Origin of the sequence: Micromonospora sp. NPDC049114, from assembly GCF_040648635.1 — a bacterium.
Classification (GTDB): Bacteria; Actinomycetota; Actinomycetes; order Mycobacteriales; family Micromonosporaceae; genus Micromonospora.
This window is the reverse complement of record NZ_JBEZEA010000003.1, coordinates 171,844-229,514: the sequence shown is the minus strand read 5'-3', so window position 1 is coordinate 229,514 and position 57,671 is coordinate 171,844. Positions and strand designations below refer to the sequence as shown.

Sequence of the window (57,671 nt, the reverse complement as noted above, 5' to 3'; positions counted from 1 at the left end):
TCGGCCTGGACCGGTCTGCCGCAGGGGATCGCGGTGGCCGTCGGCAACGTCGACGCGCACGTCACCGCGGCGTCCGCGCAGGCCGTGGAGCCCGGTCGGCTGGTCGCCATCATGGGCACCTCGACCTGCCACGTCGTCAACGGCGCGGAGGTCGCCGAGGTGGCCGGCATGTGCGGTGTCGTGGACGGCGGCATCAGCCCCGGCGCCTGGGGCTACGAGGCCGGGCAGAGCGGCGTCGGCGACATCTTCGGCTGGTTCGTCGAGCACGGCGCCCCCGCCGGCCTCGACTCGCACGAACGCCTCACCGAGCTTGCCGCCAGCCAGCCGGTCGGCGCACACGGCCTGGTCGCGCTGGACTGGTGGAACGGCAACCGCTCGCTGCTGGTCAACCACGACCTCAGCGGGATGATCGTCGGGATGACCCTGGCCACCCGGCCGCAGGACATCTACCGCGCGCTGCTGGAGTCCACGGCGTACGGCACCCGAATGATCATCGACGCGTTCGTCGAGGCCGGTGTTCCGGTGAACGACCTGGTGATCGCCGGCGGTCTCACCAACAACAAGCTCCTGATGCAGATCTACGCCGACGTGACCAAGCGACCGCTGAACATCATCGCGTCCGCGCAGGGGCCGGCGCTCGGGTCGGCCATCCACGCCGCCGTCGCGGCCGGGGCGTACCCGTCGATCCACGAGGCGTCGCAGGCGATGGGGCGCGTGCACGAGGCCGTCTACACGCCCGATCCCGACCGGGCGCGCGCCTACGACGCCCTGTACGCCGAGTACCGGGCCCTGCACGACCACTTCGGCCGGGGCGGCAACGACGTCATGCTCCGCCTGCGGGCGATCCGCAACGCGGCGGTCGAGGCCGTCGCGGCCACGCACGAGGCCCCGCTGGAGGTCGTCGCATGAACGCAGAGGTGAGTCGGCAGATCGGCGAGTTGCGCGAGGTCGTCGCCCGTCTGCACAGCGAGCTGACGCGCTACAACCTGGTCGCCTGGACGTCCGGCAACGTCTCGGCACGGGTCCCCGGTCAGGACCTCATGGTGATCAAGCCGAGCGGGGTGGGCTACGACGACCTCACGGCCGACACCATGGTGGTCTGCGACCTCGACGGTGTTCTCGTCGAGGGGGACCTCGCCCCGTCCAGCGACACGGCCGCCCACGCCTACGTCTACCGCGCCATGCCCGAGGTCGGCGGGGTCGTGCACACGCACAGCTCGTACGCCAGCGCCTGGGCCGCCTGCGGCGAGGCGATCCCCTGCCACCTCACGGCGCAGGCCGACGAGTTCGGCGGGGAGATCCCGCTGGGCCCGTTCGCGCTGATTGGTGGCGACGACATCGGCAAGGGCATCGTCGCCACCCTCGCCGGGCACCGCTCTCCCGCGGTGCTGATGCGCAACCACGGCGTCTTCTCCATCGGGCGGGACGCCCGGGCAGCGGTCAAGGCCGCGGTCATGTGCGAGGACGTGGCCCGCACCGCGTACCTGGCGCGGACGCTCGGGCAGCCGGTGCCGATCGCGCAGGCCGACATCGACGCTCTCTACCACCGCTACCAGAACGTCTACGGCCAACAACCAGTCGCACCGGCAGGTCCCTGACCGTCTCCATCGGCCACCCGGGCCCGCCGGTCTGCTCCACCGACGCACCAGCACGCACCACCCGCGTACGCCACCTTCTGCTCCTCGGCGGCTCACGCGGTCCCACCACACCCAGCCAAGGAGAACTGATGAGAAAGATGCGAACGCAGCGCGCTATCGCGGTCCTCGCCAGCGTACTGCTCGTCGGCGGCGTGGCGGCCTGCGGCAACAGCGACACCGGCGGCGGCGGGTCCAAGGACGACGGCAAGATCACGATGGGCTTCTCCCAGGTCGGTGCGGAGAGCGGGTGGCGTACCGCGAACACCACCTCGATCAAGGAGTCCGCCGCCGCGGCCGGCATCGAGCTGAAGTTCGACGACGCGCAGCAGAAGCAGGAAAACCAGATCAAGGCGATCCGCAACTACATCCAGCAGAAGGTCGACGTCATCGCCTTCTCGCCGGTTGTGGAGTCCGGGTGGGACACCGTGCTCAAGGAGGCCAAGGACGCCGGCATTCCGGTCATCCTGACCGACCGCTCGGTCGACTCGGCCGACAAGAGCCTGTACAAGACGTTCCTCGGCTCGGACTTCGTCAAGGAGGGCCGGCTCGCCGGTGAGTGGCTGGTCGAGCAGAAGAAGGGCGCGACCGGCCCGGTGAACATCGTCGAGCTGCAGGGCAACACCGGTGCCGCTCCGGCCAACGACCGCAAGAAGGGCTTCGGCGAGGCGATCGCCGCCAACCCGAACCTGAAGATCATCGCTTCCCAGCCGGGTGACTTCACCCGGGCGGGCGGCAAGCAGGTCATGGAGCAGTTCCTCAAGGCCAACCCGAAGATCGACGTGCTGTTCGCGCACAACGACGACATGGGTCTGGGCGCGCTCGAGGCCATCACCGCGGCCGGCAAGGTGCCCGGCAAGGACATCACCATCATCACTGTCGACGCAGTCAAGGACGGCATGCAGGCCCTCGCCGACGGGAAGTTCAACTTCATCGCGGAGTGCAGCCCGCTGCTCGGCCCACAGCTGATGGACCTGGCCAAGAAGGTCAAGGCGGGCGAGACGGTGCCGCCTCGGATCGAGACCGAGGAGACCACCTTCACGCAGGAGCAGGCCAAGGAGGCTCTGCCCACCCGCAAGTACTGATCGACGCGAGGGGGGTCGCCGCGCTCGCGTGGCGGCCCCGCCGCGTCGCCTTACCAACCCGAACGGACCGGGCATGACCCGCGATGACCCGCGCCACGCCCGCCCGAGCCTCCCGCAGGGGCGGCCGGGCGGGCGCGGTGGGAGCGCAGCGGCCCTTCCGCGTCGACAACCCCCAGAAGAGGTCTGATGGGATGACGGATAGCCGTCCGGTCCTGACGATGACCGGGATCAGCAAGTCCTTTCCCGGGGTGCGCGCACTCCACGACGTCAACTTCCGGCTCTTCCCCGGCGAGGTGCACGCCCTGATGGGCGAGAACGGCGCCGGCAAGTCGACCCTCATCAAGGTGCTGACGGGCGTCTACGACACCGACGAGGGCGCGATCACCCTCCACGGTGAGCCGGTGTCCTTCACCGGCCCGATGCAGGCGACGGCGGCCGGCGTGAGCACCGTCTACCAGGAGGTCAATCTCTGCACCAACCTCTCGGTGGCGGAGAACATCTTCATCGGCCGCGAGCCGCGGCTTCTCGGCGCCGTCCGCTGGGGTGAGGTCCGCCGACGCGCCCGCGCGCTCCTGGCCCGCCTCGACCTCGACCTCGACGTCAGCGCGCCGCTGGGCTCGTACTCCCTCGCGATCCAGCAGATGGTCGCGATCGCCCGTGCGATCGACATCCAGGCCCGGGTGCTGATCCTGGACGAGCCGACGTCCAGCCTCGACGCGGGTGAGGTCGCGCAACTGTTCCGCATCATGCGGCAACTGCGCGACGAGGGCATCGCGATCCTGTTCGTGACCCACTTCCTCGACCAGGTCTACGAGATCGCCGACCGCATCACCGTGCTGCGCAACGGCGGCCTCGTCGGCGAGTACCCGACCGCCGAGCTGCCCCAGCTCAGTCTCGTCGAGAAGATGATCGGCAAGGAACTCGACGTCCTCGAAGGCATCGAGGAGCACTCCCGGCGGGACCTGGCCGCCCTGGAGGAGGGCACCCCGCTGGTGGCGGTGTCGAACCTCGGCCGGGCGGGCGCGGTCGCGCCGTTCAGCCTGACCATCCACGCCGGCGAGGTGGTGGGCCTGGCCGGTCTGCTGGGCTCCGGGCGTACCGAGGTGGCGCGGCTGTTCTTCGGCGCCGACCGGGCCGACGGCGGGCAGGTCGCGATCGACGGCACGTCGAGCAGCCTGCGTACCCCCGCGCAGGCCATCGACCAGGGCGTCGGCTTCTGTTCGGAGAACCGCCGAGCCGAGGGCATCGTTCCCGAGCTGTCGGTCCGCGAGAACATCATCCTCGCCATGCAGGCCGCCCGTGGCTGGCTGCGGCCCATCCCGCGCCGCCGGCAGGACGAGCTGGTCGACAAGTACGTCAAGGCCCTCAACATCCGTCCGGCGGACCCGGAGGTGCCGGTCCGCAACCTCTCCGGCGGCAACCAGCAGAAGGTGCTCCTGGCCCGGTGGCTGATCACCGAGCCACGGCTGCTGATCCTGGACGAGCCGACCCGGGGCATCGACATCGGCGCGAAGACCGAGATCCAGCGGCTCGTGACGCAGTTGTCCGACGGCGGAATGGCGGTGCTGTTCATCTCCGCCGAGCTGGAGGAGGTGCTGCGCCTCAGCCACAAGGTGGCGGTCATGCGCGACCGGCAGATGGTCGCGCAGCTCGCCAACGACGAGGGCCTCGACGCCGAGCGCATCATGCAGACGATCGCGAGTGGATCTCACCGGGAGGAGGTGGACCGATGAACGACACCATGGGCCGCTATCGGACGATGATCGGTCACCGGCTGTTCTGGCCCATCGCCGTGCTGGTCGTCATGCTCGCCGCGAACACGATCTACCGGCCCGGGTTCCTGTCCATCGAGCTCAAGGACGGGCACCTGTACGGCTCGCCGATCGACATCCTGCGGTTGAGCGCCCCGCTGATCCTCGTCGCGCTGGGCATGACCCTGGTCATCTCGACCGGCGGCATCGACCTGTCGGTCGGCTCGGTGTGCGCGATCAGCGGCGCGATGGCCTGCATGTACATCAGCAAGCAGCCCGACCAGAACAGCCTCACAGTGGTGCTGACCGCCCTCGCGATGGCGTTGGGGGTCGCGCTCGTGCTCGGCGTCTGGAACGGGGTGCTGGTGGCCGTGATCGGAATCCAACCGATCATCGCCACCCTGATCCTGATGGTGGCCGGCCGGGGCCTCGCCCAGCTGATCACCCAGGGGCAGATCATTACCATCAACTCGGGGCCGTTCCGGGGGATCGGGCTGGGTCACCTGCTGACCCTGCCGCTGGCCATCTTCATCGCCCTCGCCGCGGCGCTGCTCGTCGCCGCGTTCACCCGCCGTACCGCACTCGGCATGATCATCGAGTCGGTGGGCGGCAACGCGGAGGCGAGCCGACTCGCCGGCATCCGCTCCGGCCGGGTCATCTTCCTCGCGTACGTCGTCAGCGCCGTCTGCGCGGCGATCGCCGGCTTCATGATGACGGCCAACGTCTCCAGCGCCGACGGCAACGCCGTCGGCCTCTGGGTGGAGTTGGACGCCATCCTCGCGGTCGTCATCGGTGGCACGTCCCTCGCCGGCGGCCGGTTCTTCCTGAGCGGCACGATCCTCGGGGCGCTGATCATCCAGACCCTGACCACCACGGTGTACGCCATGAACATCTCGCCGCAGACGTCGCTGCTGTTCAAAGCGGTGGTCGTCATCGCCGTCTGCCTGATTCAGGCGCCGGCGTTCCGTGCCAAGTTCAGCCGGCGCAGACGAAGCGCCCCGCCGCCGCGCCCCGTCGCCGACAAGCCGAAGGAGCAGGTGCCGGCATGACCACCGGATCGCTCACCGTCCCCCGCCGTACCCGGTTCCGGCTGCCTCGGCGGCAGGTGCCGGTGCTGGCCACGCTCGCCCTGCTCCTGGTGATGTACGGCATCGGCGTGTCCCAGTACACGGCGTTCTCGAACGTGCAGGTCATCTTCAACGTCTTCATCGACAACGGCTTCCTGCTCGTCGTCGCGGTGGGGATGACCTTCGTGATCCTCACCGGTGGCATCGACCTGTCGGTGGGCTCCGTCGTCGCCATGACGGCGATGGTGTCGGCGGACCTGTTGCAAAAGGGCCTGCCCGCGGCGCTCGTGCTCGTCATCGCCCTGCTCATCGGCCCGACGCTCGGCCTGTTGATGGGGTGCGCCATCCACTTCTTCGACATCCAGCCGTTCATCGTCACGCTCGCCGGGATGTTCTTCGCCCGCGGCATGTGCACGTTCATCTCCGGCTCGTCCATCCCGATCACCGACGGGTTCTGGACCAGGATGTCGCAGGAGCGGATCGGGGATCCTCGGGGCAACTTCGTCTCGATCAGCGTGTTGATCGCCTTCGCCGTGGTGCTCGTCGCCGCGTACGTGCTGGCCTACACCCGGTTGGGGCGCAACGTGTACGCGATCGGCGGTAACCCGCAGTCGGCGCTGCTGATGGGCCTGCCGTTGGGGCGGACCCGGATCGCCGTCTACACGATCAGCGGCCTGTGCTCCGCGATCGGCGGCATCCTGCTGTCCTTCTACACCCTCTCGGGCGCCCCGCTGATCGCCGTCGGCATGGAGTTGGACGTCATCGCCGCCGTCGTGATCGGAGGCACCGTGCTCACCGGTGGCTCGGGTTACGTCTTCGGCACGGTGCTGGGCGTGCTGGTGCTGGGTGTGATCCAGACCCTCATCACGTTCGACGGGAGTCTCAACTCCTGGTGGACCAAGATCGTGATCGGCGGTCTGCTCTTCGCGTTCATCCTCCTGCAGCGCCTCATCGGAATCCGTTACAAGTGACAGTTCCTCTCGTGGAAGGCAACCCCATGGCACCACAAACCCAACCCGAGATCTGGTTCCTCACCGGCAGCCAAGGCATGTACGGCGAGGAGACGCTCCGGCAGGTCGCCGAGCAGTCTCGCCAGATCGCGGCCGCGCTCGACGACTCGCCGCAGATTCCCGCCCGGGTGGTCTGGAAGCCCGTCCTGACCAACAGCGGTGAGATCCTGCGGGTCTGCCGGGACGCCGCCGCCCAGGGGGCCATCGGGGTCATCGCGTGGATGCACACGTTCTCACCGGCGAAGATGTGGATCTCCGGTCTGGACGCCCTGCAGACGCCGCTGCTGCACCTGCACACCCAGGCGAACGTCCTGCTGCCGTGGGACGACATCGACATGGACTTCATGAACCTGAACCAGGCCGCCCACGGCGACCGTGAGTTCGGGTACATCCAGACCCGGCTCGGGGTGGCCCGCAAGACCGTCGCCGGGCACGTGAGCGACCCGCGGGTGACCAGCCGGGTCGGGGCCTGGGCCCGCGCGGCGCTCGGCTGGTCGGCGATGCGGTCGCTGCGGCTGGCCCGCTTCGGCGACAACATGCGCGACGTCGCGGTGACCGAGGGCGACAAGGTCGAGGCGGAGCTGCGCTTCGGGGTGTCGGTCAACACCTACGGCGTCAACGACCTGGTCCAGGTGGTCGGTGAGGTCGCCGACGCCGACGTCGACGAGCTGGTCAAGGAGTACGGCGACAGCTACCGCGTCGGCGCCGAGCTGCTTCCCGGGGGTGAGCGGCACGACTCGCTGCGCTACGCGGCCCGTCTGGAACTCGGCATGCGCGCGTTCCTGGACGCCGGCGGGTTCCGGGCGTTCACCACGAACTTCGAGGACCTCGGTGGTCTGCGTCAGCTGCCCGGCATCGCCGTGCAGCGGCTGATGGCCGACGGCTACGGCTTCGGCGGCGAGGGCGACTGGAAGACGTCCGTCCTGCTGCACACCCTCAAGGCGATGTCGGTGGGGGTCGAGGGCGGCACGTCCTTCATGGAGGACTACACCTACGACCTGACTCCGGGTCGGGAGCTGGTGCTGGGCGCCCACATGCTCGAGGTCTGCCCCACCATCGCCTCCGACGTGCCCGACGTGGAGATCCACCCGCTGAGCATCGGCGGGCGGGAGGACCCGGTGCGGCTCGTGTTCGACGCCGCGCCCGGCCCGGCGGTGGTGCTGGGGCTGGCCGACATGGGGGAGCGGTTCCGGCTCGTGGCCAACGAGATCGACGTCGTGACGCCGCCGCAGCCGCTGCGCCGGCTGCCGGTCGCCCGCGCCGTCTGGCGGCCGCGACCGGACCTGCCGGTCTCGGCCGAGGCGTGGATCACCGCCGGCGCCCCCCACCACACCGTGCTGTCGCAGGCGGTGGGCACCGAGGAGCTGCATGACCTGGCCGAGATGAGCCGGACCGAGCTCGTCGTCATCGACGCCGACACCGAGCCGCGCCGCTTCGCCGACGAGATCCGCTGGAACCAGGCCTACTACCGGCTGGCCCGCGGCTTCTGATCCGCGCCCTCGGAGCGCCCTGACAACGGGTGGTCCATTCCTGCCTGCGGGCGGGGGTGGGCCACCCGTTCGCGTGTGCGCCGGCGGGCACGAGGCGGCTGTGTTACGGCTTGACTAACAGCATGTTATCGCTCACAGTCTATAGCCAAGATGGTCGATGTCGTTGGCTGGTCCGGCCGCGCGCGCGTCCTACCCCGCGGTTTCGGCACCTCGTCGCCGCGACGGTCGGACGATCGGTGTTAGCGATCACATGGCCGGGCGTGGTCAGCTCGGTGCCCCGCCCGGTGCCGCGGACGCCGACCCAGACCGCACGGTTCGCGTCAGCAGAGGAGGATCATGCTTTCCATCGGTCGGGTTCCCCGGGGTGCGCCAGGTCGGCGCGGGTGGCTGTCGAGACTCGCCGTCGCCGCGATGACACTTGTGGTCGGTGGCGCGGCCGCGGCGGTGGCCGCCGCGCCCGCGTCAGCGGCGACTGTGGACACCAGCGCGTGGTACGTGTTGGTGAACCGCAACAGCGGCAAGGCTGTGGACGTGTACAACCTGGCCACGAACGACGGTGCGCGGATCACGCAGTGGACGCGTAACAACGGGAACCAGCAGCAGTGGCAGTTCGTGGACTCCGGAGGTGGTTACTACCGGGTCAAGTCGCGGTTGTCGGGCAAGGTGCTGGACGTCTCCGGCCGCTCGACTGCCAACGGCGGGGCGATCGTGCAGTGGTCCGACAACAACGGCACCAACCAGCAGTTCCGGTTGGCCGACTCCGACGGCGGCTATGTGCGGTTGATCAACCGCAACAGCAACAAGGCGATGGAGGTGCAGGGGGCGTCGACCGCCGATGGTGGCAACATCGTGCAGTACGACGACTGGAACGGCACCAACCAGCAGTGGCAGCTCGTGCGCGTCGACGGCGGGGGCAACCCGACCACGCCGCCGCCCACCACGCCACCCCCGTCGAACGGCACCTACTCGAACCCGGTGGTCTGGCAGGACTTCGCCGACGTCGACATCATCCGGGTCGACAACGTCTATTACATGTCGGCGTCCACCATGCACTACTCGCCGGGCGCTCCGGTGCTGCGCTCGTACGACCTGGTGAACTGGGAGTACGCCGGGCACTCCGTACCCCGGTTGGACTTCGGCTCGAAGTACGACATGAGCGGTGGTAACGCGTACGTCGACGGGATCTGGGCCTCGACGTTGAACTACCGGCCGAGCAACAAGACGTTCTACTGGGCCGGGTGCATCGACTTCGCGCAGACCCACATCTACACCGCGTCCGCCGTCGACTCGACGTGGAGCAAGCTCACCACCATCCCCAACTGCTACTACGACGCCGGCATGCTGATCGACGACAACGACACCATGTACGTCGCGTACGGCAACACCAACATCAGCGTCGCGCAGCTGTCCGCCGACGGGAAGACGCAGGTCCGCAGCCAGCAGGTCTACAGCACGCCGTCGAGCATCGGGACGCTGGAGGGTGCGCGCTTCTACAAGCGCAACGGCGCCTACTACATCTGGCTCACCCGGCCGGCCAACGGCCAGTACGTGCTGAAGTCGACAAACGGCCCGTTCGGCCCCTACGAGCAGCGTCAGGTGCTGCTCAACCTGCCCGGACCGATCTCCGGTGGCGGCGTACCGCACCAGGGCGGGCTGGTGCAGACCCAGAACGGCGACTGGTACTACATGGCGTTCGTCGACGCGTACCCCGGTGGCCGGATGCCCGCCATGGCGCCGATCACCTGGACCGGCGACGGCTGGCCGGTCCTGCAGACCGTCAACGGCGCGTGGGGCAGCTCGTACCCGAAGCCGAACCTGCCCGCCGCGCCCCGGGCGGTGAAGCCACTCACCGGCACCGACACGTTCGCCGGCACCACCCTCGGCCCGCAGTGGGAGTGGAACCACAACCCCGACAACAGCAAGTGGTCGGTCAACAACGGGCTGAACCTGCAGACCGCCACCGTGACCGGCGACCTGTACAAGGCGCGCAACACGCTGACCCACCGGATCCAGGGACCCACCTCGACCGCCACCATCGAGCTGGACTACTCCACCATGCGCGACGGTGATCGCACCGGCCTGGCGGTGCTGCGCAACTCGTCGGCCTGGATCGGGGTCCGACGGGACAACGGATCCACCCGCCTGGTCATGCAGAACGGGCTGACGATGGACGACAGCTGGAACACCACAAGCACCGGCAGCGAGGTGGCGAGCACCGCAGTCTCCGGTGGCCGGATCTGGTTGCGGGCCAACGCCGACATCAGACCCGGGTCCGGCCGGCAGGCCCGCTTCTCGTACAGCACCGACGGGGTCAACTTCACGTCCTTCGGCAACGCCCTGACCCTGGCGAACAACTGGCAGTTCTTCATGGGCTACCGGTTCGCCATCTTCAACCACGCCACCCAGGCGCTCGGTGGCGCGGTCACCGTGCGCCGATTCGACCTGACGACACCGTGACGCCGGTCACACAACCAGTAATCCACGGGTGACGCGAACGGACCACTGATCCCACCGCGGAAGGCGTCCACGTCCCCGGCTCCGGCCCGCCGCCGCCCTGTTCCGCGCTCTGTCCAGGAGCGCGGAGCGGGGCGGCGGTCCGCTGTGGCCGGCCCGGGTCGGGGTGCCCGGCAGGCGCGGCGCGTGGCGCTGGCCGCCCGACCTGGCACACGCCGTGTCGTTCGCCGCTCAGCCGTTCCGTGTTCGAGGCGGTGCCTGGCGTAGACTGTCGGCGATCCAGCGCTGGTCACCTGCGATTCAGCACCGGCGTGGTGGCTGAGCGAGGGGGATCGGGCCGGGCCGCTCCAGTCAACGTCGACGGGCCGCGGGTCGGGTTGCAGGCGGGGGGAGTGAAATGGCCGTGCACGGTCCCGCGATGACAGATGTCGCTCGTCTGGCCGGTGTCTCCCACCAGACGGTGTCTCGGGTGCTCAACGGGCACCCCAACGTGCGTGAGCAGACCCGCTTGCGGGTGCGGGCGGCGATCGCCGAACTCGGCTACCGCCCCAACGGCGCCGCGCGCGCACTGGTGACCGGCCGGTCCCAGGTCATCGGCGTGGTGGCACAGAACACGACCCTCTACGGCCCGGCGTCGCTGCTGGCCGCCCTGGAGCAGACGGCCGCGGAGGAGGGCTTCGCGGTCAGCGTGGGCAGCGTCCGCAACCTCGACCACCGCTCCATCTCCGCCGCTGTCGAACGGCACCTGGCGCACCGGGTGGCCGGCATCGTCGTCATCGCGCCCGTCGAGTCGGCCGGCGAGGCCCTGGAACGGCTGCCCAAGGACGTTCCACTGGTCACCGTCGACGGCGATCCGCACCGGCCGGTGCCGTTGGTGACCGTCGACCAGGTGGCTGGCGCGCGGGCGGCGACCCAGCATCTCCTCGACGCCGGACACCGCACCGTGTGGCACGTCTCGGGGCCGTCCGACTGGTTCGACAGCGCCGGCCGGATCGAGGGCTGGCGGGCGGCGCTCCTGGCCGCGGGGATCGACCCACCGCCCCTGATGCACGGGGACTGGTCAGCGTCGTCCGGCTACCGGTGCGGGCAGATGCTCGCCCGGATGCCGGAGGTGACCGCGATCTTCACGGCCAACGACCACCTCGCTCTGGGCGTGCTGCGGGCCCTGCACGAGTTCGGGCGGCGGGTGCCGACCGAGATCAGCGTCGTGGGTTTCGACGACGTGCCGGAGGCCGCGTACTTCATTCCGCCGCTGACGACCGTACGACCGGACTTCGACGCGGTGGCCCGGGCGAGCCTGCAGATGTTGCTGACCCAGATCGAGTCGGGCATCGGTGGGGGTGCCCTGCGGCAGACCATCGCCCCGGCCCTCGTCGCCCGCGACAGCGTCGCCCCGCCGCGCCACTGAGGGGACGCCCAGTGTCGTACGCCTCGGAGGCCTCCGCGCGGCTTACCGCTTCGCCGTCGCGGCCGGCGTGCGTCGATCACCAACCGGCGGCCTCGTCGGTCCTGCCGTCGTGTGCTCGGCGGACGGTCCACCAGCCGGCCTCGCCGTCGGTCCTGCCGGCGCGTGCTCGGCGGGCGGTCCACGCGCAGGCCGTTCCGGAGCACGTACTGGCGGCCGTCGATCGATCGCCGCCCGGGTTACGGGAGGTGACGTCGGCGGCGAAGCCTCCGTTACGAGACCGTGACACCGGTATTTCGGATCAAGTGTTGACGTGCCCTATGTGAGCGCTAACACTACCCGAAAGGTGACAGGTGGCCCCGGCGGTCAGCGGGGGGAATCGGGAGAGGAGAAGCCCGTGAGCAGGAAATTCCTGGTTGCTCTCGGTAGTGCGGCGCTGGCGCTGAGCCTGGCGGCGTGCAGTGGTGGAGGTGCCGGCAGCGGCGGCGACACCAGCGACAAGAAGCCGGGGGACCTGACGATCGGTGTCTCGATGCCGACGCAGACCTCCGAGCGGTGGATCGCCGACGGCAACGCGGTGAAGTCCAAGCTGGAGGCGAAGGGCTACAAGGTCGACCTGCAGTACGCGGGCGACGACATCCCCACCCAGTCGCAGCAGGTCGACCAGATGATCACCCAGGGCGCCGACGTCCTGGTCATCGCGGCGATCGACGGCACCGCCCTCAGCAGCCAGCTGCAGGCCGCCGCGGCCGCGAAGATCCCGGTCATCTCCTACGACCGGCTGATCCGTGGCAGCAAGGACGTCGACTTCTACGTCAGCTTCGACAACTACAAGGTTGGCGTCGCCCAGGGCACCGCGCTGCTGGTCGGTCTCGGCCTGCTGAACAAGGACGGCTCGAAGGGCACCGCCAAGGGCCCGTTCAACATCGAGCTCTTCGCCGGCTCGCTCGACGACAACAACACGCAGTACTTCTTCGGCGGTGCGATGGACACGCTGAAGCCGTACGTCGACGCCGGCACGCTGAAGGTGAAGTCCAAGCAGACCACCCCCGAGCAGGTGGCGACCCTGCGGTGGCAGCAGGAGACCGCCCAGAAGCGGATGGAGAACCTGCTGACCTCCAGCTACAACGACGGCTCGAAGGTCGACGGCGTGCTGTCGCCGTACGACGGCATCTCCCGGGGCATCATCACCGCCCTGCAGAACGCCGGCTACGGTAGCGGCGCCAAGAAGCTGCCTGTCGTGACCGGCCAGGACGCGGAGATCGCCTCGATCAAGCTGATCAACGACGGCGTGCAGAACTCGACGGTCTTCAAGGACACCCGCCTGCTCGCCGACCAGGCCGTGAACGCCGCCGAGGCGTTCCTGCAGAAGAAGCAGCCGCAGGCGAACGACACGCAGACGTACAACAACGGCGTCAAGGTCGTTCCGGCCTACCTGCTGCCGATCGCGACCGTCTACAAGGACGACATCAAGGCGACGCTGATCGACTCCGGCTACTGGACGGCGGAAGAGGTCGCCGCCGGTCAGGCCAAGAAGTAAGTCACCCCGTCGGGCTCGGCGGACAACCGCCGAGCCCGACGCCGTGATGGACCGCGTCCAGACCCGACAGAGGACAGTGACCATGGACGACACCATCCTCGAGATGCGTGGAATCACGAAGACGTTCCCCGGGGTGACCGCGCTGGAGGACGTCAGCCTCGCGGTGCGCCGGGGGGAGATCCACGCCATCTGCGGTGAGAACGGCGCCGGCAAGTCCACCCTGATGAAGGTGCTGTCCGGCGTCCACCCCTCCGGCTCGTACGACGGGGAGATCCTGTTCGACGGCAAGCCGATGCAGTTCCGGGGCATCCGGGACAGCGAGGCCAACGGCATCGTCATCATCCACCAGGAACTCGCCCTGGTGCCCTACCTGTCGATCGCCGAGAATCTCTTCCTCGGTAACGAGCGGCGTGGTCGTGGCGGGCTCATCGACTGGAACAAGGCCAACGCCGAGGCGGCCGAGCTGCTGGCGTCGGTCGGGCTGCACGAGAACCCGGTCACCCCGGTCATCCAGCTCGGCGTCGGCAAGCAGCAGCTGGTGGAGATCGCCAAGGCGCTGTCGAAGAAGGTGCGCCTGCTCATCCTGGACGAGCCGACGGCCGCCCTCAACGACGTCGACTCGGCGCACCTGCTCGGCCTGTTGCGGCAGCTCAAGGAGCAGGGCATCACCTGCATCATGATCTCGCACAAGCTCAACGAGATCACCGCGATCGCCGACTCGACCACGGTCATCCGCGACGGCCGCACGGTGGAGACCCTGGACATGCGCGCTGACGACGTGAGTCAGCAGCGCATCATCCGGGGCATGGTCGGGCGCGACATCGAGAGCTTCTACCCCGATCGCGTCTCATCGCCCGGGGAGGAGGTGCTGCGGATCGAGGACTGGTCGGTGCGGCACCCGACCCAGGAGCGGATGGTCGTCGAGGGCGTCAGCCTGTCGGTGCGCGCCGGTGAGGTCGTCGGCATCGCGGGGCTGATGGGCGCCGGCCGGACGGAGCTGGCGATGAGCGTCTTCGGCCGCTCCTACGGCCGCGACATCCACGGCAAGCTCTTCGTCCGCGGGCGGGAGGTCAACGCCCGTACCGTCGCGGAGGCCATCGACAACGGCATCGCGTACGTCACCGAGGACCGCAAGCGCTACGGCCTCAACCTCATCGACGACGTCCGGCGCAACGTCTCGGCCGCGGCCCTGGACAAGCTGGCCAACCTGGGCTGGGTGAACGGCAACGAGGAGATCAAGGTTGCCGAGGCCAGCCGCAAGGAGATGAACATCCGAACGCCAAGCGTCATGGCGGTGGTCGGCAAGCTCTCCGGAGGCAACCAGCAGAAGGTCGTGCTGTCGAAGTGGCTGTTCACCGACCCGGATGTGCTGATCCTGGACGAGCCCACCCGCGGCATCGACGTCGGCGCCAAGTACGAGATCTACACGATCATCAACCGGTTGGTGGCCGCGGGTAAGGCGGTGATCGTGATCTCGTCCGAGCTGCCGGAGCTGCTCGGCATGTGCGACCGCATCTACACCCTCGCCGCTGGCCGGATCACCGGCGAGAAGCCGGTCGGCGAGGCGACCCAGGAAAGCCTCATGGAGCTGATGACCAAGGACAAGGAGCTCGTCGGATGACCAGCATCAAAACCCCTTCGACGGAGCGCCCGACGCCCCCGGACAGCACACCCGCCGCCGCCCTGCACAGTGGGACGAGCGACCTGCGGGCGCTGGTGTTGAACAACCTTCGGCAGAGCGGGATCTACGTCGCCCTGGTCGTCATCGTCGCGCTCTTCGCGCTCCTGACCGACGGGGTGCTGCTGAGTCCCGGCAACATCACCAACATCGTCCTGCAGTACTCGTACATCCTTGTGCTCGCGATCGGGATGGTCATCCTCATCATCGGCGGGCACATCGACCTGTCGGTGGGCTCGGTGGTCGCGCTGACCGGCGCGGTCTCCGCCGTCCTGGTGATCCAGCAGGGTCACCCCTGGTGGGTGGGCATCGCGGCGGCACTGGCCGTCGGTATCGCGGTCGGCGCCTGGCACGGGTTCTGGGTGGCGTACGCCGGCATTCCGGCCTTCATCGTGACCCTGGCCGGCATGCTGCTCTTCCGGGGTCTCACGCTGCAGGTGCTCGACAACATCTCGCTGTCGCCCTTCCCGGCCGAATACCAGAAGGTCGCGGCGGGCTTCCTCAACGGGCTGCTCGGCGGTCAGGGCTTCGACGCGTTCACGCTGCTCATCGGCGCCCTCGCCGTTGCCGGGTACGCGGTGAGCGGCTTCCGCACCCGCCTGGCGCGCATCCGCTACCAGCAGCCGGTCGAGTCGTTCCCGCTGTTCGTCGCCCGGGTCGTCCTGGTGGGCGCGGTCCTCATGTACTTCGCCTGGCAGTTGGCGCACGCCCGAGGACTGCCGATCGTACTGATCATCCTGGCCGTGCTGGTGCTGGTCTACGGCCTGCTCACCCGGCGTACGGTCTTCGGCCGCCAGGTCTACGCGATCGGCGGCAACCTCTCGGCCGCGGCGCTGTCGGGTGTGAAGGTCCGCACCGTCAACTTCTGGATGTTCGTCAACATGGGCTTCCTCGCGGCGGTCGCGGGCGTCATCTACTCGTCGCGGTCCAACGGTGCGCAGCCCGCGGCCGGCAACATGTTCGAGCTGGACGCGATCGCTGCGGCGTTCATCGGTGGCGCGGCCGTCACCGGTGGCGTGGGGACCGTGGTCGGGGCCATGGTCGGTGGTCTGATCATGGCGGTGATGAGCAACGGCATGCAGCTGATGGGCATCGACCAGTCGACGCAGTCGGTGGTGAAGGGGCTCGTCCTGCTCGTCGCCGTCGCGTTCGACGTCTACAACAAGCGTCGCGCCGGCACGGCCCGCTGACCCGACACCGCGTACGTGTGCCCCTCCCGTCCAACGGGCAGGGGCACACGTCGTTCAGCGGTGCGGTGAGTTCAGCGGCGCGCTGCGGTGCGGTGCGTTCGGCGGCGCGCTGCGCTCGTCCCGTGCGGGTGACCGGCGGTGCCTCGTTCGGCCACCTGGCCCGCCTCGACTTCACGCTGCGGCACCCAGACAAGCCCGCGCCGCGTCGTCGTCGGGGAGGCCGGCGCCGTTGTCCAACCCACTGGCCGGAGTCGGCCCCACCTTGCTCAAGCCCTGTCGAGCTGCCCCAGATGTGGGGCGGCACTCCCGGCGCGCAACAGGGCTCGCGACACGTCGGTGACGACGGCCGTGTCGGGGGCAAGGGTCGTGCCGGTGGCAAGGGTCGTGCCGGTGGCAACACCCATCCTGGTGACGACCGCCGTGTCGGTAGCAAGGCCGTCCTGGTGGCGACGGCCGTGTTGGGGCAGCGGTTGTGTCGGTGGTAGCAGCCGTCCTGGTGGCGGCCGTTGGTGGCAGCGGTTGTGTCGGTGGCAATGTCGTCCTGTCTGACGGCGGCCGTGTCGCTGGTAACGGCCGTGTGGGTGGGCAACGGCCCGTGCAGGTGACGAGGGGCGTGCTGGGTGACGACGGCCTTACGTTCACGCCGCTCTTTCGCCGTTGATGGACGGGCCGTCCCCGGAGGCGGACGGGGTCGTCGGGCTGTCCGCGCGGCAGATCTTGGACAGTTTCCGTTATGAGAGAACGGAAACTGTCCAAGATCTGCATTGGCGAGGTGTCGTGCTGGGCTGTCCTTCGTCTGCGGCTGGCTGTGCGGTTGGCGAGGAGCCCAGTGCGTGCTGCGGGCGAGGGGGCAGTGGTCCGTGCTGCTGGCGAGGGGCGGGGGCCTGCGCTGCTGGCGGTTGCGCGTGGTCCACGCATTCGACCGGCATAACGACTTCCGCGCCGGGCGGGGGTTGGGCTGGTTGGCCCATATCTGGGGCAGCTCGACAGGCAACAACACTTAACCCTGGGCGGTCGCGATGCCGCCTGCCGTCGTGCCGCCTGCCGTGGTGCTGCCGTGTCGCGGGCGCCGATGCGCGGGGTGGTCCCGCCGCACCGGGTACCGGTGCGGCGGGATCACACGGTCAGTGGCAGGTGCCCGTGCCGCTGTCGTTGTAACTCTGCCCAGCGACCGGCACGAACTGCCAGTCGTAGCTGCCGGAGTGCAGGGTGAACTTCAGGACCCCGAACGCCGAGCTGTTGCGGGCCTCGCTGTTGGGCTGGATGGTGCCGAAGCCGTAGTGGTCGGCGCCGCCCATCCCGGCCACGAAGCTGCGCATCCCTCGGCTGGCGTCGTAGCCACCGGACGGGTTCATCGGGCCGAACCGCTCGTACACGTGGTTGTGGCCCCAGACCACGACGTCGGCGTTGTAGTCGTAGAGCGCCTGGTACAGCGGGCGCGTCGAGGTCGACGGCGCGTGGTTGGAGCTGGACGTGAACAGCGGGTGATGCCAGTACGCCAACGTGCACGGCTTGCTGCTGGCCGCCAGGTCGGCGCGCAGCCACTGCTCTTGCGTCGACCCGGCCGACATGCTGATGTTCGAGTTCAGCGACACGATGTGCCAGTTGCCGAGGTCGAAGGAGTAGTACCCGCGACCGCTCGGGCCGGCGGACGTGCCGAAGTAGTTGTAGTAGCCGGTCGCGCCGGACGTGTTGTAGTCGTGGTTGCCCGGTGACGGGCGGGTGCGCGCCTTGTGCCGGCCCCAGGTGGGCTCGTAGTAGCTGGCGAACTGGGACGCGGTGCCGCTGTCGTAGACGTTGTCGCCGGTCGTGAAGACGGTGCCGGAGATGCCGTCGAGCAGCGCCGCCGTGGCGGTGTCACCGGAGCCGGAGGTGGCGATGTCACCGGCCCCGACGAGGACCGGATCGCCCGACGGAGGTGTCGTGGTGCCGGTCGTGACCACCAGCTGCGGGGCGTCGCCTCCACTCTCGCGCGTGTCGTAGTAGGCGCCGTCGCCGCTGGTCGAGGTCGCGCCGAAGCTGAAGGTGCCGTTGCCGGTGACCGCGGAGGTGACGTCGACCTCGTACCAGGTGTTGCCGGCGACCGCGCCGAGCGAGGAGAGGGTGGCGCCGTCGATCGTCGGCTGGTTGCTCCAGGTCGTGCCGGTCTCCGACCAGGTGGTGTTGGACATCGTCCGGAACGTGCCGCCGGCGTCGCTACCGCTGTTGCCGCTGATCGTGCGCAGCCGCAGCTTGGCGCTGGTCACCGTGCCGCTGACACCGCTCACCGTGAAGCGCAGGAACATCCGCCGAGCGGGTGAGTTGTCGACCACGACCTGCGTGGACGTGCCGTAGTTGGTGGACGCCGTGTCGCTCTGGACGTAGGTGTCGGCGACCGGCGTGAACGTCACGCTCGCCGCGGAGGCCGTGCCCGAGCCGGTCAGGACGACGGCGGCGGTGGCGGCGACGAGCACCGCGACCGTCCCGATCGTGACCGGTGGGCGGGCGATTCGAATGTCCATCCAGGACCCCTTCGTTGCGGGTGGAAAGCGCAAGGAATGTAGGAAGGTCGATGAACCGGCGGACTGCCGCCAGGTGAACGGTACGCTCAGGCAGCGAAACATCTCGATGTTTGTCCGATGTTCACCCGCCGCATGCCTGTCCGCCCCTCGCGGTCCCTTGTGACGCCCCCGATCGGATCGTCACGATGGCTGACCGTCGCCCACGATCAGAGGAGATGCGCGTGTACCTGTCGTCCGTCTCCCGGCCGGTCAGCGACCCGCCCGACGCCGGGCCACGACGCCGCCGGCTCGCGCTGGTCAGCGGCAACGTGGTCGCGCTCGGCACGGTCAGCCTGATCACCGACATCTCGGCCGAGATGGTGGCCGCCGTCCTCCCGCTCTACCTGGTGCTGGGCCTGCAACTCAGCCCGGTGGCCTTCGGCGTGCTCGACGGGGTCCACACGGGCGCCACCGCGCTGCTGCGGGTCGTCGGCGGCTTCGTCGCCGACCGGTTCCGCCGGCGCAAACTGGTCGCCGGCGTCGGCTACGCGCTCTCCGCCGTCGCCAAGCTCGGCCTGCTGCTCGCCGGCCGGTCGGTGCCAGCGATCGGCGCCGTCATCACCGTCGACCGGCTCGGCAAGGGTGTGCGCAGCGCGCCCCGCGACGCGCTCATCACGCTCTCCACCCCGCCCGAGGCCCTGGGCCGTGCGTTCGGGGTGCACCGGGCGATGGACAGCGTCGGGGCGTTCCTCGGGCCGCTCGCCGCGTTCGCCGTCCTGCTGGTCGTCGGGCAGTCGTACGACGCGGTCTTCGTCACCAGCTTCTGCGTCGCCGCCCTGGCCGTCGTCGTACTCGTGCTGTTCGTCCGGGAGCGACCGACCGGCACGGCGGCCGACGGGCCGGACGAACCCCGGGTCTCGGTCCGCGAGGCGTTCGGCCTGCTGCGCAGCCGGCCCACCCGTCGGCTGCTGCTGGCCGCGACCATGCTCGGCCTGGCCACCATCGGCGACGGTTTCGTCTACCTGGTGCTCCAGCGCCGGGAGGACCTTGGTCTGCGGTGGTTCCCGCTGCTGGCCGTGGGCACCAGCCTGGCCTACCTGGTGCTCGCCGCGCCGCTCGGTGTGCTCGCCGACCGGATCGGGCGGTTGCCGGTGGTGGTGGGCGGCTACGTGGCCCTCGGCGCGACCTACCTGCTGCTGTCCGGGCCGGCGCACGGCTGGCCGGCGCTCGCGCTGACACTCGCGCTGTACGGCGCGTTCTACGCGGCCACCGACGGCGTGCTCATCGCGCTCGCCGGGCCGGTGCTTCCACCACGGCTGCGGACCACCGGGATCGCCCTGGTCCAGACCGGGCAGGCGCTGGCGTACCTCGTCTCGTCGGTCCTGTTCGGGCTGGCCTGGCAGGCGTGGGGGCCGCAGACGGCGGTTCGGGTGGCGGCGGTGGCAGTCGTCGGCGTCCTGGTCGGCACCGTCCTTCTGCTGGCCTCCCCGTTCCGCCCCGCACCACGGAAGGTGTCCCCATGAGCGCGATGTCGACCCGGGCCAAGCTCGGGGCGGTGGCCGCCAGCGCGGTCCTGTTGGCCAGCGTGGCGGCCGGCTACGCCGCCATCGCCGCCGAGCCGGCCCGGACCCCACCGCCGGCCGCCGCCGGGGACCAGGCGGTCACCCTGGCGCCGGGCCCGCACCTGCTGGCCATCACCGACCGGTACGTCTCCAGCGTCGCGACCGCCGATCCCGCCGGGCCGCGTACCGTCTCGGGTCTGGAATGCCTGCGGGTGTACGCGGCGGCCGGCACCGGCGTCTGCCTGCGGCCGGAGACCGCGTGGTCGTACCAGGTCGTGGTGCTCGACGCGGCGCTGCGCCAGAAGCGGACGCTCAGCGTGCCCGGCCTGCCCAACCGGGCCCGGGTCTCGGCCTCCGGCCGGATGGTCTCCTGGACGACGTTCGTCGGGGGCGACTCCTACACGGCGAGTGGCTTCTCCACCCGCACCGGCATCCTCGACACCGTCACCGGCGCCACCGTGACGTCGCTGGAGGAGTTCGCGATCACGCGGGACGGCCGCGGCTACCGCAGCCCCGACGTCAACTACTGGGGTGTCACCTTCACCGCCGACGACAACCACTTCTACGCGACAATGGCCACCGGCGGTAAGCGGTATCTCGTGCGCGGCGACGTGGCCGCCCGGACCGTCGAGACGATGCGGACGAACGTGGAGTGTCCGTCGCTGTCGCCCGACGGCACCCGGATCGCCTTCAAGGAGGCGATCGACGCCGACCCGACGAAGGGCTGGCGGCTGTCCGTCCTCGACCTGGCGTCCGGACGGGTCACCGCGACGGCGGAGACCACAAGCGTCGACGATCAGGCGGCCTGGCTCGACGACGCCACGGTGGCCTACACACTGCGCCAGAGCGACGGTCGTCCCGACGTGTTCAGCGTCCCGGCCGACGGTTCCGGTACGCCGAGGCTGCTCATCCCCGGCGCCGAGTCGCCGTCGCCGCTGACCTGACGGTCCGGCCGCGAACCTCGGGCGGCCAGGACACCTGACCGCCATGCCGCGGTAAACGTCCCGTCACGTCGGCTTCCACGCCGCAGCCTTCGCCATTCATCGACGGCCCCGAGGGTATTGACCATGACAGGGCTGAGCCGTCGCATATTCGTCCTCAGTGGACTCGCAGTCGCCGGCGTCGCGGTGACACCCGGGCAGGGTGCCCGCGCCGCGGTGCCGTACCCCTTCAAACTCGGTGTGGCGTCAGGTGATCCGGCCCCCGACAGCGTGGTCCTGTGGACCCGGCTGGCATCCTCGCCGCTCAACGCCGACGGGCAGGGCGGCATGGCCAACGCCGACGTGACTGTCGAGTGGCAGGTGTCCACGACGGACCGCTTCTCGTCACTTGTCGCGTCCGGCTCGGTGGTCGCCCGCTACGCCGACGCCCACTCGGTGCACGTCGTCGCGGGCGGCCTCGCCGCCGACTCCGACTACTACTACCGGTTCCGGGCCCAGGGGCAGATCTCCCCGGTAGGACGTACGCGGACGGCACCGGCCCCGGGCACCTTCGGCCGCGACCTGGTCCTGGCGTTCGCGTCCTGCGCCCACTACGAGGCCGGCTACTACACCGCCTACCGGCGGATGGCCGAGGAGAACCCGGGTCTGATCCTGCACCTCGGCGACTACATCTACGAGGGCGGCGTCAACACCGCAGCGGTACGCCAGCACGTCGGCGCGGAGATCGTGTCGCTGGCCGACTACCGCCGCCGGTACGCCCTCTACAAGTCCGACCCGGACCTGCAGGCGGCGCACGCTGCCGCGCCCTGGCTCGTCGTGCCGGACGACCACGAGGTCGAGAACAACTACGCGAACATGGTCCGCGCCGACAGCAGCCCGACGCTGACCGAGGCCCAGTGGACCGCCCGGCGCACCGCCGCGTACCGGGCCTACTACGAGAACATGCCGCTGCGGCCGGCCTCCGCGCCGAGCGGCAACAGCATCCCGCTCTACCGCCGCGTCCGCTGGGGGCAGCTCGCCACCTTCCACATGCTCGACACCCGGCAGTTCCGCGACGACCAGGCCTGCGGTGACGGCTGGAAGGTCTGCACTGACGCCGACCTGACCTCCCGGTCGCTGACCGGCGCGACCCAGGAAGCGTGGCTGCTCGACGGGCTGGCCCAGCACTACGGCACCTGGGACATCCTCGGCCAGCAGGTGTTCTTCGCCCGCCAGTTCGAGGCGAGCGGGGCCGCGAGCATGGACGCCTGGGACGGTTACCGGGCCTCCCGCAGCCGCATCCAGACCGGTTGGCAGCAGCGTGGGGTGCGCAACCCGCTCGTGCTCACCGGAGACGTGCACAGGTCCTGGGCCAACGAGCTGAAGGCCGACTACGCCAACCCGTCGTCGGCCACGATCGGCACCGAACTGGTCTGCACGTCGATCACCTCGACCGGCAACGGCACCGGCAGCACGACCATCCCGAACGCGGCGACCAACCCTCACCTCAAGTTCTACTCCGACCGGCGCGGCTACGTCCGTACCACGATCGGACGCAGTCAGGTCCGCGCGGACTTCCGGGCGGTCAACACGGTGACCGAGCACGACGCGCCGGCGTCGACGGTGCGCTCGTTCGTCATCCTCGACGGCCAGCCCGGCCTGCAGGCCGGGTAGAAGGAGCACCCCATGACCGCACTCACGACCCTGCTCGCTGCGTCCCTGCTGGCCCCGACCGTCGTGGTGCCCGCCCCGACCGCCATGACCGCCGAGGCGATCACCTGGACCACCGCCAACAGCGTGGCGAGCGGCGACCAGGACCTGCCCGCCATCGCCATGAACCGCAACGGTCAGGTCGCTGTCGCCTGGGAGGACGACCGGGACAGCACCGCCCCCGAGGACGACACCCACAGCGAGATCTACGTGCGCCTGTTCCGCGACGGCACGCCCGGCTACGAGCTGAAGCTCTCCGCCGGCGGCACCAGCGGGGCCGCCTGGCGGCACATCAGCCCGGACGTCGGCATCGACGACCGGGGCAACGCCGTTGTCGTCTGGGCCGCCGACGGCGACGGCAACGGCGTCTACAACATCCAGTACCGGGTGGTGTCACCGGCCGGCGCGATCCTCGGGTCGGGGCAGGCCAACGCCAGCGACGCCGGGCAGCAGATCTGGCCGAAGGTGGCCCTCGACCCCGATGGCGCCCCCACCACCGGAGGCGTCGGCTTCACGGTCGTCTGGGAGGACGTGCAGGGCACCGCTGGAGCCACCGTCAAGGCCGCCGGTTTCACCGCCGCCACCACCAGGGCGTACGAGGTGACGGCCTCGCAGACGACCGGCACACACCACCGCCCCGACGTGGCGGTGTCCGCCTCCGGCGAGGCGCTTGTGGTCTGGGACGAGGACGCCGACGCCAACGGCTCGTACAACATCGGGTTGACCCGGCTGGCCCGGTCGAACGGCGCTGTGGTGCTGTCCCGGCGCACGGCCAACGCGCAGAGCGGCGGGCAGCAGCAGCGGGCGTCGGTAGCGGCGACGTTCGCCGGTGACTTCACCGTCGGCTGGGAGTCGGACCACACCGGCACCCGGGGCGTGTGGGCGCGCTCGTTCACCGCTGCCGGCGCCGCCCGCCACGGCGAGGTCCAGGTGTCCACCGGGACCGGGGCCGTCGCGCCGGGCGTCGGCATCGACGACGAGGACAACGTCGTGGTGGGCTGGACGGTGTCTGGCGCCAACCCGGACGTCTGGGCGCGCGGCCTCAACCCCGACGGCACATCCGCGAGTCGGCTGCCGGCGCAGGCGCTGAGCCAGACCACGACGGGCCGGCAGGAACACCTGGCCGTCGCGGCATCCCCGTGGGGCGAGGTGAGTCTCTGTTACACCGACGACAACGACGGCAACGGCTTCGACCAGGTGCTCCTCGGTCTCGGGGCGACGAACTCGACCTGGCTGATGACCGCCGACGAACTGCGCCAGCGCAAGGCGCGGGCCGCCGCCCGGGTGAACTGAGCCGGACCCGGTCCGTTCAGAGGGCCTGGTCGGGCTTGCCGCCGGCGCTGGCCGCCCCGTCGTCTCCGCCGGGGGACGACGGGGCGGCCACCGCGCGCAGAGTGATCGACTGATCGGTCTGGTCGACCTCGAACAACGTCCCGGCCGGGAAGGCCGCCCAGGTCTCGGGCGGCAACTGGATCGTGCCGTCACCTGCCACCACTGCGAAGTCACGGCCGTCACGCCCCTCGGCGCCGACCCGGCCGTCGCGGATGGTGACCGCTCGGCCCAGCCGGGCACCCACCTCGCCGTCATGGGTCACCACCACCACTGTGGTGCCCCGCTCGGCGTTGACCGTGGCCAGCGCCGCGAGCACGTCGTCGCGACCGGCCACGTCGAGCTGACTCGTCGGCTCGTCGACCAGGAGCAGGCCGGGCCCGGCGGCGAGCCCCTGCGCCAGAGCGGCCCGCTGGCGCTGCCCCGGGGTCAGGTCGCTCACCCGCCGCGCGCCGGCGCCGGCGAGACCGACCAGCTCCAGGATCGCCTCCGGCGGGTCGAGTCGGCGTCTGCTGAGGCGTGCCACGGGTCGCTGCGCCAACCAGATGTTGCGGGACAGCGACAGGTAGGGCAGCAGGTTGCGTTCGGCGCCCTGGAGCACAGTGCCGACAGTGGCCCCGCGCAGGGCGGCCAGGCCCCTGGCCGAGAGTCGGGACAGCTACTACCTGCAGTTGGTGAACGGGATCACCGGCATCGGCTCGGGCACGGTGACCACCAGCGCGAGCACCCTGAACGTGCGCTCCGGCCCGGGCGCCAGCTATCCGGTCGTCGGCTCGGTCGCCGACGGCGCCACCGTGTCCGTCTACTGCCAGGCCGTCGGCAGCACGGTCACCGGCCCGTACGGCACCACCTCCGTCTGGGACCGGATCGGCACCAACCGCTACGTGTCCGACGCGTACCTGCTCACCGGCTACGACGGGTACATCCCGAACGTGCCGCGTTGTTGAGGTAGCGGCGTCGTCGCTCAGGAGGTGGTCGGTGCGCCGAAGAGCAGGTCCAGGTGGGCGTCCAGAGCGTCCAGGGCCTGCTCGGCGGTGTACTGGCCACCGAGCAGGTACACGCCCAGCCCCTCCATCAGCGCCAGCAGGCCGGCCGCCGCGGCCGCGTCGTTGCTGGGCAGGACGCTGGCGATGAACGCGGCGAGCTGCGCGGTGTCCGCGCGGAGGCTGGCCGCGGCCAACGGTCGCACCGCCGTGTACGCGAGGAACGCGAGCGCCACCCGACCGTCGTCGCGGGTGTGCTCGTCGAGCGGCAGGAGCGCGGCGATCATCGTGCGCAGCAGCAGCCGGGGGGACGGGTTCTCGCCCAGGCCCGCCACCGCCTCGGTGACCCGGACCTGACTGCGCTCGCGGACCACGCTCAACGCGAACGTCATCATCTCGTCCTTGGTGCGGAAGTAGTGCTGCACCATCCCGGCGGAGACGCCCGCCTCGGTGGCCACGTGGCGCAGGCTGACCGCCTCCAGGCCCTGATCGGCGGCGACCCGCATCAACGCGTCCGCGATGAGGGTGCGTCGCTGCTGGTGATCGACCTTCCTGGGCATGACCTCGATCGTTTCACAGTGGGTCGTTGGCACACCCCGACGACGCTAGTGGCGGGCGGTGTCGCCCGCGGGTGTGCCCCGGGCGCTGCGCAGCAGTCCGTCGGGGTCGTCGGCGTACAGCCGTAGCTCGTCCATCGGCGCCGACCGGCCCGTGGGCAGGTCGAACGTCGTCGGCCGGCGTAGCAGGACGTCGATGCTCGTCTGGCTGCCGACCGAGAGGTGCAGGACGCGGCGGTCACCCTCCTGCTCGATCTGGACGGACCTGCTGGACGGCAGTGAGCGGTGGCGCTTGCGCAGCGCCTCGACGTCCGTCCAGGGGATCCAGATGTCGATGCCCGAGTTGACCCGCACCCGCAGACCGGTGTCACCCACGACGTGGGGATGGATGGTCATGCCGGCCCAGAGGCCGAGCATCCAGAGCACGCCCCAGACGCCCAGGCCGAGCACGATCCAGCGGGCCGGCCGCCACGGCACCACGTGGGTGACGATCAGGTCGAAGATCGGGATCTCGACCACCGACAGGGCGATGAAGATGCCGAGGATCGGCTTGACCACGCCGAGGTAGCCGAACGGCTCGTCGCCGGGCCCCAACGGCAGTGGACGGCGCCGTGCCCACAGGTAGAGGCTGCGCCACATCGCGGCCTCGGCCACGGCCGCCCGGCGCACCAGCGGTCCCACTCTCGCGCTGGTCGGCGTCCTGGTGTCGGTCATGGTCGCCTCCCGCAATGGTTCCAATGCAAGTGCATTGCAAAGACGATAACGCTTTTACGATTCGACTGCAACGCGAAGCGGGGCCACCCATGGCCGGAGCGTTGCCGGCGTCTGCCATGCTCGGGCCGGTGACGACCGGCCGCCCCACTCCAGCCCGCAGCCACCGCCGCACCCGCCGACGGGTGATCCCCGTGCTTCTCGCGCTCGTCGTCGTGGCTGCCGTGGCCGGCGTCGCCGTGGTGGTCGTGCCGCTGCTGCGCCCGGCCGGTCCCCGCCCGCTCTTTCAGATGCCGGTCGCCTGCGGCGAGACGTGGCAGCTCAGCACCTACCCCGGGCACGACGACTTCGACGTCGACCTGTTCCCCACCGAGGGCGAGGCGTGGGGGCGTCCGGTGCTCGCGTCCTACGGCGGCACGGTCACCGTGGCGGGCATCAACGGTTCGCTGGGTGGGCGTACGCCGGAGAATCCGCAAGGCCCGCGCGGTCGCGGTGGTGGCTACTGGGTGAAGATCGATCACGGCGGCAAGTGGGAGACGCAGTACCTGCACATGCTCGAACCGCCACTGGTCAAGGTCGGGCAGAAGGTCGCCCAGGGTGAGCAGATCGGACGGCTCGGCAGTACGGGGGACTCCGGCGCTCCGCACCTGCACTACGAGCAGCGACGCGGCTGGGACAAGGTCGAGACCCATTTCGGCGGCACGCCGTCGGGCATCACCACCGACGAACGCGAACAGATACTCCGGCGGGTGAGCGACAACTGCCCGACCGTCTCCTGAGGACCGCGGTTTACCCGGCACGGCTCGGGGCACTGATCCGGGTGACAGTTCAGACGCAGGGGAGGAGTTGGCGATGGCCAAGGGTGACGTCGACACGTACCAGGAAGACGGGCAGTGGAAGAACCGTCCGGAGGGTAACGACCGGGCCAGCAGCACGCACGACTCCAAGGCCGACGCGCAGGCGCAGGGGCGCGACATGGCAGCCGACCGGGGCGTCGAGCATGTGATCAAGAAGCAGGACGGCACGATCGGTGAGAAGAACACGTACCCACGCAGCCGCGACCCGCGGGAGATCGCGGGCTGACCGCCGCACCGCCTGCGGACCGACCTCTTCGGCTTGACCGAGGAGGTCGGTCCGCTTTGCGGACGTCGTCCCCAGCTTTATCGCCGTCCACCGCAGGTGGGTGATTTGGGGGGATATAGTCCACTTCGGGGCTTAAGTGAAAGCTGGGAGTGGACATGACGTTTCGGGGTCGGCGGCGTCGTCCCGTGAGCGCTGCGGCTCTGGTGGTCGCCGTCACCGCGGGAACCCTCGCGCTCGCACCGCCTTCCGCGTGGGCGGTCGGGTCGGTCCTGTTCGACCAACCGTTCCACAACAACACCGCGAACGGCATCGGCCCCGTGACGGTGCCGGGCGTCCCCACCCCCACCGCGACCAACACCGCCTGCCTGAGCGCGGCCGGCAACTCGACAAACGGCCCCCTGCTGAGCTGCACCACGTCCACCGACCCGCAGGGCGCGGGCAAGCTGCGCCTCACCCCGGCCACGGCCACCCGCCAGGGCGGGGTGTTCGGCGCGGTGAGCGTGCCCACCTCGCAGGGCCTGCACGTCTCGTTCAACACCTACCAGTACGGCGGCTCCAGCCCGGGAGCGGACGGCATGGCGTTCGCGCTGGCCGCCGTCGATCCGGCCAACCCGCTGTCCCCGGCGGTCATCGGCCAGCCGGGCGGATCCCTCGGCTACTCGGCGGCGTTCAACGGCGCCTCGGTGGGTCTGTCCAACGGCTACCTGGGCGTCGGGCTGGACGTCTTCGGCAACTTCAGCAACAGCCTCTACCAGGGCTCCGGCTGCACGAATCCGCCGTACATCTCCACCACCAACAATCGGGTGCCCGGCCAGGTCGTGATCCGCGGACCGGGCCGTAACGGTGTCGGCTACTGCGCCATCAACAGCACCGCCACCACCACCTCGTCGCCCCCGCTGACGCTGCGTGCCACCACCCGCGCCGCCTCGGTGGTGCCGGTCGAGGTGGTCGCCAACACGACCTCGTCCCCGTACACGACCGACACCGGGATCACCGTGCCGGCCGGTGAGTACCGGGTGCGGTTCACGCCGGTCGGAGGATCGGCGCGGACGCTGGCCGGGAGCCTCCCGGTCGTGTCGCCGAGCCTGTACCCGTCGCCGACCTGGCTCAACGCCAGCGGCTTCCCCCGGCAACTCGCCTTCGGCTGGGTGGGTTCGACCGGCTCGGTCACCGACTTCCACGAGCTCGACAACGCCCGCGCGGTCACCTTCAACCCGGTGCCGGACCTGAACGTGTCGCAGACCAGCGCGGTCGGCCCGAGCCCGCAGCCCGGCGATCCCGTCACCTACTCGATCACCGCTGGGGTCGACGCCGGGGCCACCGAGACGGCGCCGATCTCGGTCACCCAGACCGTGCCCACAGGTGTCGTGCCGCGCGGGGCGTTCGGCTCCGGCTGGGTCTGCGGCGCACCATCCGGGCAGACGATCAGCTGCACCAACAGCAACGGCCCGTTCCCCGGCGGGACCTCGCTGCCGCCGATCACAGTTGTCGCGACCGTGACCGGAACCGGGGTGACGCCGGCGCTGATCCAGACCGCCACGGTGGCGACCTCGTCCTCGATCGACGCCAACCCGGGCTACTCCTCCGCCACCACGCCCGTGGCGCCGGCCACGGCACCGAGCGGCGTGACCGTCACCCCGGCGCAGAGCTCGATCGCCGGGGGCATCGCGGTCACCGTCGGCGGCAGCGGCCTCACCGCAGCGACCGCGATCACCATCGGCACGGCCGCCGAACAGCAGGCCGGTACGGCGGTGCTGCTGCTGCCGTGCACGTCCGGCCCGGCCGCCGGCTGCTTCACAGTGAACTCCGACGGCACACTCGGCATCTCCTCCATGCCCGCCCGCTCCAGCGCCGCCACGGTCACCGTCAGCGTCGTCACCCGCGGCTCGGCGGGATCGGCCAGCTACGTCTACGCGTCCGCACCCGGCACGCCCGCCACGCCCACTGCGGTCGCGGGCATCACCAGCGCCACCGTCAGCTGGACCGCGCCGGCGAGCAACGGAAGCCCGATCACGACCTACCTGATCACCCCGATCCGGGACGGCGTCACCCAGCCGACCCTCACCTTCGACGCCTCCACCACCAGCCGCACCCTGACCGGGCTGACCGCCGGCTCCTCGTACGCCTTCCGCGTGACGGCGGTGAACGCGTACGGCACCGGCGCGGCCAGTCCGGCCTCGGCGGCGGTCGTCCCGTACACCCTGCCGGGCGCACCGACGATCACCTCGGTCACCGCGGGGACCACCGCAGCCACGCTGAGCTGGACGACCCCGGCCAACGGCGGTTCGCCGATCACCGGTTACACGGTCACGCCGTACCTCAACGGTGTGGCGCAGACGCCGCAGACCTTCACCGGGACCGCCACGACCCAGACCGTCACCGGACTGACCGGCGGCGCGACGTACACCTTCCGGGTGGCCGCGATCAACGCGGCGGGCACCGGCGGGCAGTCGGCAGCGTCCGCGGCGGTGACGGTCAACCCGCCGCCGACGCTGACCTTCGCGCCGCCGCCACCCGGAAAGGCGTACGTGCCGTACCAGTACCAGCTCACCGTGGCCGGCGGAACGAGCCCCTTCGTCTGGTCGGTGAGCGCCGGGAGCCTGCCCGCCGGGCTGACCCTCGACCCGTTCAGCGGTCTGCTCTCCGGCACGCCCACCGCGTCCGGGACGTTCCCGTTCACGGTGCGGGTGACCGACTCGGACAACCAGTCCGCCACCCGACCTGTCGACCTGGTCATCAACCCGCTCGGCGGGCTCTCCATCAGCGTCCCGGCGATCTCCCCGCTCGGCACCGTCACCTCGGACGCGACAGGCGTCTCGGGGCAGCTCGGCCCGGTGACCGTGACCGACGACCGCGGCCCCTTCTCCGGACGGTGGGTCAGCGTCGTCTCGACCACGAACTTCACCACGGGGTCCGGCTCGGGTGGCGAGACCATCCCGAACAGCAGCGTCACGTACGCCTCCGGTGCGGCCCTCGCCACCACCGGCGACGGAACCTTCCTCCCGCAGCCCGGCGCGGTGCTGGACACCCCGCGTACGGCCGCCGGGTGGTCCGGCCGAAGCGGCGACCCGAACTCCGCCACCTGGAACCCGACACTGCTGGTTGCGCTCCCGCCCGGGCTGGTGGTCGGCGACTACACGGCGGTCGTGACGCACTCGGTCATCTAGCACCGGGCGCCGCCGCCACCAGGGGCCAGCGACCGGCGCAACGACGCTGCCCGGCCGCTTCCTCCAGAGGGAAGGGCCGGGCAGTCGCCGGAGGGTGGGGACCTCAGGCCAGGCGGGTCCGTTGCCGGCGCACGAGATACCAACCACCGACGGTGATCAGCACCAGCAGTGCGATCCCGCCGCCCGCGTACGGCAGCAGGCCGGGCCCCGCGGACGTCGAGACGGCCATCGGCGCCGCGACGGGCAGGACGATCGTCCCGGTCGCGGTGCGTTCCACAGTGCCGCTGGCGAGCTGTGCCCGCACGTCCCAGGTCCCCGCGGGGAGGTCCTGATTCACGTCGATCCGGACCTGGCCGGTCTCGCCGGGCAGGATCGTCACGCCGTTGGTCACCTTGAACGGCCCGGCCCGGACCGCCGCCTTGCTCAGCGTCAGGGTCCCGGTCATGTCCAGGGCGCGGCGACCGGTGTTGGTGACCTGCGCGGTGACCACCGGAAACTTCCCGATACCGGGCTCCGCGGCGAGCGCGCCGATGCGGAAGTCCGTCGGCGGCTCACCGCCCGGGCCGATGTCGAGGTAGACCCGGATGCCCACCCGGTGGATCTGGGTGACATTGCCGGTGCGTTCCTTCGCGCTGGTGACCTGCGCCCAGATCGCGGCGTACCGTTCGCCCTCGGACGCCTTCCTCGGCACGGCGATCTCGACCCCGACCGGCCGGCGTTCGCCCGGGTCCAGCTCCATCCTGGCGGTTTCCAGTCGGATCCAGCCACTGAGCTCGTTGCCCGTGCGGCCGTCGGGCACGGTGAAGGCGTTGTTCTCGATCGACGCCCCGCCGGAGTAGAACTCGATCTTCTGCGTCTCGTCCGAGGTGTTCTGCACCTCGACCCGGCGTTCGATGGTCGTCCCCGGCTTCAGGTGGTCCACGATGTAGACCTGTGCGCGGGGGTCCTGCGCCCGACTCGCGGGAATGTCCAGCATGCGAATGCTGATCGCGGCGTCGTCGGCGGGATCCTGTCGGTGCTCCCGCACGGCAGCGGCTGGCGCCGCCGGAACCCCGAGCGCCACGAGGGCGACCGAGGCCAGCAGCGCCAGCCGGCCGAGCGGCTCAGAACACCGAATGTGTCACCGTCCCGGTGTAGACACCCTGGACGGTGCCGACCGGTACGTTCACCACCAGCGTCGGGTTCCAGGTGGCGAAGTTGTTGCCCGTGCCGCCGGTGTGGGTCATCGCCGTCCGCGGGACGTTGATGATCACCTGCTGGGCCGAGGTTGGCTGACCGGGCGTGAAGGTGCCGCCGCCGGCCGTGGCCGTTGCGGGGCCCGACCAGTACTGGACGTTGATGTTCGGGATCGTCTCTCCCGAGGTGCCGCCACCGGTGACGAAGTCGGTGGAGATGACGGTGGCGGTCCAGTTGGGGGTGAGCGACCCCCGCTGGTCCAGCACCGTGACCGGCCCGAGCTGACCGGAGACGCTCGAGCCTTCCACGCCGTGCCCGATGTTCGCCGTCGCGGGCACCGTGATCGAGAGGCCACCGGCGGCGTCGACGGTGAGGGTGACGACCGTTTCGCCGGTCGTGTCGGCGGCGGCCGGCGCTGCGAGAGCGAGGGCGGCGGCAATGCCGGCCACGCCCGCCAGAAGTTTCCTGCGCATCAAGTCTCCTTCGTCCTGAATCGCCCATGGGATGCGGTTCAGAGCGTATCTACGCAAAAACCCCGAAAACCGGCAAAAGCCTCAACATCACCCGGGCCACGCCTGTGACCTGGCCTTTTGTCGCGGTCAGGCCGGCACCACGTACGGGAACGTGTCGGCGCGGGCGGCCTTCGTGACCTCGGGCGTGAGGCCCGAGGTGGTGCCGGTGTTGAGGACCAGGGAGAACATCACCTCGGGCGCATTGTCGGCCATGGTGCGGCCGTTGTGGACCGCGAAGCCGTAGTTCGCTGCCGTGCCGACCGTGTACGACAGCACATCGGGGTAGAGCACCCGGGCGACGCTCCAGCCGTACGCCTGCGGGTCCGGCGCGGTGCCGTTCGCCGCGACGACCCCGGCGACGGCCTTGGCGATCTCCTCCCCGTCCTCGGACAGGTCCTGGCTGGGGTGCCGGAAGTTCGCCGGGTCGGAGAAGTCGGTGTCGTGGGGCCAGAAGACGGGCCACATCATGGGGTGGCCCGCACGGTTGATCTGCCGCCACCCGCCCGCGTCGGTGGCCAGCAGGGTCCGGCACCAGACGCCGATCTCGGTGCCCTCGCGCAGCAGCGGCTCGTCGTGCGAGACCTCCAGGACTATCGACTCGACGGTGGTGCCGGCGAAGCTGTTCTTGGCCTGGTCCGCCCGCCACGCCGAGCGATCCACCCGTGCGCCGTTCTTGACCGCGCCGTTGATCGTGGCGAGCTCGTCGAGGTCGATGTAGAACGGGTCGGTGATCCGGCCCGCCCAGATCCGGACGCGCTGCCCGGTCGTCACCTCGCCGGTCCTGCCCTGGGCGATGGGGGTTCCCATGGCGGCGTCGTCGCGGGCGTCCGCGCCGGTGAGTTCGTACAGCTCCAGGGTCTGCGTGGCGTTGCCGTCCGGCTCGCCGAAGGCGAATCGGTAGGTCAGCTCCTCCAGGTCCGAGCCGTTGAAGTGAATCTTGAACTCGTAGCGGGCCTCGGCGTGGAAGCCGCGCTTGATGTCGGCCTTGGTCACCGAGCTGTTGACGTCCATGACGAACACCGTGGCGCGGTCGCCGTTGAAGACGTACAGGTCGTCGATGTAGAGCTGGCCGCCCTGGGCGGCGAGGGGGGTGTCAAGGTGGTGCGACATGGGCTCACTCCCGTAACGGCTATATTCGGATTAAAACGAACATAGCGGTCGGGATGCGCCTGCCCGGTCCATCGACCGAACTAGGCCGGGCCGGTGGACGGTGCTGTCGCGCGCGGCGGTGGGCCGTCCGGAGCGGTTCCCGGACGACCCACCGCTCGTGCCGGCCTCGTCAGAAACGGGACCACTTCTGGTTGGCCGCGCCGAGGCAGTCCCACAGGTGCAGCTTGCCGCCGTTGTTGGGGTTGGCCTCCCGCACGTCCACGCACTTGTTGGCGCTGAGATTGACCAGGTCGCCCGCGCCGTTGAGCGTGAAGCGCTGGGCCGGATTGCCGTTGCAGCTGACCAGGTTGACCTCGGTGCCGTTGGCGGTGCCGGCCCAGGCCGGGTCCATGCACTTGCCCATCGCGCGGACGGTGCCGTCGGAGGCGAACGTCCACGCCTGCGCCGCGGTCGTGTTGCAGTCCCAGATCTGCAGCTTGGCGCCGTCGACCGGGTTGGCGCTCGGGATGTCGATGCAGCGCCCGCTCTGCGCCCCCCTGATCCGGGTGGTGCCGGGCGCCGGGTCGCCGCCGCCGGAGGTGTAGCTCGACACCCGGACGTAGTCGACAAGCATCTGCTGCGGGAACTGCGTGGAGCCGTCCGGGTAGCCGGGCCAGTTACCGCCGACCGCCACGTTGAGGATCATGAAGAACGGGTGGTCGAACACCCACCGGTTCCCGCCGAGCCGGGCGGGATCGACCCGGTGGTACTGCACCCCGTCCAGGTACCAGGTGATCGCGTTCGGCTCCCAGTCCACCCGGTAGTCGTGGAAGCCGTCGGCGAGCGGGCTGCCGATCGTCCGGCTGCCGGTGATGCCGCCGCTGCCGGAGTAGCCGGGCCCGTGCACCGTGCCGTAGACGGTGTTCGGCTCCCGGCCGATGTTCTCCATGACGTCGATCTCGCCGGCGTCGGGCCATCCGCCGCCGGTGCCGAGCATCCAGAACGCCGGCCAGATGCCCTGGCCGCGCGGAATCTTGATGCGGGCCTCGAAGCGGCCGTACGTCTGGGTGAAGGTCGCCGCGCTCAGCAGTCGGGCCGAGGTGTACTCGCAGCGACCGTAGTGGCACTGGTAGTTGGCCGGGTTCTCCCGGCGGGCGGTGATGACGAGGTTGCCCTGGCCGTCGTGCACCGCGTTGCTGGTGCTGTTGGTGTAGTACTGCCGCTCGTTGTTGCCCCAGCCGCCACCGCCGATGTCGAAGCGCCATCTGCTCTGGTCGACAGGTGTGCCGGCGGGGGCGTTGAACTCGTCCTGCCAGGTGATCGGGCCGATGGCGGCCTCGGCCCGGTCGGACTGCCCCGGGAGGGTGAGGGAGGCGAGGGTGGTGACGAGGGCGACCGCCGCGAGGGCGAGGGGCCGCAGGCGGGGTGCGGGACGGGCTGTGAACACGGGAGGCTCCTCGGTTCAGGTGGCGGAGGGGGCGGCGCCGGAGAGACAGAGAGCGCTCTCTATGACGAAGCATGTCGATTTAACGGGTTACTGTCAAGAGTGTTTCCAATGTGACGGCGGGTCCGTTACCCGGCGGATCGCACCCCTCGATAGCTGTCGAATCGAACCTTCCTATTGCCGTGGAGCGTCCACGCGGGACAGGATGACGAGGTCCGCAGGAAACCTCCCCGTAACCTGCGTGCTGCTGGTCTCTGTCACAAGGAAGTGGGAGTCAGTCATGAGCGACGCGTCGACGGCGCTGGGTGTGCGCCTCTACCCGGACCTGGTCGAGCGGGGTGGCCTCGCCCCCGCGCTCATCGAGACCGCTGCCCGCCACCAGCTCGACATCGGGCGGGTGACCGCCCCCGAGCAGGGGCGGGCCCAATTCACCTGCGCGGAGCTGCACTCCGATCAGGGCGTGGTCTGCATCGGGCTGGGTTCGCAGGCCCGATACTTCATGATCGACGTCCGGTCCGCGGGTGAGGTGCTCGCGCGCGGTGACTGCATGGACCTCCTCCAGGTCGCCCAGGTGGCCTCGGCCTGGCGGGCCGGGCTGACGCTTGCCGAGCTGACCGCCCGCTTCGCGTTCATGGAGGAGATCAAGCACCGCCCGGCGTCGGTGCCGCAGGCCGTCTGACCCCGGGGCGCGTCAGCAGCGCAGGCGGGGAGGCAGCGGTGGCTCCGCGCTGACGTCCCGGTCGAGGTAGGACGCCTCGACGAAGGCGAGGAGGCGTTGCGCGTCGGAGGCGTTGGAGGCCAGGCCGAACGAGACCCGGACCGCGCCGCCGGTCGGCAACCGCAGCGCGCCAAGGTACTCGTCGATCGTGTCGACCCGCGCGAGCAGCCCGCGCCGCAACGCGGGCCCGCTGATCTCGAACGCGCCCTCGCCCGCCCCCGGGTTGCAGAAGCAGCCGGTCCGCAGCGAGAAGCCGGCCGCGGCGGACTCCCGCGCTACCAGCCGCTCGTCCACCGGAGATCCGTCCGGGCGTAGGACGTTGAACGTCACGGTGCCGCCCCGGCCCACGCCCGTCGTCGGCCCGTACACCCGCACCAACGGTTCGCCGGTGCGGTGCCGTAGCGCGGACAGGCGACCCAGCAGCCACTCGGTGAGCAGGCCGACCCGGGTGTGCACGAGGTCCACGCCTATCGAGTCGAGCCACCGCAGCCCGAACTCGACATCCGGGATGCTCAGGAAGTTGAGCGTGCCGTCCTCGAACGCCGACTCGTCGTCCATCGAGCGGTGCCAGTCGCCCTGCACGCTCACCGCACGGATGGTGCCGCCGGCGAACCACGGCCGGCGCAGCCGGGCCAACGCGTCGCGGCGGGCCAGCAACGCGCCGACGCCGGTCGGGTAGCCGAAGAGCTTGTACCAGCTCAGGCAGACGAAGTCGGGTCGGACGGCACGCAGATCCAGCCGATTCGTCGCGGCGAACGCGGCGGCGTCCAGCAGAACGTCGTAGCCGTGCCGGTGGGCCAGCTCCACCCAGCTCAACGGGTGCTGCACACCGGAGAAGTTGCTCTGCGCCGGGTACGCGAACAGTCCACGGCGGCCGGACCGGCCCCGCCGTCCGGCGTCGAGCACCGTCACCAGGTCAGCCTCTGCGATCCGCAGCTCCGGCCCGCTCAGCGGCACGTACCGCACCGGCGCGTCGGCCGCCCGGGCGTACTCCCGGATGCCGTTTACCGAGTTGTGGTTGTCCCAGGTCAGCGCGAACGGCGCGGTAGGACCGAAGTCGTACGCCTCGCCGACCAGTCGACAGGCGCCGCTGGCGTTCGGCGTGAACACCACCGCGTACTCGGCCGGGTCGGCGTGGAAGAAGTCGAGCACCGCCTGCCGGGTCGACTCCACCAGGGACCCGGCCGCCGCGCTGGTGGGGCTCTCCGAGTGCGGGTTGCCGTAGAGGCTCGCCAGCAGCCGGTCGTGGTGCGCCCGCACCTGAGCCTGCGCGGTCACCCCGGCGCCGGCGTAGTCGAGGTAGACCTGCCCGTGCCGGTCGAGGTGCTGGTACTCGGTGGCGCGCAGCTCGTCGATCCGGGCGGTCTCGGCGTACCCGGGCAGCGCCGCCGGTTCGGGGTAGGGGGCGTGTTCAGGACGCACGGCGGGCCTCCCGGCGCACCAGGACCGCCCACGCGGCGGCGAGGAAGAGCAGCACGAACCCGCCGAGCACCAGCCAGTCGACCCAGATCGGTCGAGAGAAACTGTCGCCGTACGTCTGCAGCAGCGGCGGGCCGAGCGGTGAGCCACCGTCGCGCCACAGCCGCTCGACCCCGGCGGTGTGCCCCAGCCCCTCGAACGCCCACCGGTTCGACATCGCGTAGCTGAGCCACCGGCCCCCGGCCGCCATGGCCGGCACCGGCAGGATCGCACCGACGAACAGCACCTGCGGGAAGCACAGCATCGGCAGCAGGAGCGTCGCCTGGGCCGGGTCGGAGACGGCCGCCGAGCAGAGCAGACCGAGCGCGAGCGCGGCCGCCGAGGAGAGCAGCAGGGTCGCGTACAGGGCGGCGAAGGCGCCGCCGTCGACCGGAGGCAGCCGGTCCATGGCGCGCAGCACCCCGAGCAGGGCCAGATCCACCAGGGCGAGCAGCGGCAGCAGCACCGCCACCTTCGCCAGCAGGTACGGGAGCAGCCGGACGCCGGCGAGCCGCTCCCGACGCAGGATCGGCAGCTCCGTGCAGATCTGGAGCAGCCCGTAGGTCAACCCGAAGAAGAAACCGCCGAACGCGATCCAGAACAGGATCATCACGGTGACGGTCGGGCGGGGGTTCGTCGGGTCGAAGGCGCCGGGGCGGAACAGCAGCGCGAACATGCCGAGCACCATGAGGGGTGAGCCGAGCAGGATCGCCAGCGTCAACCGGTTGCGGACGACGATCTCCGCGTTGCGGGCGGCGAGGAGCGCGAACTGGCGGAGCCGACCGACCCGCCGGGCCGTCCCGCCCGGGTGGTCCGTACCGCCCGCGCCGTCCATCGCCCTCGGCTCGGCCCCGACGATGGGCGGGCCGGCCGGGTCCGTGTCCGCGGCCCGGCCGGTGTCGCGGTACGCGGCGAAGCGATCCGGCCACCCGGCCGGATCGGACTCCTCGTCGAGCCGCAGGTGCACCTCGGCCAGGGACCGCAGGCCGAAGAACTCCCGGGCGGCGGCGGGCGTGCCGGCGTAGGCCAGGCGGCCCTGGCGGGTCAGCACGACGACGCGGTCGCACCGGTCCACGTCGGTGATCTGGTGGGTGGTGAGCACGACAGTGGTCCCGGCGTCGGCGAGGGTACGCAGTACCCGGAGCAGTTCCACGGCGATCGCCGGATCCAGCCCGGAGGTGGGTTCGTCGAGAAGGAACACGCCGGGTCGGGTCAGCAGCTCGACGGCGATGCTGGCGCGCTTGCGCTCACCGCCGCTGAGGCGGCCCACCGGCACGTCGGCCCGCTCGGTGAGCCGCAGGTCGGCGAGCACCGCCGCGACCCGGCGAGCCGCCTCGGCCGGGCCGGTCCCGGAGGGCAGGCGTAGCCGGGCCGCGTAGTGCAGGGTGCGGGCCAGCGGTAGCTCGCGATGGATGATGTCGTCCTGCGGAACGAAGCCGACCGCGCCCGGCGCGGCGCTGCTGCCGTCGTACGCCACGGTGCCCGCAGCCGGTCGGCGGACCCCGGCCAGCGTCTCCAGCAGGGTGGTCTTGCCGGCGCCGCTGGCCCCGATGATCGCGACCAGCTCGCCCGGCGCGACGGCCAGGGAGATGTCGTCCAGGATCCGGCGTCCATCTCGGACACTCTGGCCCAGGCCGTCGGCCACGATGGCGACGCCGGTACGCGGTGGTGCGGCGGTCTGCTCGGTCGTCATGTCGAGGATGCCCGATCCGGTCGGTGACGTGTGCGCCTGACATCGTGCCTCGCCGATGCTACGTCGGTGCGGGGTCCCGCCCCGGCCGTCGATCACGACGTGCGACTGTTGCGAAGCGACCAACGCCGGGTTGGGCGCCACCGGACAAAGGGACACCCGTGAACCTGCCCGACGACCTGCTCGCGCTGCTGCGCGCTCCGAGCACCTGCTACCTGACGACACTGATGCCGGACGGCTCGCCGCAGCTCACCCAGACGTGGGTGGACACCGACGGCACCCACCTTTTGATCAACACGGTGGAGACGCACCAGAAGACGCGCAACGTCCGTCGGGACCCCCGGGTCGCCGTGGCGATCTCCGACCCGGACAAGCCGGGCCGCTACCACGAGGTCCGGGGTCGGGTGGTCGACGTGAGCACCGAGGGCGCGGCCGAGCACATCGAGCGGCTGGCGCAGCGCTACCTCGGCGGGCCGTACCCGTGGTTCGGCGGTCGCGACCAGGTCCGGATCATCCTCACCATCGAGGCCGACCGGGTCCGGTCGATGGGCTGACCGGCCCACCGGCCGCCCGACGTCGCGGCGGCATGAACGACCCGGCCGGGGGAAGACCGACACTCCAGCAGCGGAAGGGGAGTCGGGATGAGAGCCGTCGTCTACGCGGACGTCCGGACCGTCGAGGTGCGGGAGGTGCCCGACGCGACGCTGGAGGCGGAGACCGACGCGCTCGTGCGGATCACCTCCACCGCGCTGTGCGGCACCGACCTGCACATGTACGACGGGCGCACGGGCGCCGACCCCGGGCTGGTGCTCGGCCACGAACCGCTGGGCGTGGTGCAGGAGGTCGGCTCGGCGGTGCAGACCGTGCGTCCGGGCACCCGCGTGGTGATCCCCACCCACCTGTTCTGCGGCACCTGCGTGATGTGCGCCCGCGGGCTGTCGGCGGCCTGCCTGCGGGCCCGGGCCGAGGGGCCGGGCGCCGCGTACGGCTACGCCGGGATGGGCCCGTACCGGGGCGCCCAGGCCGACCTGCTGCGCGTGCCGTGGGCCGACGCGAACTGCGTGCCGGTGCCGGGGGAGCCGGGTGACGCGTACGAGGACGACTTCGTGCTGCTCGCCGACGCGTTCGTCACCGGTTGGCACGCCGCGGCCACCCTCGCCGGGGTCCAGGCCGGCGACACAGTTGCCGTGTTCGGCGCCGGCACCATCGGCCTGCTCGGCGCGTACTCGGCGCTGTTGCGGGGTGCGCGGGTCGTGTACTGCGTCGACGGTGTCGACGCCCGACTCGACAAGGCCGGTGAGATCGGGGCCGTTCCGGTCGACTTCCGCCGCGGCGACCCGGTCGAGCAGATCCGCGCCGACCGCGCGCGGGCCGGTCTGCCGCTCGGCGAGGAGAAGCTGGGCGGGATCGACCGGGTCATCGACGCGGTCGGGTTCCAGGCGCGCGACCGCGTGGACCCCGACCAGGAGCGCCCGGACCAGGTGATCGCGGACGCGGCCCGGCTGGTCAACCCCGCCGGCTCGATCGCGGTCGCCGGCGTCTACCCGGACAAGGACCTGCATCCCCGCCCCGGCGCGAGCGCCCACGAGGATCTGGTCGCACCCTGGGGGACGTTGTTCAGCAAGGGCGTCGAGGTCCGGTTCGGCCGTACGCACGACCGCCGCTACACGGTTCTGCTGCGCGACCTGGTCGTCGCCGGTCGCGCCCGGCCCAGCGTGATCGTGACCCATCACGGCGCCCTCGCCGACGCGCCGGAGCTGTACCGCAGCTTCGACCGGCGGGAGAACGGGGTGATCAAGGCGGTGCTGCGCCCGAGTTGACCGGCCGGCGCGTCCGTCCGTTCGGGCCCGATCCGGCACGTAAGGGACGTCCAGGCGTTGATCCCTCTCCTGGTGGTGCGATCGACGAGATCGCCTCCGTCGATCCGTCGGGTCCGGGGAGGCGTGGGTCACACAGTCGACCGAGACCGGTCGTCGCGTCCTCGGCACCGTGCCGGCGGTGCGGCCTGATCAAGATCCGCCGATAGTTTCGTACTCGTGGGTAGGCTGTCCCTCGTCCCGCCGCCGTGGATCGTGCCTGGTGGCGGGCCTGATGGCAGCGATCAAAATTGATCATGGAGTGGCTCCGCATTTGACAACGTTGCCACCGACAGGTCATCGTGCCGGGAGAGGCTGCGGGGGCGGCTGTGACGGGCGAATACTCTGCAACGTCGATATTGCCGGATTGTTACATTTTCAACAGGCCCTCGCCTTGCGGATGGCCTGTTCGCCGCAATACATTGCCGTCAACAACAAAACCAAGTGAAGGTTCAACCTTCCGGAGGCAACGATGACGTTGGCGAGGTGGTACGAGCGATGAACGACGTGCCCACCCTCCTTGAGATGCGCTCCATCACCAAGGAGTTCCCCGGAGTCAAGGCCCTCTCCGACGTCAACCTGGTGGTTCGCGCCGGCGAGATCCATGCCATCTGCGGCGAGAACGGTGCGGGCAAGTCCACGCTGATGAAGGTCCTCAGCGGGGTCTACCCGTACGGAAGCTACGACGGCCAGATCATCTACCAGGGGTCGGAGAGCAGGTTCTCCGACATCCGGGCCAGTGAGAACGCCGGAATCGTGATCATCCACCAGGAGCTCGCGCTCATCCCGGGCATGTCGATCGCCGAGAACATCTTCCTCGGCAACGAGCCGCGCAAGCACGGCGCGATCGACTGGAAGGCCGCGAACCGGATGGCGCTGGACCTGATGGCCCGGGTCGGCCTCCAGGAGGACCCGGACACCCTGATCAAGGACATCGGTGTCGGCAAGCAGCAGCTCGTGGAGATCGCCAAGGCGTTCGCCAAGGACGTGAAGCTGCTCATCCTGGACGAGCCGACGGCGGCGCTGAACGAGGCGGACTCCAAGCACCTGCTGGACCTGCTGCGCGGGTTCCGTTCGCGCGGCATCACCTCGATCATGATCTCGCACAAGCTGAACGAGATCGAGGCGATCGCCGACCAGATCACCATCCTGCGCGACGGCCGGACCGTGGAGACCCTCGACGTCAAGGCGGACGGGGTCGACGAGGACCGGATCGTGCGGGGCATGGTCGGCCGCGAGCTGGGCAGCCGGTTCCCGGACCACACCCCGAAGATCGGCGAGGTCTTCTTCGAGGTCCGCAACTGGAACGTCCGGCACCCGATCTCCGCCGAGCGCCAGGTCTGCAAGAACGAGAGCTTCGTGGTGCGCCGCGGCGAGATCGTCGGCTTCGCCGGCCTCATGGGCGCGGGCCGCACGGAACTCGCGATGAGTGTCTTCGGCCGCTCCTACGGGGTGTACGAGTCGGGCACGATCATCAAGGACGGCAAGGAGATCGTCCTGAAGTCGGTCGCGGACGCGATCGACAACGGGCTCGCGTACGTCAGCGAGGACCGCAAGGCGATCGGCCTCAACCTGCTCGACGACATCAAGGCGTCGACCGTCGCCGCCAAGCTGTCCAAGATCTCGCACCGCGGCGTCCTGAACGAGGTCGAGGAATACCAGGCGGCCGAGGCGTACCGCAAGGAGTTGCGGACCAAGGCCCCGACTGTCGACGAGAGCGTCTCCAAGCTCTCCGGCGGCAACCAGCAGAAGGTCGTCCTGGCGAAGTGGATGTTCACCGACCCGGACCTGCTGATCCTCGACGAGCCGACGCGCGGTATCGACGTGGGTGCCAAGTACGAGATCTACGGCATCATCCAGCGGCTCGCCGACCAGGGGAAGGGCGTCGTCGTCATCTCCTCGGAGCTGCCTGAGCTGATCGGGCTCTGCGACCGCATCTACACCGTGTTCGAAGGCGCCATCACGGGTGAGATCGCCCGGGCGGACGCCACCCCGGAAAACCTCATGAAGCAGATGACCTCGACGAAGAAGATGGCCACACGATGAGCCGATTGAAGGACCTTCAGAAGAATTTGTTCGGAGGTACCACCTCCAACGCGCGCCAGTTCGGGATGATCTTCACCCTGGTGGCGATCGTCGTCCTGTTCCAGATCCTGACCGACGGCCTCACCCTGCGGTCGGACAACCTGATCGCGCTGTTCCAGCAGAACTCGTACATTCTGATCCTGGCCATCGGCATGCTCATGGTGATCGTGGCCGGGCACATCGACCTCTCGGTCGGCTCCGTCGCCGCCTTCGCGGGCATCCTGGTCGCCAAGTCGATGGCCGAGTGGAACCTGCCCTGGCCTGCCGCCATCCTGTTCGGTCTCGTGATCGGCGCGGCGATCGGCGCCTGGCAGGGCTTCTGGGTGGCGTACATCGGGGTGCCGGCGTTCATCGTCACCCTGGCCGGCATGCTGCTGTTCCGCGGCGGCAACCAGTTCATCGGTAACGCGCAGAGCATTCCGGTGCCCGAGGGCTTCCGGGAGATCGGCGCCGGCTTCCTGCCGGAGTTCGGCCCGAACACCGGCTACAACAACGCGACGCTGCTACTGGGTCTGGCCGCGGCGGTGGCTGTGGTGTGGCGGGAACTCCAGGCCCGCAAGACCCGTCGGGAGATGGACGCCGACCCGGCGCCGATGTGGATCTCGATCCTGCGGATGGCCATCATGGTCGGGGTCATCGCCTTCGCGTCGCTGCGCTTCGCCAGCGGTCGCGTCGGCACCAGCTTCCCGATCTCGGGCATCATCCTGCTGGTCCTGGTCATCGCGTACTCCTTCTACACCCGCAACACGGCCGGTGGCCGGCACATCTACGCGGTGGGCGGCAACTCCCGGGCGGCCGAGCTGTCCGGCGTGAAGCTCAAGCGGGTCAACTTCTTCGTCATGATGAACATGTCCGTCCTGGCCGCGCTGGCCGGCATGATCTTCGTGGCCCGGTCGGCGGCCTCCGGACCGCAGGACGGCAATGGCTGGGAGTTGGACGCCATCGCCGCGGTGTTCATCGGTGGCGCGGCGGTCGCCGGCGGCATCGGCACCATCAGCGGCTCGATCGTCGGTGGTCTCGTCATGGCCGTGCTCAACAACGGCCTGCAGTTGATGGGCGTCGGCACCGACCGCGTCCAGATCATCAAGGGCCTGGTCCTGCTGCTGGCCGTCGCCATCGACGTCTACAACAAGAGCCAGGGGCGCTTCTCCATCATCGGGAGCCTGATGCGGCCGTTCCGCCGCGACGACTCCGCCCCACCCGCCTCACCGCCGGACGCGGAGCGCAAGCCCGCCACGGCAGCGGTGTCCGGCTGACGGCCACCGACTCTCTCCACCCGGTTCCACCTTCCAGAAAGGCAAGTCCTCACCATGCGTAAATTCTTCGGCACGTCGGTGGTCGCGGTCAGCGCCGCCGCCATGCTGGCCCTTGCTGGCTGCGGCTCCGGCCGCGACGGCGACTCCGGCAGCTCCGGTGGCGAGGCCAAGGGCTTCGCGGCGAACTCCCTGATCGGTGTCGCCCTGCCGGCCAAGACCTCCGAGAACTGGGTTCTCGCCGGTGACCTGTTCACCAACGGCCTGAAGGAGGCCGGTTTCCAGGGTGACGTGCAGTACGCCGGCGCGTCGACCACCGTTGCCGACCAGCAGGCCCAGATCACCGCCATGGTGACCAAGGGCGCGAAGGTCATCGTCATCGGCGCGACCGACGCCGCGCAGCTGTCGACCCAGGTCGCCGCGGCCCACCAGGCCGGCGTGAAGGTCATCGCCTACGACCGTCTGATCAAGAACACGCCGGACCTCGACTACTACGTCGCGTTCGACAACTTCAAGGTCGGCCAGCTCCAGGGCCAGGCCCTGCTGGACGGCATGAAGGCCAAGAAGCCGAACGGCCCGTACAACATCGAGCTGTTCTCCGGCTCGCCGGACGACAACAACGCCGGTGTCTTCTTCGACGGCGCGATGAGCGTGCTCAAGCCGGAGATCGACAAGGGCACCGTCGTCGTCGCCTCGGGTCAGAAGGACGTCAAGCAGACCGCCATCCAGGGCTGGAAGGCCGAGGGTGCGCAGGCCCGCATGGACCAGCTGCTGACCTCCACCTACGGCGGCAAGACGCTGGACGGCGTCCTGTCCCCGAACGACACGCTGGCCCGCGCCATCCTGACCTCGGTCAAGGGTGCCGGCAAGCCGATCCCGGTCGTCACCGGCCAGGACTCCGAGGTCGAGTCGGTCAAGTCGATCGTCGCTGGCGAGCAGTACATGACGATCAACAAGGACACCCGCAACCTGGTGAAGGAGACCATCAACATGGTCAAGGCTCTCCAGGCCGGTAACACCCCGCAGGTGAACGACACCAAGTCCTACAACAACGGCAGCAAGGTCGTGGACACGTTCCTGCTCCCGCCGGTCGCCGTCACCAAGGCGAACGCGGCCGAGGCGTACGCGAACGACCCGAAGCTCGCGCCGCTCACCAAGTAATCACCACACGGTAGGCAGCAACGCCGATGGGTCCCGGGATCTCCTCTTCCGGGACCCATCGTCGTCCGTGCCTCCTCGCCACCCGGCACCGATCCTTAAGGAGGTCTGACCGTGGAGACACCCGTGCGGTCCAGGCCAGCCGGCGCCGGCCGTAACCCTGATTCCCCGCTGCTGCCCCCGCTCCCCGGTGCGAGCCAGGAGGAGATCCGGCGGCAGAACCTCGGCGCCGTGCTGCGCTACGTGCACCTGCACGGGCCGACGTCGCGGGCCGAGCTGACCAGCCGCCTCGGCCTCAACCGCAGCACCATCGGCGCGCTCGCCGCCGACCTGACCGCCAGCGGCCTCGTCACCGAGGAGGTGCCGACCACCGCCCGACGGGCCGGCCGCCCCTCCCTGGTGGTCAGCCCCCGCTCCGAGCGGGTCTACGCGCACGCGCTCAGCATCGACGCGGACCGGCTGCGCGCCGCGCGGGTCGGCCTCGGCGGCCGCATCCTCGACCGGCGCGAGGTCGCCCGTCCCAGCGGCATGTCGGCGGTCGACGCCGTCGGCCCACTGGCCGATCTCGTTCGCGACATGGAACAGGGCGTCGCCCCCGGCGCGCTGCTGGTCGGGGGAGCGGTAGCGGTTACCGACACCACCCGCGACGCGGACGGCCGACTCCGGATTGTCGGCGTCGACGAGGGCCTCAGCGTGGCGCTGGAGGCCGAACTCACCGCCGGCCCGGGGTTCGTGGCCGGCGACCTCGCCGACATCGCGGGCCTGGCCGAACACATCCGGGGCGTGGCTCCCGGCATCGACGACCTCATCTACCTGCACGGAGACCTGGGCATCAGCGCCGGCATCGTCGTCGGTGGCCGCCTGATGATCGGCCACCGGGGTCACAGCGGCAAGGTCGGGCACATGGTCGTCAACCCGAACGGGCTGCCCTGCGGCTGCGGCTCTCGTGGCTGCTGGGAGACCGAGATCGGTGAAGCCGCGCTGCTGCGCCACGCCGGGCGCGACCCTGACGACCGCGCCGCCGTGACCGAGGTGCTGCGCGCGGCGGCGGACGGCGATCCGGCCGCCCGCCAGGCCGTCGAACAGGTCGCCGACTGGCTCGGCTTCGGCGTCGCCAACCTGGTGAACGTGGTCAATCCCGACGCCGTGGTCTTCGGTGGCTCGCTGCGCGACATCTTCATCGCCGGCGCGGACACGGTGCGTCGGCGGCTGGACGCCATGCCGCTGCCGGCCTCCCGCGAGCACCTGCGGCTGCGCGCGGCGGCGCTCGGCCGCGACGCCGTCCTGATCGGCGCAGCCGAGTTGGCCTTCGACAAGCTGTTGGCCGATCCGCTCAATGTCGGTGTCGCCGGCCAGTCGGCGTAATCCGTGATCGTTGGCGGCTGAGCAGCACGACCATCCGCGTGTCGTGCGGCTCAGCAGCCAACGATCGACTCGACCGTCACCCGTCCGGGCTACGCGATCCGGCGGACCCGACGCACGGCGAGGTAGAGCAGGAGCACGGCGAGGGCGACGAAGATGCCCGTCTCGATGCCCTGGAACAACCAGAACCGGTCCGCCGGCTGGTACAGCTCCCAGTTGTACGCGCCCGGTCCCAGGCCCAGCTCGGCGCCGCAGGTCTGGCCGGTCGGGCCCTTGCCACCGGGCGGGCACTGGATCCGGGTGTTCTCCGCCGCCATCGTTCCGTCCGCGTTGCGGATTCCCACGGCGAGCACCCAGTTGCCCCGGTCTCCCTCCGGAATCCCGGGCCCCTCGATCGGGAAGGTCTGGGTGCGGGCGGGCTGGTAGTGCGGTCGGGCCAGGATCTCCACCGCCGCCCGTACGCCGATGAACCCGGCCAGGGTGATGCCCATGGCGGGCAGCATCCGCTTGAAGATGGTGCCGGCGAAGATGCCGAGCGCCACGGCGAAGAGGGTGTAGCCGATCGGCACGATGCCCTGCAGGTCGAAGACGATCACACCGAGTCGACCCTCGTGCGCGGCCTTGGTGAGCGGGTCGACCCACCACGACACGCCCAGTCCGTAGCCGGCCGCGAGGAGCACGACGGCGCCGCCGACCAGCCCGAACTTCACCAGCGCCCAGCGGGCGCGGCCGACGCCCTGGGTCCAGACGAACCGGTGCGTACCCTGCTCCACCTCGCGAGCCACCAGCGGTGCGCCCCAGAACAGGCCGACCAGCACCGGCAGGGTGATCAGCAGCACCGCCACCAGGTTCAAACTGTCGTACCGGTCGGTGAAACGGCGCAGTCCCACGTCGCAGGTCTGCGCGGCAGCCTCGCTGAGCTCGGACGGACGAAGGCAACCCGCAAGCCCGAGGTCGGCGAAGGTGTGCCGCATCGACAGGCCGATCGGCACCAGCACGGCGGCGAGCACCAGGAACCCCAGGAGGGTGTAGAACGCCAGCTTGCGGTGTTGCCGCCAGGTCAGCCAGATCATGCCGCCACCCCCCACTCGCTGTGACTGGTCTGCGCGACGCCGTCGGCCAGGTAGGCCAGGACGATGTCCTCCAGGCTGACGTCGCGCACCGTCCAGCCGGGGTCGGTGACCGGGCCGTCGGTACGCACCAGCAGCGTGGACTGCCGGTCGGTGTGGCTGGCCCGGACCACGTGCGCGACGCCGCCGATCGGACCGCCGTCGTGCCGCGGGCCGACGAGCTGCCGGTGCGCGGCCACCAGGTCGTCGACCGAGCCGGTGAGCTGCACCTGGGCGGCGTTGAGCACGATCAGGTAGTCGCAGACCCGTTCCAGGTCGGCCAGCAGGTGCGAGGAGAGCAGAACCGTGGTCCCGGAGTCCGCGACGCTGCCCATCAGCGACTGGAGGAACTCCCGTCGGGCCAGCGGATCGAGGCTGGCCACCGGCTCGTCGAGCAGCAGCAGCCGGGGTTGCTTGGCCAGCGCCAGGGCGAGCGCCACCTGGGCCCGTTGGCCGCCGGAGAGTTTGCCGACCGGCTTGTCGGGCGGTATCCCGAGCTGCGCCAACCGGGTCCGGGCCAGCGCCGCGTCCCACCGCCTGTTCAGCTTGCCGCCGGCGATGACCAGCTCGGCGGCGGTGAAGTCCCGGTACAGCGGGGTGTCCTGGGCGACGAACCCGATGTCGGCCAGCCCGTCCGTGTCGCCGTACGGCGACCTGCCGAACACCCGCACCGCGCCCTCGTCGGGCTTGAGCAGCCCGACGGCCAGGTGCAGCAACGTGCTCTTGCCCGCGCCGTTGGGCCCGACCAGCGCGGCGATCCGGCCGGCGGGAAGGTGCAGCGAACAGTCCCGTAACGCCCACGTTCTGCCGTACCGCTTGCCCAGCCGGTCGGCCTCCAAGACCATCTCCATCCTCTGTCCTCTCGTACCGCTCACGCGGGTTCCTTCTGTGGGGTGTCGTCGGTGAGGGTGGCGCGCAGCGTGGTCTCCACCAGGGCGACGACGTCCTCGGCCGTGAGGCCGGCGGCCTGCGCCCGGTGCAGCCACGCCACGAGGTCGTCGCGCAGCTCGGCCTGATTGGGCAGGGACGCGCCGGCGAGGGTGCGCTGGACGAACGTGCCCACCCCCGGTCGGCCGCCGACCAGGCCCTCGATCTCCAGCTCCCGGTACGCCTTCAGCACCGTGTTCGGGTTGATCGCCAGTGACTGGGCGACGTCCCGGACCTTCGGCAGCTGGTCCCCGGGTGCGAGCAGACCGACGCGCAGCGCCTGCTTCACCTGCTGCACGAGCTGCATGTAGGTGTTCACCTTCGACCGGCTGTCCAGCACGAACTCGATCACTCGTGATGATCCTTCCTGTTGTCCTACGACAGTAGGACTAATAGACAGCTTGGTGGGACGCGGGATCCCTGTCAAGCGGCTGACCCACCTGTCACCCCGGGGCCAGCGATTGGCACCGACGGGCCAACCGGCCGGGAAGGGAACAGGCACGCGATCCGTGCGCAAGGGGGAGGTGCTCGGTGGTCACCAACGAACTCACGACGACGAGGGCGACGCCGTTGCAGGTCGCCCGCGCCCGGGGTCGCGTACGCGGGCGGCTGATCCTGCTCGGCCCGGCGTTCGTCGCCGCCGTCGCGTACGTCGACCCGGGCAACTTCGCCACCAACTCGGCTGCCGGCGCCCGCTACGGCTACCTGCTCGTCTGGGTAGTGGTCGTGGCCAACCTGATGGCCATGCTGGTGCAGACCCTCACCGCCAAGCTGGGCCTGGCCACCGGCCGTAGCCTGCCCGAGTTGTGCCGCGAGCGCCTGCCCCGCCCGGTGAACGGGATGATGTGGGTGCAGGCCGAACTCGTCGCGATGGCCACCGACCTGGCCGAGGTGATCGGCGGCGCGGTCGCCCTGTACCTCCTCTTCGGCATCCCGCTGCTGCCCGGCGGGCTCATCATCGGCGCCGCCGCCTTCGTCGTGCTCGCCCTGCGCTCGCGCGGATTCCGCGCGTTCGAGATCGCCATCGCCGTGCTGCTCGGCGTCATCGTCCTGGCCTTCGCGGCCAACCTGCTCGCCGCCGGCGCCGATCCGGGCTCCGCCATGGCCGGCCTGGCGCCCCGACTCCAGGGCACCGACAGCGTGCTGCTGGCCGCCGGCATCCTCGGCGCCACAGTCATGCCGCACGTCATCTACGTGCACTCCGCGCTGACCCGCGACCGCATCCCCGCGGCCGACGACGGCGAGCGTCGGACCCTCTTTCGGGGCCAGCGCACCGACGTGCTGCTGGCCCTGACGGCGGCCGGCGCGGTCAACCTCGCCATGCTGCTGATCGCCGCGGCCAGCTTCCGGGGCGGCGGTCCGGTGGGGGCCGACAGCCTCCGGGGGGTGCACGCCGGCCTCGGTCAGAGCATCGGCACCGCCGCCGCGTTCGGGTTCGCGGTCGCCCTGCTCGTCTCCGGGCTCGCCTCCACGAGCGTCGGCACCTACGCCGGCGAGGTGATCATGCAGGGCTTCCTGCGCCGCCGGGTCCCGCTGCTGCTGCGTCGGCTGGTCACCCTGGCACCCGCGCTGGCCGTGCTCGCCATCGGCCTCGACCCCACCCGCGCCCTGGTGCTGTCGCAGGTCATCCTCAGCTTCGGCATCCCGTTCGCGCTGATCCCGGTGGTCGCCTTCACCCGCCGCCGCGACCTCATGGGCAACCTGGTCAACCACCCGCTCACCACCGCCGCCGCGGCCCTGGTGGCCGTTCTGGTCGTCGCGCTCAACGCGTTCCTGCTGTGGCAGGTCGTCGCCGGCTGAGCCGGCCGATGACGTCGCGGCCGATAGCGGCCCCACCAGGGGCGTGACTGCTCCACTCTCAGCGGCTGGGAAGTTGTCGACGCAGCGAACGCCGTGCTCGGGATGCCGACGTGACCGACGAAATGAGGCCCTACCCGCGGTGAGCGGGGGTGTGCGGCACGGCCTCACTCATCGCGCCGCATGACGAAGTTGTACGAGAGGATCACCACGGCCAGCGCGCCACCGAACGCGGCACCTGCGGCGATGATGGCCTCACCCGTGCTCTGCTTGGTCGCCCAGTTGATCCAACCCACTGCCATGCCGACCAGGCTCGCCGCCAGTACGGCGACGACCAACAGCAGTACGCGGGTGGCGACGTTGTTGCCCATCGAGGGGTGTACCTCCGTATAGACACAGTGATCCCTTGTGGATCCCGCGTCCCCCACGGGAAGGCTTCGCCTTGCTTCGCAAGATGTCAGTCGCTAAAGGTCGGTGTCAAGCGTTTGCGGCTATCACCAACAAAGTTCCGACCAGTCGGTAAGTGGGTGCGATTGGCCCCTTCGGACGAGTCGGTCCCGCCCGAACCGCTTCGAATGCGGGCAGGGGCGGATCAGCGAGGCCGCTCGTTCTTGGGGGGCCGAACGCCAGGAAGACCACGCCCGCCAGTTCGCAAAACCGACTCACAAGAAGCCAGACGATCTTCGCGCCGGTGTCAGCGCCGGGGCATGCCTCTGTCGTGTCACGGCGGGCACGGGGACGGGCGGACGGGGTTACTCGTCCTCGTCCACCGGGCGGGGGCGTCGGTGTTCGGCGATGTACTTCTCTACATCAGCCTTGAGCCAGATCGAACCGACCGACAGCCGGGCGTACGGAGCCGGGAAGTGTGGCGACTGCTGGATCTGGCGGAATCGTGAGCGGCCCACCCCGAGCATCGCAAGGACCTCGCCCGCCGCGACAAGTTCGCCCGGTCCGTGTGCCATGCGGACGAAGGTAGACCGGTCCTGACGGGTCAATGTGAGCGCGCTCAGATAAGCGCGCCAGGGTTGACAGGGGGGTAGCGCCCGGGGTGAGATCGATTACGCCCCGTCGCCGCTGGAGGCGGAGCCCGGCGGCGACGGGTGCCCCATCCGAGACCACCCCCGGAGGCTGGAGTGGAACAGGAACAAGAGGTAGATCGGGTGCGCCAGCTTGAGGCGTCACTCCTGGATGCCCAGCGAGAGCTGCCTGGCCGGTGGTCGCCGGTCCGCTACCGGGGGGTTCAGCGGTGAACGGCCAACGGCATGCCCCGGTCCGGCCGTTCTGGTTCTGCGCCTCCTGCGTGCGCCCCTGGCCGTGCGAGCAGGCGAAAGTCGAACTCGTGGCCGACTACTCGGACGAGCCGAAGCTGCTCGGGGTGGATATGGCCGACTGCCTGGCTGAGGCGAGCCGGGACCTGACCGACCTGTATTGGACCGGACCCGACCCGGTGGAGCACTACGTCCGGTTCTTGGGCTGGGTCAAGCAGGCATTGGCCGCCCACCGACCCCGCGACCCCGGTCAATCCCACTGGTTCTGAGCGGCGGTGCCCCGCCCATAGGGTCGGGGCACCGCCGTGTCCGGCAGGCAGTCCTCACCGGCGAAAGGGCGCGAGCGACGGGTCGGGTGCGGCCGGTCGCGGGCGGAGTTTCCAGGCGGGGTGTCGCCGGCGCGTGGTCAGGTGCGGCGACCCTCGTCGCGGGCGGGGATCTCCTGACGCTGTTCGAGGGCGTCCGCCGGGTTGGCGTCGGCCGGCAGCGACGTGACCTCCTCAAGCGTGCCCGCCGGCAGGGCGCCCTGCTCGGCCAGGTCGGCCTCCGACGCCTCCGGGTCGACGTCGCCGGACACCCGGTCCGGCGGCCCGACGTCGAATGCGTCCTGCCGCTGCTCGGCGGCGTCCGCCTCCGGAGGAGGGAACGGGTCGCCCTGATCGTCCCGGTACGTGCTCATCGCGCGCCTCCTGCCCGGCGGGTGTCGACATGCCGCCGGGCCGCTGCCTACCCGCCGTCGTCGCGCTCACGCCTGGCGCACCACCCGCGCGGCGACGGCCTCGATCGTGTCGGGATTCGTCGCCAACAGCGCGGCCACGGCGCCCGGATGGGCGGGGGCGTCGGTGCCCGGCAGCCACCCGCCGTCGTGTCCGAGCAGCGCGGCGATCGCGTCGACGGGCGCCGGATGGGCGGCGAGGAGGACGCCCACCCGCCGCTGTGGCGCGGCGACGACGCGCGTGTCGCCCATCGCCGGCTGAGGCGGGGAGGCCACCCACGGCGGCACCCAGGAATCCAGCTCCGGCAGCGCCTCCGGAAAGGTGCGCCCCGCCTCCCGGATCAACAGCGGGACCAGCTCCGGCCCCTGGTCCCGCAGGGTGGTGATCAGGGTCGGCAGCCATGGCAGCAGCACCGGATCGGGTAGCCGGGCGAACGCCGTGGACATCGTCTCGACGACGAACGGCGCCAGCGTGGGCACCGGCTCCAGCGCGTGCACGAAGCCCGCCAGATACTGCGGGAAGGCCGGCACCACCAGCGGGTTGGCCAGCAGCTCGGCACACCGGGCCCGCAACTCGGCAAGCGGCAGCAGGCCGAGCTGGTGTCGGGCCGCCCAGAGCAGGGCGACCTTCGCCGGCGCCGTCGGGTGCGACTGCCCGACCGCCAGCTCCAGCTGAGAGCGGTCGCAGCCCAGCGACAGCGCCAGGCCCTCCATCGAGAACAGGAAGCCGAGCATCGCGCCGACCTGCCGGACGCCCGTCTCCTCGGCGGTGATGGCGGTCGGCAGCAGGGTGCAGTAGTGCGCGTACCCGGTGGTCACGAAGGCCGCGCACCAGCTCGGGAGGGTCGGCGCGGTGGCCCGGTAGTGGGCCAGCAGGCGCCGGATGCGGCGCAGCACGTCCGGGGCGTCGTCGACGGTGCGCTCGGCGGCGAGCAGGTCCACCGCGCGCGCCCCCAACTCGTCCACCAGGCGAGGGCTGTCGAGCAACCGGATGGCGTCCTCGACCGCGGCCAGCGCACCCGCGGCGGTGGCGTCGGGGCCGCGTACCGCACGCCGCAGTCGCTGCTCCAGGACCTGCTCGACCGTCACGCCCTCGTAGCCCAGCTCGATCAGCGCCCGCTGGTGGCGGCCGAGCGCCAGGTCCCAGCTCTCCTGGACCGAGCGGTGCCCGAGCCGCCGCTCGCCCATGATCGGGCGGACCGCGGCCGGGGGCAGCAGGTGCCGCAGGATCCACAGCAGGTCCGAGCAGCGGCCCAGCTCCGGCTGGGCGGCCAGATCCAGCAACGCCCGCTGCACCGTCCGCTTCTCCAGGGCCAGGCCGAGGGGCTGGAGCCGATCGAGCACGTCGCGGGCCAGCGGCGGGAGGGCGTCGTAGCCGACCTGACCGATCCGGTCGCCGCCCAGCAGGATCTCGCAGAGCCGCCGGACGTCGCGCCGGCCGGGCACCACGTCCTTCTCGATGCAGGTGACCGCGGCGTCGGCGAAGTCGTACGGGGTGGGCCGGGCCCGGTTGCGCATGCCGGCCAGCAGGACCGAGGTCTCGAAGACGGCGATCGCGTCGGCGGTGCTGGCCAGGTATCCGTTGCGCCGGGCCAGTCGGACGATGTCCACGCACCAGCCGCGCAGCTCCGCCTCGTCCAGGCCGTCCAGGTCGGGCGCCGCGGCGAGGAAGCCGGTGAGCCGGTCACTGACCGGCCCGGTGGGGACGGGCGCCGTCGGTGCCCGGCCCCGCCGCCCCCGGCTGGTTCCGGTGCGCTGGCCGTCCAGCCGGTACGGGGACAGTTTGTGCCGGCTCACCGCCTTCGTCCAGGTCGCCGCGGCGATCGACACCGAGCCCGGTGCCAGCCCGAACTGGGCCTCGATCGCGGAATGGCTGGACGGGATCAGCCCGTACCGCCAGCGGGTGTCGGTGCGCGGGGTGATCTCGAAGTCGGGCGCGGCGGAGCCCAGCCCGAACTGCTCGACCCGGCTGGCGGCGTGGAACGCGCCGCAGACGTAGAGGCAGTCGGCCGGATCGACGCCGGAGGTGGCGAGGTGCTGGCGCATCCTCGTCCACATGTACCGCTCGCGATCCTCGTCGCGGTCCAGCCGATCCTCGCCGGCCGGGCGCAGCCGCCGGAACAGGCTGCCGATCAGCACCATCACCTGCCGGTAGGTGTCGTGGTCGGCGTCGGCAAGCGGGCGTTCCACGTACTGGTCCCACCACTCCGACCAGTGCCGCACCTTGCCGTGGTGCAGCAGGTACGCCTCCAGCTCCGCGAACCGCGGCCGCAGGTCGCCGATCTCCACCCCGACGGCGTCACCGTGCAGCCCGGACTCCTCGCCGGTGGCGGTCGGACCGGCCGTGCCACCCCCGTCGGTAGCCCCGGCCGTGCCGCCCCCGTCGCTCGGTCGATCGCGCGGCGACCACTGGAAGACGTGGTCGGTGGAGCGGTCCACCAGCACCAACTCCACGCCGGGGGTCTCCAGCGCGTACGCGATGGCCTGGTATTCCGCCGACGCCTCGGTGACGGGCGCGACGACACTGAGCGGCCCCCAGTCGGCGGGAAAGCCGGACAGCTCCGACGCGAACGCCTGCACCGCGACGGGCAGACGGCAGTTGCGCAGCTCCCCGAGCAGCGGCTGGAGATCCTCGCACAGCTCCAAATAGATCACCCGGGGCTGCTTGGCCCGCAACCGGCGCACCATGGCCAGCGCGGAGGCCGGTGAGTGGTGGCAGACCGGGAAGATCTCCAGCCGCTCGCCGAGTGCCCGGTCGACGTCGTCGACCATGCCGGCGAGGATCGCGCCGAGCGCGTCGGCGGAGCCCGCGAACGCTGCCGCCGCGTCGCTGAGCTGCTCGCGGAGCGCGCCGAACGGGCCGGCGACGGTGGGCGCGGTCACGACAGGGACGCGATCGCCTGACGACCGCCGTCGAGGAAGCCCGCCCACCCGTCGTCGTCCTTGCGGGCCCGGGGCTCCACCACACCGTGCAGGTACTTGTTGAGGATCGCCAGGTCCTCCGGACTGCGCCGGGCCAGCGACCCGACCAGCGACCCGGCGAGCGTCGCCGCGCGCAGCGTACGGTCGCCGAAGAACTGGCTGTGCAGGATGGCGTCCTCCAGCACACCGATCTGCTCGGCGGTGGACAGCGCCGACTCCAACTTCTCGTCGTCGCTGGTCGCGGCGGCCGCACCGGCGCGCAGGTCGGCGAAACTCTGCAACAGGATGTCCAGGAGGGTCGGCGGGACGTCCAACTCGATGCGGTGCCGGCGTAGCAGCTCCTCGGTGCGGAACCGGACGATCTCCGCCTCGCTGCGCTTGTTGGTCACCACCGGGATCCGCACGAAGTTGAACCGCCGCTTGAGCGCCGAGGAGAGGTCGTTGACGCCCCGGTCCCGGCTGTTGGCGGTCGCGATGATCGAGAAGCCGGGTTGGGCGAAGACGATGTTGTCCTGGTCGAGTTCGGGGATGGCGACGTACTTCTCGGACAGGATCGAGATCAGGGCGTCCTGCACGTCGCTGGTGGAGCGGGTCAACTCCTCGAAACGCCCGACCACGCCACGTTCCATCGCCGTCATGATCGGTGAGGGGATCATCGACTCGCGGGACTGGCCCTTGGCGATCACCATGGAGACGTTCCACGAATACTTGATGTGGTCCTCCGTCGTGCCCGCGGTGCCCTGCACGACGAGTGTCGAGTTGCGGCAGATCGCGGCGGCCAGCAGCTCGGCCAGCCAGCTCTTGCCGGTGCCGGGATCGCCGATCAGCAGCAGGCCCCGGTCCGAGGCGAGGGTGACGATGGCCCGTTCGACGAAACTGCGGTCGCCGAACCACTTCTGCGGGATCTCGCGGGACAGGCCGTCGGCCCGCTCCGAGCCGAGGACGAACAGCCGGACCATGCGCGGGCTCAGGCGCCACGAGAACGGCTTCGGGCCGGTGTCGACCGACTCCAGGAAGTCCAGCTCGTCGGCGTACGTGACCTCGGCGGGGGCGCGCAGCATCTCGGACATGAGGGGTTGCTCTCCTAGGTGAGGAAGTTCTTCAGCTCGACGACGAGCTTGCGGATGTGACCGGAGATGACCGGGGTGCCCTGGTCCTTCAAGCGTTGCCGGAACCAGGGGTTGACGCTCTGCTGCCCGGAGCTGCTGACCGAGCCGACCGGAATGACCTTGACGCCGGAACGGTGTACGGCCTGGAGCCCGTCGAACACCGCCTGGTGGTTGACCTCGTAGAAGTCGGAGATCCACACCAGCACCGTGTTCTTCGGCTCGGCGATCTTGGGCCGGGCCAGCGTCAGCGCCGCCGTGCCGTCGGTGCCGCCGCCCAACTGGGTACGCAGCAGCACCTCGAACGGGTCGTGCACCCACGGGGTGAGGTCCAGTGCCCGGGTGTCGTACGCGACGAGGTGCACGTCGACCTTCGGCAGCCCGGCGAAGATCGAGGCGAGGATCGTGCAGTTGACCATCGCGTCGACCATCGAACCGGACTGGTCGACAACGACGATGAGCCGGGACGGCGTCGTACGCCGCGCGGTGTGCCGGTAGTAGAGCCGGTCGACGTAGAGCCGCTCGTCGTCCGGGCTCCAGTTGGTCAGGTTCTGCCAGATGGTCCGGTCGAGGTCCAGGTTGCGGAACACCCGCTTGGGCGGCACCGACCGGTCCAGTGCGCCGACACTTGTCTGTTGCACCTGCGTGCGGAGCACCTCGGCGACCTCGTCGACGAAGCGCCGGATCAGCGCCTTCGCGTTGGCCAGCGCCACCCCGGACAGGTTGGCCTTGTCGCGCAGCAACTGCTCGATCAGCGACATGCTCGGGGTCAGCTGGCTGGCCAGCGCGGGATCGGCGAGCACCTCCCGCAGGTGCATCCGCCGGACCAGGTCACCCTCCAGCCCGGCCAGGGTGCCGCCCAGCCCGCCGCCCTGGCGGCGCAGCTCCCCGGGCTCGCACCCGAGGGCCTGCTCGAACCAGCCGGCGTCGGACTGCCAGCGGGCCAGTTGGGTGGCGCTGACCGGACCGGAGCCAGTGGCGAACACGTTCAGCAGCACCTTCGACACCAGCGCCGCCCGGCGCACCTCGGCCGCACCCGGCCGGTAGGTCGCGCTGTCGTCCTCCGACCCACCCGGCCCGGCGCCCTCCGGCCCGGCGGCGTGCGCCTCGGCGCCCTCCGGCCCGGCGGTATCCGGACCGGCGGCGGCGTGCGCCTCGGCGGCGGCCGGGGCTTCGCTGGCGGAAGGCCGCGCTTCGCCGGCGTCCGGCGGGGCGTCGGC

General features: G+C 70.5%; 47 protein-coding genes and 2 pseudogenes (2 of these 49 only partly in view). 29 read left to right on the top strand and 20 right to left on the bottom strand.

The annotated features are described in order from the left end of the window. From araB to mmsB (AB0B39_RS13880), 12 genes are all read left to right on the top strand, one after another. Positions 1-909, top strand: the 3' portion of a protein-coding gene (gene araB / locus AB0B39_RS13935; RefSeq protein ID WP_357574482.1) for a ribulokinase. Its footprint begins 774 nt before the window's first position; the window shows 909 of its 1,683 coding nt (coding positions 775-1,683); its start codon lies off the left edge, out of view; the stop codon is at positions 907-909. Beyond that, on the top strand, positions 906-1,598 hold the full coding sequence (locus AB0B39_RS13930; protein ID WP_234582851.1) for an L-ribulose-5-phosphate 4-epimerase: 693 nt from the start codon (positions 906-908) through the stop codon (positions 1,596-1,598). The genes araB and AB0B39_RS13930 overlap by 4 nt, the downstream gene beginning before the upstream one ends. A gap of 128 nt (positions 1,599-1,726) precedes the next feature. Continuing rightward, positions 1,727-2,719: an ABC transporter substrate-binding protein gene (locus tag AB0B39_RS13925; RefSeq protein WP_234582850.1), complete on the top strand. Its 993-nt coding sequence runs from the start codon at positions 1,727-1,729 to the stop codon at positions 2,717-2,719. Positions 2,720-2,910: 191 nt separating this feature from the next. Beyond that, entirely contained in the window at positions 2,911-4,452 is a 1,542-nt protein-coding gene (locus tag AB0B39_RS13920; RefSeq protein WP_357495262.1) for a sugar ABC transporter ATP-binding protein, read from the top strand. After that, positions 4,449-5,519 (top strand): ABC transporter permease, encoded by a 1,071-nt coding sequence (locus AB0B39_RS13915; RefSeq protein WP_234582848.1) that lies wholly within the window; start codon positions 4,449-4,451, stop codon positions 5,517-5,519. Before AB0B39_RS13920 ends, AB0B39_RS13915 begins: the two co-directional genes overlap by 4 nt. Further along, positions 5,516-6,508 (top strand): galactofuranose ABC transporter, permease protein YjfF, encoded by a 993-nt coding sequence (gene yjfF / locus AB0B39_RS13910; protein WP_234582847.1) that lies wholly within the window; start codon positions 5,516-5,518, stop codon positions 6,506-6,508. The genes AB0B39_RS13915 and yjfF overlap by 4 nt, the downstream gene beginning before the upstream one ends. A gap of 26 nt (positions 6,509-6,534) precedes the next feature. Next, on the top strand, positions 6,535-8,037 hold the full coding sequence (araA, locus tag AB0B39_RS13905) for an L-arabinose isomerase (RefSeq protein ID WP_234582846.1): 1,503 nt from the start codon (positions 6,535-6,537) through the stop codon (positions 8,035-8,037). 336 nt (positions 8,038-8,373) lie between these two features. Further along, a complete protein-coding gene (locus AB0B39_RS13900; protein WP_357574481.1) occupies positions 8,374-10,494 on the top strand; it encodes a family 43 glycosylhydrolase in 2,121 nt (706 codons plus the stop codon). Positions 10,495-10,909: 415 nt separating this feature from the next. Next, positions 10,910-11,899, top strand: a complete 990-nt coding sequence (locus AB0B39_RS13895; RefSeq protein WP_357574480.1) for a LacI family DNA-binding transcriptional regulator — start codon at positions 10,910-10,912, stop codon at positions 11,897-11,899. 394 nt (positions 11,900-12,293) lie between these two features. Next, a complete protein-coding gene (gene chvE / locus AB0B39_RS13890) occupies positions 12,294-13,436 on the top strand; it encodes a multiple monosaccharide ABC transporter substrate-binding protein (protein WP_234582843.1) in 1,143 nt (380 codons plus the stop codon). Between the two features lie 82 nt (positions 13,437-13,518). Next, complete coding sequence (gene mmsA / locus AB0B39_RS13885) at positions 13,519-15,057, top strand: multiple monosaccharide ABC transporter ATP-binding protein (RefSeq protein ID WP_357495254.1); 1,539 nt, start codon at positions 13,519-13,521, stop codon at positions 15,055-15,057. Beyond that, positions 15,054-16,304 carry a multiple monosaccharide ABC transporter permease gene (mmsB, locus tag AB0B39_RS13880; protein ID WP_234582840.1) on the top strand — a complete coding sequence of 417 codons (1,251 nt, stop codon included), beginning with the start codon at positions 15,054-15,056 and terminating at the stop codon, positions 16,302-16,304. Before mmsA (AB0B39_RS13885) ends, mmsB (AB0B39_RS13880) begins: the two co-directional genes overlap by 4 nt. A 1,124-nt stretch (positions 16,305-17,428) precedes the next feature. Here the strand turns inward: mmsB (AB0B39_RS13880) and AB0B39_RS13875 are convergent. Then, a complete protein-coding gene (locus AB0B39_RS13875; protein WP_357495250.1) occupies positions 17,429-18,805 on the bottom strand; it encodes a DNRLRE domain-containing protein in 1,377 nt (458 codons plus the stop codon). Between the two features lie 215 nt (positions 18,806-19,020). On the opposite strand from AB0B39_RS13875, the gene AB0B39_RS13870 reads away from it, so the two are divergent. The 4 genes from AB0B39_RS13870 to AB0B39_RS13855 all read left to right on the top strand — a co-directional run bounded on the left by AB0B39_RS13870 (position 19,021) and on the right by AB0B39_RS13855 (position 24,269). Next, positions 19,021-20,307, top strand: a complete 1,287-nt coding sequence (locus AB0B39_RS13870) for an MFS transporter (protein ID WP_357495248.1) — start codon at positions 19,021-19,023, stop codon at positions 20,305-20,307. After that, a complete protein-coding gene (locus tag AB0B39_RS13865; protein WP_357574479.1) occupies positions 20,304-21,290 on the top strand; it encodes a hypothetical protein in 987 nt (328 codons plus the stop codon). The genes AB0B39_RS13870 and AB0B39_RS13865 overlap by 4 nt, the downstream gene beginning before the upstream one ends. A gap of 123 nt (positions 21,291-21,413) precedes the next feature. Beyond that, positions 21,414-22,940, top strand: coding sequence for an alkaline phosphatase D family protein (locus AB0B39_RS13860; protein ID WP_357574478.1), 1,527 nt, complete (start codon positions 21,414-21,416; stop codon positions 22,938-22,940). Between the two features lie 12 nt (positions 22,941-22,952). Then, positions 22,953-24,269 carry a hypothetical protein gene (locus tag AB0B39_RS13855; RefSeq protein WP_357574477.1) on the top strand — a complete coding sequence of 439 codons (1,317 nt, stop codon included), beginning with the start codon at positions 22,953-22,955 and terminating at the stop codon, positions 24,267-24,269. Positions 24,270-24,285: 16 nt separating this feature from the next. Here AB0B39_RS13855 and AB0B39_RS13850 read toward each other — a convergent pair whose 3' ends face one another. Beyond that, positions 24,286-24,906 carry an ATP-binding cassette domain-containing protein gene (locus tag AB0B39_RS13850; protein ID WP_357495240.1) on the bottom strand — a complete coding sequence of 207 codons (621 nt, stop codon included), beginning with the start codon at positions 24,904-24,906 and terminating at the stop codon, positions 24,286-24,288. Positions 24,907-24,916: 10 nt separating this feature from the next. Between AB0B39_RS13850 and AB0B39_RS13845 the strand changes: the two genes are divergently transcribed. Next, positions 24,917-25,252 (top strand): SH3 domain-containing protein, encoded by a 336-nt coding sequence (locus AB0B39_RS13845; RefSeq protein ID WP_357495238.1) that lies wholly within the window; start codon positions 24,917-24,919, stop codon positions 25,250-25,252. A 17-nt stretch (positions 25,253-25,269) separates the two neighbouring features. Here the strand turns inward: AB0B39_RS13845 and AB0B39_RS13840 are convergent, their stop codons facing one another. Further along, entirely contained in the window at positions 25,270-25,848 is a 579-nt protein-coding gene (locus tag AB0B39_RS13840; protein ID WP_357495236.1) for a TetR family transcriptional regulator, read from the bottom strand. Positions 25,849-25,893: 45 nt separating this feature from the next. Then, complete coding sequence (locus tag AB0B39_RS13835; protein WP_357574476.1) at positions 25,894-26,559, bottom strand: hypothetical protein; 666 nt, start codon at positions 26,557-26,559, stop codon at positions 25,894-25,896. A 116-nt stretch (positions 26,560-26,675) separates the two neighbouring features. On the opposite strand from AB0B39_RS13835, the gene AB0B39_RS13830 reads away from it, so the two are divergent. The 3 genes from AB0B39_RS13830 to AB0B39_RS13820 all read left to right on the top strand — a co-directional run bounded on the left by AB0B39_RS13830 (position 26,676) and on the right by AB0B39_RS13820 (position 30,806). Continuing rightward, positions 26,676-27,335 (top strand): M23 family metallopeptidase, encoded by a 660-nt coding sequence (locus AB0B39_RS13830; protein ID WP_357495694.1) that lies wholly within the window; start codon positions 26,676-26,678, stop codon positions 27,333-27,335. A 73-nt stretch (positions 27,336-27,408) separates the two neighbouring features. Then, complete coding sequence (locus tag AB0B39_RS13825; RefSeq protein ID WP_234582287.1) at positions 27,409-27,639, top strand: DUF2188 domain-containing protein; 231 nt, start codon at positions 27,409-27,411, stop codon at positions 27,637-27,639. 185 nt (positions 27,640-27,824) lie between these two features. Next, the gene (locus AB0B39_RS13820; protein WP_357574475.1) at positions 27,825-30,806 is read left to right on the top strand and encodes a fibronectin type III domain-containing protein; all 2,982 of its coding nucleotides are present in this window, start codon (positions 27,825-27,827) and stop codon (positions 30,804-30,806) included. A 103-nt stretch (positions 30,807-30,909) separates the two neighbouring features. Here the strand turns inward: AB0B39_RS13820 and AB0B39_RS13815 are convergent, their stop codons facing one another. The 4 genes from AB0B39_RS13815 to AB0B39_RS13800 all read right to left on the bottom strand — a co-directional run bounded on the left by AB0B39_RS13815 (position 30,910) and on the right by AB0B39_RS13800 (position 35,030). After that, complete coding sequence (locus AB0B39_RS13815) at positions 30,910-31,782, bottom strand: hypothetical protein (protein WP_357574474.1); 873 nt, start codon at positions 31,780-31,782, stop codon at positions 30,910-30,912. A gap of 127 nt (positions 31,783-31,909) precedes the next feature. Further along, positions 31,910-32,455: a hypothetical protein gene (locus tag AB0B39_RS13810; RefSeq protein WP_357495226.1), complete on the bottom strand. Its 546-nt coding sequence runs from the start codon at positions 32,453-32,455 to the stop codon at positions 31,910-31,912. A 126-nt stretch (positions 32,456-32,581) separates the two neighbouring features. Beyond that, on the bottom strand, positions 32,582-33,604 hold the full coding sequence (locus AB0B39_RS13805) for a DUF4331 family protein (protein WP_357574473.1): 1,023 nt from the start codon (positions 33,602-33,604) through the stop codon (positions 32,582-32,584). A gap of 169 nt (positions 33,605-33,773) precedes the next feature. Further along, positions 33,774-35,030, bottom strand: coding sequence for a family 16 glycosylhydrolase (locus AB0B39_RS13800; RefSeq protein ID WP_357495222.1), 1,257 nt, complete (start codon positions 35,028-35,030; stop codon positions 33,774-33,776). Between the two features lie 277 nt (positions 35,031-35,307). Between AB0B39_RS13800 and AB0B39_RS13795 the strand changes: the two genes are divergently transcribed. Beyond that, positions 35,308-35,706, top strand: coding sequence for a hypothetical protein (locus AB0B39_RS13795; RefSeq protein WP_234582281.1), 399 nt, complete (start codon positions 35,308-35,310; stop codon positions 35,704-35,706). A 12-nt stretch (positions 35,707-35,718) separates the two neighbouring features. Here AB0B39_RS13795 and AB0B39_RS13790 read toward each other — a convergent pair whose 3' ends face one another. Both AB0B39_RS13790 and AB0B39_RS13785 read right to left on the bottom strand, forming a co-directional pair. Further along, complete coding sequence (locus AB0B39_RS13790) at positions 35,719-37,167, bottom strand: aminotransferase class V-fold PLP-dependent enzyme (RefSeq protein WP_357495220.1); 1,449 nt, start codon at positions 37,165-37,167, stop codon at positions 35,719-35,721. Continuing rightward, positions 37,157-38,896, bottom strand: coding sequence for an ATP-binding cassette domain-containing protein (locus AB0B39_RS13785; RefSeq protein WP_357574472.1), 1,740 nt, complete (start codon positions 38,894-38,896; stop codon positions 37,157-37,159). The genes AB0B39_RS13790 and AB0B39_RS13785 overlap by 11 nt, the downstream gene beginning before the upstream one ends. Before the next feature lie 158 nt (positions 38,897-39,054). Here AB0B39_RS13785 and AB0B39_RS13780 point away from each other — a divergent pair, with 158 nt between their 5' ends. The 6 genes from AB0B39_RS13780 (at position 39,055) to AB0B39_RS13755 (ending at position 46,610) form a co-directional block, all read left to right on the top strand. Continuing rightward, entirely contained in the window at positions 39,055-39,447 is a 393-nt protein-coding gene (locus AB0B39_RS13780; protein ID WP_357574471.1) for a PPOX class F420-dependent oxidoreductase, read from the top strand. Positions 39,448-39,534: 87 nt separating this feature from the next. Further along, complete coding sequence (locus AB0B39_RS13775) at positions 39,535-40,713, top strand: glutathione-independent formaldehyde dehydrogenase (protein ID WP_357574470.1); 1,179 nt, start codon at positions 39,535-39,537, stop codon at positions 40,711-40,713. A gap of 534 nt (positions 40,714-41,247) precedes the next feature. After that, positions 41,248-42,795, top strand: a complete 1,548-nt coding sequence (gene mmsA / locus AB0B39_RS13770; RefSeq protein ID WP_357495212.1) for a multiple monosaccharide ABC transporter ATP-binding protein — start codon at positions 41,248-41,250, stop codon at positions 42,793-42,795. Next, the gene (gene mmsB / locus AB0B39_RS13765) at positions 42,792-44,090 is read left to right on the top strand and encodes a multiple monosaccharide ABC transporter permease (protein WP_357495210.1); all 1,299 of its coding nucleotides are present in this window, start codon (positions 42,792-42,794) and stop codon (positions 44,088-44,090) included. Before mmsA (AB0B39_RS13770) ends, mmsB (AB0B39_RS13765) begins: the two co-directional genes overlap by 4 nt. Before the next feature lie 54 nt (positions 44,091-44,144). Continuing rightward, a complete protein-coding gene (locus tag AB0B39_RS13760) occupies positions 44,145-45,248 on the top strand; it encodes a sugar-binding protein (RefSeq protein ID WP_357495208.1) in 1,104 nt (367 codons plus the stop codon). Between the two features lie 171 nt (positions 45,249-45,419). Further along, positions 45,420-46,610 (top strand): ROK family transcriptional regulator, encoded by a 1,191-nt coding sequence (locus AB0B39_RS13755; protein WP_357495692.1) that lies wholly within the window; start codon positions 45,420-45,422, stop codon positions 46,608-46,610. A gap of 89 nt (positions 46,611-46,699) precedes the next feature. On the opposite strand, the gene AB0B39_RS13750 is transcribed toward AB0B39_RS13755, so the two are convergent. The 3 genes from AB0B39_RS13750 to AB0B39_RS13740 are packed head-to-tail and all read right to left on the bottom strand — an operon-like array spanning position 46,700 to position 48,995. Beyond that, positions 46,700-47,680, bottom strand: a complete 981-nt coding sequence (locus AB0B39_RS13750; protein WP_357495206.1) for a transporter — start codon at positions 47,678-47,680, stop codon at positions 46,700-46,702. Continuing rightward, the gene (locus AB0B39_RS13745) at positions 47,677-48,567 is read right to left on the bottom strand and encodes an ABC transporter ATP-binding protein (protein WP_357574469.1); all 891 of its coding nucleotides are present in this window, start codon (positions 48,565-48,567) and stop codon (positions 47,677-47,679) included. Before AB0B39_RS13745 ends, AB0B39_RS13750 begins: the two co-directional genes overlap by 4 nt. 20 nt (positions 48,568-48,587) lie before the next feature. Continuing rightward, entirely contained in the window at positions 48,588-48,995 is a 408-nt protein-coding gene (locus AB0B39_RS13740) for a GntR family transcriptional regulator (protein ID WP_007457663.1), read from the bottom strand. Positions 48,996-49,174: 179 nt separating this feature from the next. Between AB0B39_RS13740 and AB0B39_RS13735 the strand changes: the two genes are divergently transcribed. Beyond that, positions 49,175-50,443, top strand: a complete 1,269-nt coding sequence (locus AB0B39_RS13735) for an Nramp family divalent metal transporter (RefSeq protein ID WP_357574468.1) — start codon at positions 49,175-49,177, stop codon at positions 50,441-50,443. A gap of 164 nt (positions 50,444-50,607) precedes the next feature. Here the strand turns inward: AB0B39_RS13735 and AB0B39_RS13730 are convergent, their stop codons facing one another. Both AB0B39_RS13730 and AB0B39_RS13725 read right to left on the bottom strand, forming a co-directional pair. Next, positions 50,608-50,811 carry a hypothetical protein gene (locus AB0B39_RS13730; RefSeq protein ID WP_357574467.1) on the bottom strand — a complete coding sequence of 68 codons (204 nt, stop codon included), beginning with the start codon at positions 50,809-50,811 and terminating at the stop codon, positions 50,608-50,610. A gap of 381 nt (positions 50,812-51,192) precedes the next feature. Next, positions 51,193-51,402: a hypothetical protein gene (locus AB0B39_RS13725; protein WP_357574466.1), complete on the bottom strand. Its 210-nt coding sequence runs from the start codon at positions 51,400-51,402 to the stop codon at positions 51,193-51,195. 284 nt (positions 51,403-51,686) lie between these two features. Here AB0B39_RS13725 and AB0B39_RS13720 point away from each other — a divergent pair, with 284 nt between their 5' ends. Further along, on the top strand, positions 51,687-51,977 hold the full coding sequence (locus AB0B39_RS13720) for a flavin reductase (RefSeq protein ID WP_357574465.1): 291 nt from the start codon (positions 51,687-51,689) through the stop codon (positions 51,975-51,977). A 137-nt stretch (positions 51,978-52,114) separates the two neighbouring features. Here the strand turns inward: AB0B39_RS13720 and AB0B39_RS13715 are convergent, their stop codons facing one another. The 5 genes and pseudogenes from AB0B39_RS13715 to AB0B39_RS13695 all read right to left on the bottom strand — a co-directional run. Beyond that, positions 52,115-52,387, bottom strand: a complete 273-nt coding sequence (locus AB0B39_RS13715; protein ID WP_357574464.1) for a hypothetical protein — start codon at positions 52,385-52,387, stop codon at positions 52,115-52,117. Between the two features lie 66 nt (positions 52,388-52,453). Then, positions 52,454-55,306 carry a hypothetical protein gene (locus tag AB0B39_RS13710; RefSeq protein ID WP_357574463.1) on the bottom strand — a complete coding sequence of 951 codons (2,853 nt, stop codon included), beginning with the start codon at positions 55,304-55,306 and terminating at the stop codon, positions 52,454-52,456. Next, entirely contained in the window at positions 55,303-56,415 is a 1,113-nt protein-coding gene (locus tag AB0B39_RS13705) for an AAA family ATPase (protein ID WP_234582269.1), read from the bottom strand. Before AB0B39_RS13705 ends, AB0B39_RS13710 begins: the two co-directional genes overlap by 4 nt. A gap of 14 nt (positions 56,416-56,429) precedes the next feature. Then, positions 56,430-57,512: pseudogene (locus AB0B39_RS13700) on the bottom strand (VWA domain-containing protein); the annotation flags it as partial. 153 nt (positions 57,513-57,665) lie between these two features. Continuing rightward, positions 57,666-57,671 (bottom strand): annotated as a pseudogene (locus tag AB0B39_RS13695) (VWA containing CoxE family protein); its annotated part runs 240 nt beyond the window's last position; the annotation flags it as partial.

Coding starts and splice junctions, on each gene's coding strand:
- AB0B39_RS13930 (WP_234582851.1), top strand. CDS start 906: ATGAACGCAGAGGTGAGTCGGCAGATCGGCGAGTTGCGCGAGGTCGTC.
- AB0B39_RS13925 (WP_234582850.1), top strand. CDS start 1,727: ATGAGAAAGATGCGAACGCAGCGCGCTATCGCGGTCCTCGCCAGCGTA.
- AB0B39_RS13920 (WP_357495262.1), top strand. CDS start 2,911: ATGACGGATAGCCGTCCGGTCCTGACGATGACCGGGATCAGCAAGTCC.
- AB0B39_RS13915 (WP_234582848.1), top strand. CDS start 4,449: ATGAACGACACCATGGGCCGCTATCGGACGATGATCGGTCACCGGCTG.
- yjfF (WP_234582847.1), top strand. CDS start 5,516: ATGACCACCGGATCGCTCACCGTCCCCCGCCGTACCCGGTTCCGGCTG.
- araA (WP_234582846.1), top strand. CDS start 6,535: ATGGCACCACAAACCCAACCCGAGATCTGGTTCCTCACCGGCAGCCAA.
- AB0B39_RS13900 (WP_357574481.1), top strand. CDS start 8,374: ATGCTTTCCATCGGTCGGGTTCCCCGGGGTGCGCCAGGTCGGCGCGGG.
- AB0B39_RS13895 (WP_357574480.1), top strand. CDS start 10,910: ATGACAGATGTCGCTCGTCTGGCCGGTGTCTCCCACCAGACGGTGTCT.
- mmsA (WP_357495254.1), top strand. CDS start 13,519: ATGGACGACACCATCCTCGAGATGCGTGGAATCACGAAGACGTTCCCC.
- mmsB (WP_234582840.1), top strand. CDS start 15,054: ATGACCAGCATCAAAACCCCTTCGACGGAGCGCCCGACGCCCCCGGAC.
- AB0B39_RS13875 (WP_357495250.1), bottom strand. CDS start 18,805: ATGGACATTCGAATCGCCCGCCCACCGGTCACGATCGGGACGGTCGCG.
- AB0B39_RS13870 (WP_357495248.1), top strand. CDS start 19,021: ATGCGCGTGTACCTGTCGTCCGTCTCCCGGCCGGTCAGCGACCCGCCC.
- AB0B39_RS13865 (WP_357574479.1), top strand. CDS start 20,304: ATGAGCGCGATGTCGACCCGGGCCAAGCTCGGGGCGGTGGCCGCCAGC.
- AB0B39_RS13860 (WP_357574478.1), top strand. CDS start 21,414: ATGACAGGGCTGAGCCGTCGCATATTCGTCCTCAGTGGACTCGCAGTC.
- AB0B39_RS13855 (WP_357574477.1), top strand. CDS start 22,953: ATGACCGCACTCACGACCCTGCTCGCTGCGTCCCTGCTGGCCCCGACC.
- AB0B39_RS13840 (WP_357495236.1), bottom strand. CDS start 25,848: ATGCCCAGGAAGGTCGATCACCAGCAGCGACGCACCCTCATCGCGGAC.
- AB0B39_RS13835 (WP_357574476.1), bottom strand. CDS start 26,559: ATGACCGACACCAGGACGCCGACCAGCGCGAGAGTGGGACCGCTGGTG.
- AB0B39_RS13830 (WP_357495694.1), top strand. CDS start 26,676: ATGCTCGGGCCGGTGACGACCGGCCGCCCCACTCCAGCCCGCAGCCAC.
- AB0B39_RS13825 (WP_234582287.1), top strand. CDS start 27,409: ATGGCCAAGGGTGACGTCGACACGTACCAGGAAGACGGGCAGTGGAAG.
- AB0B39_RS13815 (WP_357574474.1), bottom strand. CDS start 31,782: ATGCTGGACATTCCCGCGAGTCGGGCGCAGGACCCCCGCGCACAGGTC.
- AB0B39_RS13810 (WP_357495226.1), bottom strand. CDS start 32,455: ATGCGCAGGAAACTTCTGGCGGGCGTGGCCGGCATTGCCGCCGCCCTC.
- AB0B39_RS13805 (WP_357574473.1), bottom strand. CDS start 33,604: ATGTCGCACCACCTTGACACCCCCCTCGCCGCCCAGGGCGGCCAGCTC.
- AB0B39_RS13795 (WP_234582281.1), top strand. CDS start 35,308: ATGAGCGACGCGTCGACGGCGCTGGGTGTGCGCCTCTACCCGGACCTG.
- AB0B39_RS13785 (WP_357574472.1), bottom strand. CDS start 38,896: ATGACGACCGAGCAGACCGCCGCACCACCGCGTACCGGCGTCGCCATC.
- AB0B39_RS13775 (WP_357574470.1), top strand. CDS start 39,535: ATGAGAGCCGTCGTCTACGCGGACGTCCGGACCGTCGAGGTGCGGGAG.
- mmsA (WP_357495212.1), top strand. CDS start 41,248: ATGAACGACGTGCCCACCCTCCTTGAGATGCGCTCCATCACCAAGGAG.
- mmsB (WP_357495210.1), top strand. CDS start 42,792: ATGAGCCGATTGAAGGACCTTCAGAAGAATTTGTTCGGAGGTACCACC.
- AB0B39_RS13760 (WP_357495208.1), top strand. CDS start 44,145: ATGCGTAAATTCTTCGGCACGTCGGTGGTCGCGGTCAGCGCCGCCGCC.
- AB0B39_RS13750 (WP_357495206.1), bottom strand. CDS start 47,680: ATGATCTGGCTGACCTGGCGGCAACACCGCAAGCTGGCGTTCTACACC.
- AB0B39_RS13745 (WP_357574469.1), bottom strand. CDS start 48,567: ATGGAGATGGTCTTGGAGGCCGACCGGCTGGGCAAGCGGTACGGCAGA.
- AB0B39_RS13730 (WP_357574467.1), bottom strand. CDS start 50,811: ATGGGCAACAACGTCGCCACCCGCGTACTGCTGTTGGTCGTCGCCGTA.
- AB0B39_RS13725 (WP_357574466.1), bottom strand. CDS start 51,402: ATGGCACACGGACCGGGCGAACTTGTCGCGGCGGGCGAGGTCCTTGCG.
- AB0B39_RS13715 (WP_357574464.1), bottom strand. CDS start 52,387: ATGAGCACGTACCGGGACGATCAGGGCGACCCGTTCCCTCCTCCGGAG.
- AB0B39_RS13705 (WP_234582269.1), bottom strand. CDS start 56,415: ATGTCCGAGATGCTGCGCGCCCCCGCCGAGGTCACGTACGCCGACGAG.